Annotated in this window: 47 protein-coding genes and 3 pseudogenes (1 of these 50 running past the window's edge); 18 read left to right on the forward strand and 32 right to left on the reverse strand. The window is 58.2% G+C overall.

Going from position 1 to position 57,671, the window contains the following annotated elements; translation table 11 throughout:
- The first annotated feature begins 698 nt into the window (after window positions 1-698).
- The 6 genes and pseudogenes from D3D02_RS21150 to D3D02_RS08460 all read left to right on the forward strand — a co-directional run.
- Window positions 699-1,166, forward strand: a complete 468-nt coding sequence (locus D3D02_RS21150; protein ID WP_233560616.1) for a helix-turn-helix domain-containing protein — start codon at window positions 699-701, stop codon at window positions 1,164-1,166.
- Entirely contained in the window at window positions 1,163-1,828 is a 666-nt protein-coding gene (locus tag D3D02_RS21155) for an IS630 family transposase (RefSeq protein ID WP_233560617.1), read from the forward strand. The genes D3D02_RS21150 and D3D02_RS21155 overlap by 4 nt, the downstream gene beginning before the upstream one ends.
- A gap of 790 nt (window positions 1,829-2,618) precedes the next feature.
- On the forward strand, window positions 2,619-2,792 hold the full coding sequence (locus tag D3D02_RS20890; protein WP_199723043.1) for a hypothetical protein: 174 nt from the start codon (window positions 2,619-2,621) through the stop codon (window positions 2,790-2,792).
- Between the two features lie 71 nt (window positions 2,793-2,863).
- Window positions 2,864-3,847 (forward strand): DUF3592 domain-containing protein, encoded by a 984-nt coding sequence (locus D3D02_RS08450; protein ID WP_147435587.1) that lies wholly within the window; start codon window positions 2,864-2,866, stop codon window positions 3,845-3,847.
- 502 nt (window positions 3,848-4,349) lie between these two features.
- Window positions 4,350-4,808, forward strand: a complete 459-nt coding sequence (locus D3D02_RS08455) for a pyridoxamine 5'-phosphate oxidase family protein (RefSeq protein ID WP_121569553.1) — start codon at window positions 4,350-4,352, stop codon at window positions 4,806-4,808.
- Window positions 4,805-5,134: pseudogene (locus tag D3D02_RS08460) on the forward strand (hypothetical protein); the annotation flags it as partial. The gene D3D02_RS08455 and the pseudogene D3D02_RS08460, both read left to right, overlap by 4 nt.
- Before the next feature lie 106 nt (window positions 5,135-5,240).
- On the opposite strand, the gene D3D02_RS08465 reads toward D3D02_RS08460, so the two are convergent.
- From D3D02_RS08465 to D3D02_RS21555, 3 genes are all read right to left on the reverse strand, one after another.
- The gene (locus tag D3D02_RS08465; protein WP_121569779.1) at window positions 5,241-5,648 is read right to left on the reverse strand and encodes a hypothetical protein; all 408 of its coding nucleotides are present in this window, start codon (window positions 5,646-5,648) and stop codon (window positions 5,241-5,243) included.
- A gap of 116 nt (window positions 5,649-5,764) precedes the next feature.
- Entirely contained in the window at window positions 5,765-6,217 is a 453-nt protein-coding gene (locus tag D3D02_RS08470; RefSeq protein ID WP_233560618.1) for a metal-dependent hydrolase, read from the reverse strand.
- Window positions 6,218-6,480: 263 nt separating this feature from the next.
- Entirely contained in the window at window positions 6,481-6,699 is a 219-nt protein-coding gene (locus tag D3D02_RS21555) for a hypothetical protein (protein ID WP_121569554.1), read from the reverse strand.
- 667 nt (window positions 6,700-7,366) lie between these two features.
- Here D3D02_RS21555 and D3D02_RS08480 point away from each other — a divergent pair.
- Window positions 7,367-8,191 carry a hypothetical protein gene (locus D3D02_RS08480; protein WP_121569555.1) on the forward strand — a complete coding sequence of 275 codons (825 nt, stop codon included), beginning with the start codon at window positions 7,367-7,369 and terminating at the stop codon, window positions 8,189-8,191.
- Window positions 8,192-8,453: 262 nt separating this feature from the next.
- Here D3D02_RS08480 and D3D02_RS21630 read toward each other — a convergent pair.
- From D3D02_RS21630 to D3D02_RS08505, 5 genes and pseudogenes are all read right to left on the reverse strand, one after another.
- Window positions 8,454-9,148: pseudogene (locus D3D02_RS21630) on the reverse strand (hypothetical protein).
- Window positions 9,145-9,819, reverse strand: a complete 675-nt coding sequence (locus tag D3D02_RS08490; RefSeq protein WP_121569556.1) for a helix-turn-helix domain-containing protein — start codon at window positions 9,817-9,819, stop codon at window positions 9,145-9,147. Before D3D02_RS08490 ends, D3D02_RS21630 begins: the two are co-directional and overlap by 4 nt.
- A 194-nt stretch (window positions 9,820-10,013) precedes the next feature.
- Complete coding sequence (locus D3D02_RS08495) at window positions 10,014-11,354, reverse strand: DUF790 family protein (protein WP_121569557.1); 1,341 nt, start codon at window positions 11,352-11,354, stop codon at window positions 10,014-10,016.
- Window positions 11,341-12,753, reverse strand: coding sequence for a DEAD/DEAH box helicase (locus D3D02_RS08500; RefSeq protein ID WP_121569558.1), 1,413 nt, complete (start codon window positions 12,751-12,753; stop codon window positions 11,341-11,343). Before D3D02_RS08500 ends, D3D02_RS08495 begins: the two co-directional genes overlap by 14 nt.
- A 395-nt stretch (window positions 12,754-13,148) precedes the next feature.
- The gene (locus tag D3D02_RS08505; protein WP_121569559.1) at window positions 13,149-14,294 is read right to left on the reverse strand and encodes an ISH3 family transposase; all 1,146 of its coding nucleotides are present in this window, start codon (window positions 14,292-14,294) and stop codon (window positions 13,149-13,151) included.
- A gap of 479 nt (window positions 14,295-14,773) precedes the next feature.
- On the opposite strand from D3D02_RS08505, the gene D3D02_RS08510 reads away from it, so the two are divergent.
- A complete protein-coding gene (locus D3D02_RS08510) occupies window positions 14,774-16,786 on the forward strand; it encodes an SWIM zinc finger domain-containing protein (protein WP_121569560.1) in 2,013 nt (670 codons plus the stop codon).
- 1 nt (window position 16,787) lies between these two features.
- Here the strand turns inward: D3D02_RS08510 and D3D02_RS08515 are convergent, their stop codons facing one another.
- The 4 genes from D3D02_RS08515 to D3D02_RS08530 form a co-directional block, all read right to left on the reverse strand.
- A complete protein-coding gene (locus D3D02_RS08515; protein WP_121569561.1) occupies window positions 16,788-17,681 on the reverse strand; it encodes a hypothetical protein in 894 nt (297 codons plus the stop codon).
- Window positions 17,678-18,784 (reverse strand): tetratricopeptide repeat protein, encoded by a 1,107-nt coding sequence (locus D3D02_RS08520; protein WP_121569562.1) that lies wholly within the window; start codon window positions 18,782-18,784, stop codon window positions 17,678-17,680. The genes D3D02_RS08515 and D3D02_RS08520 overlap by 4 nt, the downstream gene beginning before the upstream one ends.
- Before the next feature lie 460 nt (window positions 18,785-19,244).
- Window positions 19,245-19,874 (reverse strand): CPBP family intramembrane glutamic endopeptidase, encoded by a 630-nt coding sequence (locus D3D02_RS08525; RefSeq protein ID WP_158599330.1) that lies wholly within the window; start codon window positions 19,872-19,874, stop codon window positions 19,245-19,247.
- Window positions 19,875-20,285: 411 nt separating this feature from the next.
- Entirely contained in the window at window positions 20,286-21,386 is a 1,101-nt protein-coding gene (locus D3D02_RS08530) for a peptidase (protein ID WP_233560620.1), read from the reverse strand.
- Between the two features lie 164 nt (window positions 21,387-21,550).
- Between D3D02_RS08530 and D3D02_RS08535 the strand changes: the two genes are divergently transcribed.
- On the forward strand, window positions 21,551-22,405 hold the full coding sequence (locus tag D3D02_RS08535) for a coenzyme F420-0:L-glutamate ligase (protein ID WP_199723044.1): 855 nt from the start codon (window positions 21,551-21,553) through the stop codon (window positions 22,403-22,405).
- A gap of 245 nt (window positions 22,406-22,650) precedes the next feature.
- The gene (locus D3D02_RS08540; RefSeq protein ID WP_121569781.1) at window positions 22,651-23,166 is read left to right on the forward strand and encodes a hypothetical protein; all 516 of its coding nucleotides are present in this window, start codon (window positions 22,651-22,653) and stop codon (window positions 23,164-23,166) included.
- A 1,093-nt stretch (window positions 23,167-24,259) separates the two neighbouring features.
- Here D3D02_RS08540 and D3D02_RS08545 read toward each other — a convergent pair.
- From D3D02_RS08545 to D3D02_RS08560, 4 genes and pseudogenes are all read right to left on the reverse strand, one after another.
- Window positions 24,260-24,745 carry a type IV pilin gene (locus D3D02_RS08545; protein ID WP_121569565.1) on the reverse strand — a complete coding sequence of 162 codons (486 nt, stop codon included), beginning with the start codon at window positions 24,743-24,745 and terminating at the stop codon, window positions 24,260-24,262.
- Window positions 24,746-25,600: 855 nt separating this feature from the next.
- Window positions 25,601-26,923, reverse strand: coding sequence for a methyl-accepting chemotaxis protein (locus tag D3D02_RS08550; RefSeq protein WP_121569566.1), 1,323 nt, complete (start codon window positions 26,921-26,923; stop codon window positions 25,601-25,603).
- Between the two features lie 126 nt (window positions 26,924-27,049).
- Entirely contained in the window at window positions 27,050-28,366 is a 1,317-nt protein-coding gene (locus D3D02_RS08555; RefSeq protein WP_158599331.1) for a PAS domain-containing sensor histidine kinase, read from the reverse strand.
- Between the two features lie 301 nt (window positions 28,367-28,667).
- Window positions 28,668-28,757, reverse strand: a pseudogene (locus D3D02_RS08560) (IS5/IS1182 family transposase); the annotation flags it as partial.
- Between the two features lie 3,271 nt (window positions 28,758-32,028).
- Between D3D02_RS08560 and D3D02_RS08565 the strand changes: the two are divergent.
- Window positions 32,029-33,160, forward strand: a protein-coding gene (locus tag D3D02_RS08565; protein ID WP_233560621.1) for an IS630 family transposase whose coding sequence is annotated in 2 segments (ribosomal slippage) — window positions 32,029-32,453 and window positions 32,452-33,160 — 1,134 coding nt in all. Because the reading frame shifts where the segments join, the coding sequence is not laid out codon by codon here.
- Window positions 33,161-34,610: 1,450 nt separating this feature from the next.
- Here D3D02_RS08565 and D3D02_RS08570 read toward each other — a convergent pair.
- A complete protein-coding gene (locus D3D02_RS08570) occupies window positions 34,611-35,120 on the reverse strand; it encodes a hypothetical protein (protein WP_147435588.1) in 510 nt (169 codons plus the stop codon).
- Window positions 35,121-36,031: 911 nt separating this feature from the next.
- Here D3D02_RS08570 and D3D02_RS08575 point away from each other — a divergent pair.
- Window positions 36,032-37,294 (forward strand): HEAT repeat domain-containing protein, encoded by a 1,263-nt coding sequence (locus D3D02_RS08575; RefSeq protein ID WP_121569569.1) that lies wholly within the window; start codon window positions 36,032-36,034, stop codon window positions 37,292-37,294.
- Between the two features lie 24 nt (window positions 37,295-37,318).
- Here the strand turns inward: D3D02_RS08575 and D3D02_RS20270 are convergent, their stop codons facing one another.
- Window positions 37,319-38,140 carry a hypothetical protein gene (locus tag D3D02_RS20270; RefSeq protein WP_147435589.1) on the reverse strand — a complete coding sequence of 274 codons (822 nt, stop codon included), beginning with the start codon at window positions 38,138-38,140 and terminating at the stop codon, window positions 37,319-37,321.
- Between the two features lie 647 nt (window positions 38,141-38,787).
- On the opposite strand from D3D02_RS20270, the gene D3D02_RS08585 reads away from it, so the two are divergent.
- Window positions 38,788-40,377, forward strand: a complete 1,590-nt coding sequence (locus D3D02_RS08585) for an APC family permease (protein ID WP_158599332.1) — start codon at window positions 38,788-38,790, stop codon at window positions 40,375-40,377.
- Window positions 40,378-40,530: 153 nt separating this feature from the next.
- Here D3D02_RS08585 and D3D02_RS08590 read toward each other — a convergent pair whose 3' ends face one another.
- The 7 genes from D3D02_RS08590 to D3D02_RS20615 form a co-directional block, all read right to left on the reverse strand.
- Window positions 40,531-41,280, reverse strand: coding sequence for a hypothetical protein (locus D3D02_RS08590; protein ID WP_121569572.1), 750 nt, complete (start codon window positions 41,278-41,280; stop codon window positions 40,531-40,533).
- A gap of 47 nt (window positions 41,281-41,327) precedes the next feature.
- Entirely contained in the window at window positions 41,328-42,347 is a 1,020-nt protein-coding gene (locus D3D02_RS08595) for a metallophosphoesterase (RefSeq protein WP_158599333.1), read from the reverse strand.
- A gap of 78 nt (window positions 42,348-42,425) precedes the next feature.
- The gene (locus tag D3D02_RS08600) at window positions 42,426-43,244 is read right to left on the reverse strand and encodes a mycofactocin-coupled SDR family oxidoreductase (protein WP_121569574.1); all 819 of its coding nucleotides are present in this window, start codon (window positions 43,242-43,244) and stop codon (window positions 42,426-42,428) included.
- A 22-nt stretch (window positions 43,245-43,266) separates the two neighbouring features.
- A complete protein-coding gene (locus D3D02_RS08605) occupies window positions 43,267-44,781 on the reverse strand; it encodes an aldehyde dehydrogenase (protein WP_121569575.1) in 1,515 nt (504 codons plus the stop codon).
- Between the two features lie 305 nt (window positions 44,782-45,086).
- The gene (locus tag D3D02_RS08610; protein WP_121569576.1) at window positions 45,087-45,881 is read right to left on the reverse strand and encodes an IclR family transcriptional regulator; all 795 of its coding nucleotides are present in this window, start codon (window positions 45,879-45,881) and stop codon (window positions 45,087-45,089) included.
- Between the two features lie 775 nt (window positions 45,882-46,656).
- Complete coding sequence (locus D3D02_RS08615; RefSeq protein ID WP_121569577.1) at window positions 46,657-47,040, reverse strand: hypothetical protein; 384 nt, start codon at window positions 47,038-47,040, stop codon at window positions 46,657-46,659.
- Window positions 47,030-47,182, reverse strand: a complete 153-nt coding sequence (locus D3D02_RS20615; protein ID WP_158599334.1) for a hypothetical protein — start codon at window positions 47,180-47,182, stop codon at window positions 47,030-47,032. Before D3D02_RS20615 ends, D3D02_RS08615 begins: the two co-directional genes overlap by 11 nt.
- Window positions 47,183-47,504: 322 nt before the next feature.
- Here D3D02_RS20615 and D3D02_RS08620 point away from each other — a divergent pair, with 322 nt between their 5' ends.
- Together D3D02_RS08620 and D3D02_RS08625 are read left to right on the forward strand one after the other, a co-directional pair.
- Window positions 47,505-47,783, forward strand: coding sequence for a HalOD1 output domain-containing protein (locus D3D02_RS08620; RefSeq protein WP_121569782.1), 279 nt, complete (start codon window positions 47,505-47,507; stop codon window positions 47,781-47,783).
- A 439-nt stretch (window positions 47,784-48,222) separates the two neighbouring features.
- Window positions 48,223-48,447: a hypothetical protein gene (locus tag D3D02_RS08625; RefSeq protein WP_121569578.1), complete on the forward strand. Its 225-nt coding sequence runs from the start codon at window positions 48,223-48,225 to the stop codon at window positions 48,445-48,447.
- A gap of 247 nt (window positions 48,448-48,694) precedes the next feature.
- On the opposite strand, the gene glmS is transcribed toward D3D02_RS08625, so the two are convergent.
- The 3 genes from glmS to D3D02_RS08640 form a co-directional block, all read right to left on the reverse strand.
- Window positions 48,695-50,554, reverse strand: a complete 1,860-nt coding sequence (gene glmS / locus D3D02_RS08630; protein WP_121569579.1) for a glutamine--fructose-6-phosphate transaminase (isomerizing) — start codon at window positions 50,552-50,554, stop codon at window positions 48,695-48,697.
- 258 nt (window positions 50,555-50,812) lie between these two features.
- Complete coding sequence (locus tag D3D02_RS08635; protein WP_147435590.1) at window positions 50,813-51,373, reverse strand: hypothetical protein; 561 nt, start codon at window positions 51,371-51,373, stop codon at window positions 50,813-50,815.
- A 744-nt stretch (window positions 51,374-52,117) separates the two neighbouring features.
- Complete coding sequence (locus D3D02_RS08640) at window positions 52,118-52,840, reverse strand: metal-dependent hydrolase (RefSeq protein ID WP_158599335.1); 723 nt, start codon at window positions 52,838-52,840, stop codon at window positions 52,118-52,120.
- A gap of 193 nt (window positions 52,841-53,033) precedes the next feature.
- Here D3D02_RS08640 and D3D02_RS08645 point away from each other — a divergent pair, with 193 nt between their 5' ends.
- Window positions 53,034-53,576, forward strand: coding sequence for a hypothetical protein (locus D3D02_RS08645; protein ID WP_121569582.1), 543 nt, complete (start codon window positions 53,034-53,036; stop codon window positions 53,574-53,576).
- Window positions 53,577-53,582: 6 nt separating this feature from the next.
- Window positions 53,583-53,864, forward strand: a complete 282-nt coding sequence (locus tag D3D02_RS08650; protein WP_121569583.1) for a helix-turn-helix transcriptional regulator — start codon at window positions 53,583-53,585, stop codon at window positions 53,862-53,864.
- A 119-nt stretch (window positions 53,865-53,983) separates the two neighbouring features.
- Here D3D02_RS08650 and D3D02_RS21495 read toward each other — a convergent pair whose 3' ends face one another.
- The 3 genes from D3D02_RS21495 to aglF all read right to left on the reverse strand — a co-directional run bounded on the left by D3D02_RS21495 (window position 53,984) and on the right by aglF (window position 55,255).
- Window positions 53,984-54,118, reverse strand: coding sequence for a hypothetical protein (locus tag D3D02_RS21495; RefSeq protein WP_255410154.1), 135 nt, complete (start codon window positions 54,116-54,118; stop codon window positions 53,984-53,986).
- Window positions 54,119-54,161: 43 nt separating this feature from the next.
- Window positions 54,162-54,455, reverse strand: a complete 294-nt coding sequence (locus D3D02_RS08655; RefSeq protein ID WP_158547651.1) for a HalOD1 output domain-containing protein — start codon at window positions 54,453-54,455, stop codon at window positions 54,162-54,164.
- A gap of 62 nt (window positions 54,456-54,517) precedes the next feature.
- The gene (gene aglF, locus D3D02_RS08660; RefSeq protein ID WP_121569584.1) at window positions 54,518-55,255 is read right to left on the reverse strand and encodes a UTP--glucose-1-phosphate uridylyltransferase AglF; all 738 of its coding nucleotides are present in this window, start codon (window positions 55,253-55,255) and stop codon (window positions 54,518-54,520) included.
- 227 nt (window positions 55,256-55,482) lie between these two features.
- Between aglF and D3D02_RS08665 the strand changes: the two genes are divergently transcribed.
- Window positions 55,483-56,760 carry a nucleotide sugar dehydrogenase gene (locus tag D3D02_RS08665; protein WP_121569585.1) on the forward strand — a complete coding sequence of 426 codons (1,278 nt, stop codon included), beginning with the start codon at window positions 55,483-55,485 and terminating at the stop codon, window positions 56,758-56,760.
- Between the two features lie 96 nt (window positions 56,761-56,856).
- Here D3D02_RS08665 and D3D02_RS08670 read toward each other — a convergent pair whose 3' ends face one another.
- A protein-coding gene (locus tag D3D02_RS08670) for a VCBS repeat-containing protein (protein WP_342764609.1) crosses the window boundary here: on the reverse strand, window positions 56,857-57,671 show its 3' portion. It continues 409 nt past the right edge of the window; 815 of the gene's 1,224 nt are visible here — the last part of the coding sequence; its start codon lies beyond the right edge, outside the window; it ends in the stop codon at window positions 56,857-56,859.

A 57,671-nucleotide genomic window follows, 5' to 3' on the forward strand; every position in this document is an offset into this window, starting at 1 on the left:
TGTTGTTTTCGTGGCGGTGTTGCTTACGGACATCGCTGGCGCGGGGAATGGCGTTGTCTTACTTGTACGGGGCCTCGTGACAGTAATCGGTCTCTGTGTCGTACTGTACGCAATTCTTTTTGCATAGGGGGTGTCATAGAATTCCTACATTTATCTGTTCGGCATCGCTCCCAGCACGGTCATCAGGAGCACCGGGAGCATAATCACCAGAAATCGCCACTGGTACTCGTCTGTCCACCATCGCACTCGTGATGAGCGGAGTCGCAAGGCGGCAGTCAAACTAAATACGAGACAGCCAACTGCGGAGATTGAGCGGCTTGTGAGTGCCATCCAGATCATAAAGGGTAGCATCCCGATAGCAACACACAGGTCTGCCCACTTCTCCCAGTCCATAGCCTTCTGTAACCGAGTCAGGAAAGTAATTGTTCCTGAACAGAGAAATCGAATATCTCTGAACAATTACTTAGAATAGGAGACTGATCTGTGATTCAGTAGCATAGGGCCACTACTCAGATCATCCCGTGGAGTATGTGTAAGGGCTGTTTGAGCCTTGAGGGACTTTTTGGTGATCCGATACTTATGCAAACACGATGACGCACCAGACTCTCTATCCCCTAGTGCCGCTTCAAGCTTGAACTGCTAGATTTATCTACTCAGAGCACCTCTAGGTAGCATTCAGACGTGTTCTGAAGTCCATTATGCCGCGAACTCAAAAGTACGTTGTCGATCTGTCTGCTGACGAACGCGCCGAACTCGAAGCGATGCTCTCCGCAGGAATGTACAAAACGCGTGTTCTCACGCGTGTACGCTGTCTCTTGCATGCGGATGACGGCTTGACCGACGAACAGGTCGGTCAAGCCGTCGGCTGTCATCCCGGAACGGTCGGTCGCATCCGCAAACGGTACGCTGAGGACGGCCTTGCGGCGATTAATCGCCGCGAGGCCGACCGCGTCTACGAGCGCAAACTCGACGGACGAGCTGAAGCCCACCTCATCGCATTAGCGTGCAGCGAACCGCCGGAAGGACATTCTCGCTGGTCGCTTCATCTCCTCGCCGACCAGCTCGTTGCTCTCAACGAGATCGACGTTGAGTCGATCTCTCACGAAACCGTGCGACAGGTGCTAAAAAAACACGGTTGCGCCCTCACCGATCAGAAGCGTGGGTGATCAAACCCGAACACAACGCCGCTTTCGTCCACCGAATGGAGGACGTTCTGGATCTCTACCACGAACCGTACGACCCAGCGCGTCCTGTCATCTGCTTCGACGAGAGCAACAAGGAGTTACACAAGCACGTCCGCGACCCGCTCCCGGCCCGCCCGGGAGCGGTCGCTCGGTACGATTACACGTACAAACGCAACGGAACGCGGAATCTCTTCATGATGAGCGAACCACTCACTGGGTGGCGACACGTCGAGGTAACGAAACGCCGTCGGAAACGTGAGTTCGTCCAGCAAATGCAGACGCTCGTCGATGAGCACTACCCGGATGCCGACTGCATCCGGGTGGTGCTCGATAATCTCAGCGCCCACAAAGCCTACGCATTCTACGAGTTTCTCCCACCAGAGGAAGCACATCGCCTCCTCAAAAAGTTGGAGTTCCACTTCACACCCAAGCACGGAAGTTGGCTCAACATAGCAGAAATAGAGTTCAGCGCACTTGCCACCGAGTGTCTTGATCGACGTATTCCTGACGCGGCGACCCTCCGTGCGGAGGTCGCCGCGTGGGAACGTACTCGCAACGAGGACGAATCGACCATCAACTGGCAGTTTACTACTGCCGACGCCAGAATCAAACTCCGTCAGCTATATCCAGCAAATCACGCTTGAAGCGGCACTAGTTATCGGCGTGCTTGATGTTGGAGTTGCCGGACTTCTGCTTGTGGTCGCTCCACTACTTGGAGTGATGATGGGTATAATTGGTCTCCTCGTCTTAGGAGTGTACCTCATTCAACAGTCTCCTTTCGATAAGACGAAGAACCTCAACAGTACTGTCCCCGTGCCTGATTCACTACCAGAGAAGTAAGATCGCTCCGTCGTTCTACTTTCCGCTTCACAGTCCAGAATCATCTTAGCGGTGATCTCCTACGTATTCGTTGAACAGATCAGTTCATCGAGGAGGTGAGCTGGTTCGTGCGATGGTTACAGCGGAGAGGATTTCGGAACCTATCCCAGTCCTTATGTTCACAAGAGATCAGCTGAAACAGCTGTAAGAACAAGTATAATGATAGATTACTTATTAATAACTGGCGGAACAAAAGAATACAAACAGACAGTAATGCTAACGAGGAGGAACGGGAACGCTAACGGGTCTTCGCGGATGATTAGACCGGTTGCGAGAACTGAGATTGCTACAGCAACAAGTGCCGATCGAATCGAACGGAGATGTGCGAGAAGTACGGTCTGTCCGTCTGTCACACGCCATTTTTGAACGATCATCTGGTTTCGGTGTTTTGGAATAGAGATCTTTAGGCGTGATGTGTGCTTCACCTGTAGTGAACGATTCCTGTGTGGGTGTAGGAAATCTTCTATGACACCCTGGACCTCACAACCTGCCTTGCGTTCCCTCAAGATCAGATATATAAAAGAATATGGTCGTGTACTCGATTGGGTCATTCATATGCCCTCCATCTTCGACAGTCCAGTCGTCCGCTATGGTCTCAGCCTCGTTAATGCCGCGATCATCGCCATTATCGCATTCGTCCTGCTCGAAGGTACGATCCGCTGGGTCGCACTCGGAATTGCTGCCCTGGAAATAGTTGTCACCCCGCAAATACTGAAACACGCAGAGTAACGCTCCTACGGGTCTCAAGCGTCGATTCGACAGATCAGAACACGTCCACAACGCTGTTGGTGTTCGGGCAGATGGAGTTCACCATACGAGGAACGCCGATCAGAATCACGAGAGGGACCGTTATTCTGATTGTCGCCTGCCTCGCGTTGATCTCGTACGGCGGGTACGACTACGTTCAGCAGTCCGAGGCGGTCGACGATGCCGTGAAAGTTGAGGCGACGGTCGAGGAGGCATCTGTCTCCCAATCGGAGAGCCGTGGTGGATCGAACTATTACGTTCAGGTCGAGTTCACCTATCAATTCCAGGGAACGGATTACACCGGCGATCAACTGTTCCCTGGCAGTATTAGCGAATCATACGACACGCGATCGGATGCCCGATCAGCGATTGAACCATACGAAGCAGGTGAGACAGTGACCGCATACGTCGATCCCGCGAACCCAAGTGATGGGTTCTTAGAGCGGCAGACGATAACGAGCCCATTCGAGTTCGTAGCCCTCGGTGGATTCGTGTTACTCGTCACAGCGCTCAACGCGGTCGGTGCAAGAAAACCAGGATCTGAGACCGAACTCCACGCCGAACAGGAATACGCCTCGACGCAGTATCAAACCCTATTCGGTGTTTCCCGAGACACCGTCCATAGCTTCAGTACACGGCTACTCAAGGTGACAATACTCATCCTACCAGCCTCGATGGTGGGTGTTGCGGTGCTTCTCTTGCTCTCGGGAGCCGGAAGCAGTGATCCAGTGCACCTGCAGGTCGAACTGTCGGATCCGATCGGCGTGCTGCTCGGGATTGCGTTGCTTGCGGCGGTCACATTGGTCGTGTCGGTACTGCTCTACAGTATCTGGTCGTTCACCGAATATCGGCGGCTCCGCGATCGGATCCCGGAACCACGACCCCCAAGCCCATTCGCACATCCAACGCGGCTCGTCACCATCCTCATCGGAAATCACGAACTCGATACCTACGGACAACGAGTCCAAAAGACTGGAGTCGCGGTCTTGGTCGGGGTCTTTTTCCTCGGTGTACTCGCCCAGATACTGGTGTTCTGAGCGGTACTCCCTACGATTCTCCGAGGATGACTTCAGGCGCGAAGATCGTGGTAGTAAGTAAACCAAATAACAGTTGACGAGAACTCACAGTAGAGGGATAACAGTCATAGAAAGACGGGCGGGTGGTGAATGAGGCGGGTGACGGGATACCTCAGGCACTCCGCACTAATCCAGAGGGGGTGAGAGTTGAAAACGAAGTGGACACCGGCAGTATCCATACGGATCTACCGGCCAGCGGGCGATAGGCTGCAAACGCTAGTATAATTCACTTGAGAGGATCCGTCGACCCCTATTAATCGACCTGGTTCCACGTATTTGGCAGTTGAATATCAGCCACGAGGACTCACACTTCCAGGCTTGAAGCTACACTGAGCGTGGATGCCTCTCTCGCGTGTGTAACTCATTATGCACCTATTTCTCGCCCACAGCACCCCGATGCCAGACCCGCAACCAGCCAGTCGGCGAGAAACCTTTAGGCTAGTGGAATGGGATCTCTGATATAGTGAGACGCCTCGACGACACGGAAATCGATGAAGTGCTCATTCGAAATGGCATCGGCGTGCTGGCACTGGTCGACGGCACACAACCGTATGCAATCCCGATTTCCTTCGGCTACGATGCAGAAGAGATGGTCTTTCCGATGCAGTGGGGTGGCGGCTACAGCAGCCGGAAGAGTGAAGCGATCGAATCCAACCCGAACGTCTGTCTCACAGTGTACGAGCAAGACGCAGACGACCCCGCGATCTGGCGGAGTGTCGTTGTGACGGGCGAGATCTACGAGATCGAGGACGCCGACACAGAGCAAGCAGACGCCAGCCTAGCCGCAAACGCAGAGTTCCCGCCTGATCTCGGTGTCTGGGGGATTCCCTTCGAGGACGTTGAGTTCCGCTTGTTTGGGTTGGCTACCGACAATTGCACCGGACGTGAATTTGCCACAGAATATGGCGGCTGGGACGGCTGAAAGATGACGACGAAGTACTGGAGACACTGACCGCGGCCGGGATCGACCGTGAGCGCGTGACCAGTGTGGACGCCAGCAAGGTCGATGACGCGCTCGAAGTGACGGAGCTCTCGGAGTCGGACGTCTACGAGATCGAGGAGAGTGCCTACGTGCGGAAAGCCGACGTCGACGAAGAGACGAAAGCGACCAGACTCCAGGGACTCAAAGATCAACTAGCCGCGACCGACGAGGATACGGCAGACCTACAGCAGGAGATCGAAGAGTTAGAGCAACGGATCGACGAGCTCACCAGTTTCGACTCCGCATCGTCGTTTCGGTCAAGCTAGCGCAAGACTTAGGCACTCGTACGGCGACTCGCCCGAAGAGAACGCTGGACAGGGGCTCAGAGTACTGCTGTGGGGGTTTTGTCGAAGTACGCGGGGGCGAAGTGGGTTAGGCGCCGGCGTCTGAGTACAGGAACAGCGCGCCTGCAGCAACGACAAGCTCAGCCACTTTGGCGGCGACAGCCATCGGATTGAGCTCACCCCGCATATAAAACGCCTCGACGCTGAAGCCTTGGAATCCGAACAGGGCGACGATTGTAACCAGGGCATAGCCCGCGGCGACCAGATAGAGTGGACGGTTCCAGTACTGGCTCAGGTAGAGTGCAACCCCACCGAGGAATCCGAGTCCGTTCAGTATAAACAGTATTCCCATCGTCTGACTGAACCCCATCACTTGGGGCCCTAACAGCAGGTGGACCACGCCGGTTACCAGTGCCGCGAGGATTGTCACATATCCCACCGGGTGGGATGGAAGACTGACGATCGAACTGCCACTTGTGGGTGATTCCGTTGCCATCATTCAGTATCGCATTCTGACAATGGTACAATGTAGCTACCGCTCCCGAGAGAAGAGAATCGTCGATAGATAAACATACTTCGATGAGTATCCTGTAAGTCTGGGCGGACTATCCGTTATTGAACCGTCAGACCAGCGGTGAACGCGATAGCAGCGAGGGCGGCACCAGCAACAAATACCGCATAGTTCGCAAGCGGGTTGGCCGTTTTGAGGAGATCAGCCGTGTACTTCTCGTCGCGAATGGGCGCAAACGGACGAACACCGGTCGGCGTAAGCGCATCAGCGAGGATGTGCGCCGCGATAGTGAGTGTGCCCACAACGAACCCGAAGCCTCCGGCCGCAAGCGCAGTGAGGACACCACCAGACCACGCCACTACCAGACTGGCAGTTCCCACGATCACACCGACAGCGAGGGCAAACCAGACCGTGTGCGTAGGGCCACAATGCTTCACGCCCGGGATCCGCTGATCTAGATCGGGAATCATTGCGCCCCCAACGACGACACCGCCACCGAGCAGCGCGGGCGTCGCGTAGCCGAGAGCTGTGAGCACGAAGGCGATCGGGGGCATACACAGCGAGTGCCGCGCCGTAGTGTCCTTTCTGATGCATCCTGGCGTTGCGTCAGTAATCTTCGAGCCACTTGGGCCCGCCCGCCGTAGGCATCGACGTAGCAGCGCCGATGGACGGGCCCCTCGCGCTTGTTCGGGACCGCCTTCTCAAGCGGGACTGAATTGCCGCAGAGATCACACTCGGCCGTATGCCCCGCCTGCCGAGCGTCGGGTGAGAGATCCTTCGTCTCGATGTAGAGTTCCTGGAGCGCCCGCGGCGTCAGTCATATGAATATCTCCTCGTGATCGTCCGGATCGGCTCGGTCCGGTCTGTAGGAGAGTACCCAATCTTGACCTTCCTCACTGTCACCTCCTGGACCGAGCGAGATCGTCTGGGCGAGTTCGTCTGGAACGTAGTGCCACGTGTTGTCTCGAAACCGTGGGTAGTGGCCGCTCGGTCGTGGGTTCTCCGGGTCGACGTCAGCGGAGTCGTCAGCGGGCATACTCTAGGTCCAGTCGCGCAGAGAGGTGATAGTAGTACGTCAAAACATCCCGGTGAGGGGGCACCGGAATGCCGATACTGAGAGGGATTTGGTAGCGGATGGGGGTTCACGTGCCTCTGGCCCCAGTTCGGCAAAATAATGACTCCTATTTGAAACTTATCTTTTCATCATATCCAGAGATCTGTGGCGGAAGCTAGCGTTTCGCGGCCGAAATCGGCTCCACCGTGTCCGCTGTTAGGATGGCTGTCGTAGCACCCCTCGTTCCGAGTGAATTCCAGCTGGCTACTGTGGTTCAGATCATAGCAGCCGGCCATCGACGTCAGCGACGGTTGGAGCGTCTCAACTGCTTACGTCGACGTCCTCGTCGGTGAGGTAGCGATGACCTCTTCGCGCTACTCGTGCACCTCTGCTTGGAGTTCCTCAATCCCTCTGTCGGTCATTGACCCCCACCAGGGTATCATAGAATACAGGATTTTAATAGGAGTTGCCACGGTGTTTATTTCACGGCTCGACAACTGAATTAGCCGTGAGGATTTGGTTGCACGTTGAGCTATGACTGTAACGCTGGCGGTGGCAAGGACGGGTGATGTGAACTGGCCGAACAGGCTCTCTCTGAGGGGGGTTCTTCTTCCAATATGTAAAGTATATCCAACCGGTGCAGACGAATATGGTCGAAGCGGTGAGTACTATTTTCGGAATAATTCTACTTGCTAGCTCTTTGTGGTTGGGCTACCGAGCCATCACCGCCGGGATACTCCACCAATCGATGTCGGCATCCGAAGACGAGAATCCATCGACACTCGTCGGTGGCGAGACCATCGCCATAGAGGGGACGGTAAACGTCAGGGACTCACCGCCACTAAACAACTCGTTCCCGATCGATGAGGCGAAGTCGATTGGTGCGTACGTGTGGCGGCTCAAGGAATCCGAGTCGTATAACTCCAATCTTGATGCTGAAGAGCCCGGAGCGGATATGAATATGATTACGTATGCATCTGGGATCGAGTCCGGGACGTTTTCCGTCGACGACGGTCGGCGTGAGATTCGTATCGACACAGACTGGTTGGCCGAGACCCACGACAGCGCCGATATCACAACAGTGTCTCCGGAGTGGACGGTATCGACCTTTCTGTCGAAGCGCACTTGGAGATCTCCGTACGTCCATCTGGAGGACCACTGGATCGTTACCTCGGTTGCCGATGTGGAGGGTATCTTCGGTGCAGATGCGGACGCCGAGAGCCGAGACGACGAGTATTTTGAGGCGAGAGCCATCCTCGACGGTGAGATGCTGGCCGTCTGCGGGGAAGTCACGGTTGACCGGGGCACCCCCGTGCTCCGGGGGAGCGACGAGACGCCGCTAGTACTTTCTGATCAAGGGTTTGATAAATTCAGTAGTAGTCTTCGCCGGCAGCTTCTAAAGTACGGACTGGCCTCAGGTGGATTTGCGGTTATCGCCAGCCTCACGCTGGCAAACGGACTGGGGATTGTATGAGATGCGCCGCTGTCGGTTGCTCAGCGAGAGCCCGGACAGAGGTGCCCCACACACGGACGATACACACGCGGCTGCTACTGGTGCTGATATCGTCTCTCACGATTTTTCCACCGTCACCGCGCTGGTTCTTAAGCCTCACGGACTCGTCACGTCAGTTGTAGTGTCAGTACTTCACAAAGCCGGTTAGTTGAGACGTCTGCTTGCTGACGGTGTGTCCAATACCCAGCAAGCAGACGGTGAAATCCACGAGATCCCGACCGCTTCAGCTCAGGTGGTCAATCTGCGAAGACAGATACTCTTGAAGAGCGGTGACCGTCTCTTCTGAGACAGCTGAAGCCCCGAAGTCACTCCGAAAGCCGTGTTTGAGTTCTTCGCTCTCCAAGATCTCCAGACCACGCTCAAGTTGCTCCCGTAGCGCATCGTCGTCCCCTCGCTGCAGGTGGGGCGTGACAGCGTCGAGATTGATCTCTTCTGCCACTGCCAGGACGTCTCGGAGGTCCGTTTCTCGGCCACTGTGGAGCTTTGCCGCGACGAGGACTGCCCCATCGATGACTCTAGCCGTCGTCGTCACTGTGCCCCCGCTCACCTCCTGTTGGTGGCTGTGTTCGTACAGGTAGTCGAACGACCACTGTGCCTCCGTCTGGCGACACCCGAGTCCGTTAACCAGGAGATCGAAGCCGATCGGCTGCTGCGGCGTGAGCCGCTTCTCGTACTCGATTACCTCTGTATCGTAGAACCACTCCTTGGCGTGGCTGTCCGTTTCCTCGAAGTCCCGACGTTCGAGGAATTCGACGAAGTCAGCTTTGGAGTCCGGCGCGACGACGATATCGAGGTCCGTGGAGAAGGAGCATTGAACGCTGAGACAGCGTAACCGCCGACGAGAACGTACTTGTGGCCCTCTCGGGTGAGTTCCTCGAGCAGTTCGATGAGCGCGTCACTTCGGTTGTTGAAGCTCATAGCTGTGCCCGTTCGGTCTCCCGGTACGTGACGCCGAGGTCGATGTCTTCGTACATTCGGCCGAGCATCGCGAGCGCCGACTGGAACTGGGCGTAGTTCTCACGCATATACTCGATCGTCTCGTCTCTCGGGATCACCGGGTACCCCTCGATGTGTTCAATGTCAAGTGAGGCGCGTGGATCGAGGACGATCTGCAGCGCCCCGTCCAGCTCGATTCGTGGCTGCCGCTCGAATGCGGTAGGGAGGCCGAACGACTCAAAAAACGCCTCCCAGGCGTCGACGTCTTGCTCACGAACAGCAAGGAACAGCGGATAGTCGTCGGGCTCGCGACCAACCTGGTAGCCTCCTTGGGTCCACACGTAGACGGCGTCGATTCGTGTGAATGCGAACGGCCAGTCACCGAACTGTGGAATGACGTAGGCTTCCTCGATGGATGGTGGACTGACGCCGGCGCTGGCAGCGACGAACTCTCGTGCTGCGTCTCTTACGCGCTCGTCGACGACTGAGAGGCCGTCCTCATAGGTGACGTAGCCTGCGTCTTCCAGCCGATTGACGGCCTGTCGTACCGTCTCGTACGGCGTGTGGAGGTGCTGGGCGACACGACGGATGGAGTCACCACTTTCGATGGCGAGGATGAGCTGCGCCGCCGTGTCGTCGAGAACCTCGTACATCTGGTAGTTACCAATAATCCGGTAACAGTTAAAAGCCTTACTGGATCCACTATCTTTCAACTCGCCCTGAAGTCAGGAATCGTGACGCCGAACCGGGGATTCGTCCCGGCCGACTAACCACGGCCGGTAGAGGCCGAGTTCACTGACAAGCCTCGCGCCACCGTGCACGGGGCAGTTGACGCCTGCTCTTGACTCTATGGCATCCCCGTCGCGTATTGTTCAGCTAAATCGACTACGTCGTAGACGTGCATCCCAGTTTTGAACCACAGCACTCGATCGGCGGCGCTCCCGAACTCCTCGCTCGCACAATCCAGCCGCTCCGAGACAGCCAGCACGAAATTGTCGGCCTCAACCTTTCGAATCTTCTCCAACTTTGTGTCCAGATATTCGGGCGTCCAGAAGCCGACGATTTCGAGAATTGCCCGTCGACCATCAGGATGCTCGATCGCGAAGTCGGGAATCATCACCTCTGCACCAAGGTCGAAGACATCGTCTTCTCGCACCAGCTCCCAGTCCGTATTCGCTCGCTCCCATTTATTGGCGAGCGTCCGCTCCACGTCACTATCGAACCGTTTGCCGGCACTGTAGTGCGAATCGAGATCCTCCGTGTGGTCGAGCGCGAACTGTCGGGTACCGCCGGTCGTCTCGTCGACGAGGATCTCGGCAGTCATCTCCCACCGGTCACAGAGCGGTAACGCCGGCAGGAAGTTCGCCATCCGGATTCCATACTTCTGCGACTTCGAGAATAGCGATGCCGGGCCGTCCAGTACGGCCTCGTAGCCGGCGGCTTGGTTCGTGCTCGCGACGCGCTCACCGTCGGCGTCGATCGGATAAATTCGGTGCATCAACCCGAACAGCTTCATGTAGCTGAACACCGTCCCGAAGTGGTCCCACACCCGAATCCGCATTTCTGTGGCGTCGTAGAGCACCGCTTGGGCAAGCGCGAGGTTGTAACGCGTCATCAGCCAGTCCACGGTGAGATCCGTGTGTTCGTACTCCGCGTCGCTGCTGCCGGTCAGGTTGGTCGTCGAGGTTGATCTATCGCCATCACTAGCGTACTGGTCGGCCGTGCGCGTGCCGATTCGGATGAGTCGCTTGTTGTCTTCGAGATCGGCGTACATCCCGCGATAGCACTCTTCCAATGACACCCCGAGGTCGTCGGCGACCGCACTATACACCTCCAGTTTCTGTGTGTCCTCGCCGAGCGTGGGCTGGCGGACGATCGGATAGCGCTTGTTGGCTTTCTCGAACAACCGTCGGCGGATCTCACGCGGTTCAACGGAGGCTACGACCTCGAACTCACACTCGTCTTTGAGGAGCTTCGCGAGGCCCTGGACGATCTTGTAGTCGGTATCTGCGACGGTCAGCTCGTCAATCGCGTCCTCGAGGTCCCCTTTCGGCTCGCCAAGGTGGTTCTCAAACAGCTGGATGAGTTCTCGCGCGGTCTGTCGGTAGCGCTCCTCGTCGGGATCGATGAACAGCGGCGTGATCGTCTCGTCGGTCCTTCGCGAGCGTGCGAGGTCAGCCGTCAGCACTGGCACTCACCCCCTCCCGGCGGCGCTGGGAGACGTAGGTCTCCATCGTATCCTCGGTGATGATTTCGTAGAGCCGCGCGGGCTGACGGTCGTCCGTGGGGCGCAGGATGCGGCCGAGCCGCTGGGCGTACTGGCGTTTCGAGGCACTCCCCGAGAGGATGATCCCGACGTTTGCCGCCGGAACATCGATCCCCTCGTCGAGAACCTGCGAGGTCACGAGCATCGAGTATTCGCCGGTCCGGAACCGTTTCAGGATCTCGGTGCGTTCGTTGGTCTTGGTCTGGTGGGTGATGCAGGGGACGATGAACTCCCGAGAAATGTCGTAAGCAAAGTCGTTGTTGGCGGTGAAGATGATCGCGCGGTCGTCGTGATGGCGCTTGATGAGATTGTCGAGTGTGTCGAGCTTCTTCTCCGCTGTTCGGGCGATCCGCTCGGCGCGTTGCTTGGCGATGAGCGCCCGCCGGCCCTGTGGATCGTAGGAGGTGCGCTTGAGGAACTCTTGGTAGCCCTCTTCTTTCCAGAGATCGAACTCGTGGCTGTCGACGTAGTCCCGATAGATCTGATATTCTTCGTCGTACTGCTCGCGCTCATCGGCCGTGAGCTCGACCGACATGTGGATCGTTTCGTACTCACTGAGGTATTCACCGGCGAGTTCGTCGACGTCCTCCCGATAGACGACCGAGCCGAGGAGGTCCTTGAGGAGTTCGTGCTTGCCGTCGGGCCGCTCGTAGGTGGCGGTCAGCCCGAGGCGATACGGGGCGATCATCATCTCGGGGATCTGCCGGTAGGTCGGAGCTGGCAGGTGGTGTTCCTCGTCGACGACGAGCAGGCCGAACCGATCGCCGTACTCGTTGACGTAGCGGTAGGCGCTGTCGTAGGTGGTGACGGTAATCGCGGTGACGTCGTGGCTGCCACCGCCGAGGACGCCGATCGGCTCCGAGAGTTGGTCGCCGAAGGCGTTGGTGAGGGCGGCGTGCCACTGGTTCATCAGGTCGATCGTCGGCGTCACGACGAGTGTGCTGACGCCGGCGTCGGCGATCGCCTGCAGGCCGAGAAACGTCTTCCCGCTGCCCGTGGGGAGCACGACACTCCCTCGCCGATCGTGATCGATCCAGGCGTCGAGGGCGGCCTGCTGGTAGTCACGCGGTTCGATGTGGAGCGCCGTCGTGAGCTTCAGGTCGGGGTAGGCCCGAGCAGAATCCTCGCAGGACCGACCGAATCCATCGCGGAGCGTGGCCTGGTCGTCGCTGCCTGTCCATGTACCGGCCCATTCGAGGAGAGCACGATACCGATAGGCCTGCGCTCGGTACTCGTCGACACGGTCGTCCCACTCCGCATGAGGAACGTCATCCGGGGCGTTACGGAGTAGGAGTGTTCCATCGTCGAACTTGATCCGCATTTATGATGATTCACGCACGCACCCGGGATAAACGACACTGATGGATTGAGATCTATGGCGCTCACTCTTCGCGTGGCTCGTTCCGAGCAGTTACACGACTGGCTATGGAACTACGAACTATGGAGCATACACCCGAAGCATTCGCCGATGCTCTGTCATCGGGCGAGTCTGACCAGGTGAATCGTGCAGTCGATGCGGTGAAGAATCAGTCGATCACATCGACAGCCGCGCAATCTCGTCTGATGGCGGTGAATCAGATCGAACTGGTTGTGGAGCGTCTTCGAAGCGCTGGTGAGTGTAATTTTCGGGATGGAACGTCGCTGTCGGCGGCGGACTGCCGCCGACGCGACAGCGTCGCCACTCACGACTGCTGTCCGGACCGGTGGACAGCTACCCTACCGGAAGAACCGGTCGTCGAGTGGCTGGTTCGCTGGAACAGCCCTGCGCACACCAAGCGCTGTCCAAGCGGCCCGCAGCACCATCTCACAGAACTCCGTGAACGACCATTGCCAGAGGCGGCGCCCCCCGCGGCAGGGCGCCGCCACGTACCGCCAGTGAAGATACCGCCAGCTGTTCTGCAGCAGCAGGCTCACGACAAACATCACCAGCCGCAGCCCAGCGTCCTGAGAACTGGTGAACGCGAGGCTCTGCTTGGCTAAGCGGTAGCTTGACTCGATGCCGAAGCGCTTGCTGTAGTGTTCTCGTGCATCCCGCGGCGTGTCGATAAACGGCGCGTCAGCGGCGTAGCCGTGACGCGCCACCCCGTGTTCGTCGTATCGTCCTTGCTGGTAGACGCAATCGATGAACACAGGAAACGTCACCTCGCCGGCGAGATCCTGTTCGATCTCGCGGCTCCAGCCTGTGCTGAGTTCGTTTTGAATCGTCTCGCCCCACTTGACGATCGGCATCACGTAGGCGTAGTTGTGCGCGCACAGTAGGTTGAGACAGGTGCTGTTGTAGAATCCGCGATCGAGGTAGACGGCCTTGACGCCGAGGTCAAGGCCGTCGAGGAGTTCAAGAAACTCAGCGAGGACATCGCTGGTGGTGTCGCCAGCGACAAGCTGGCGCACCGCCAGCGTGTACCGCTTGTTGCGTACCCGCGCGTAGAGCGTCGCATACGCGTGAAAAGCGGTTGTTCCCCGTTTCGCCTCCGAGAAATACAGCGCTTCTGTCTCGTCTTCGTCGCCGTAGTAGGGATCGAGGTGGAGGTCGGCGACGACCTCCACTGGTCGATCCGGCAGTGTCTCAACCGCATCTCGTTGGAGGAGCGTGTCTCCAACCGCCTCAACAGTGTCAAGGTCGAACTGGTCGGTGAGATGTCCCCGAACGGTGTTGGCGTGCGGTGAGTCGTCTGCCGTTTCGCAGACGTGGTTGATTGAGGTCCCGCCGGCGCTGGCGCCGGCGAGGACCTCATACAGTTTCTCTGTGGTGACTTCGACGTTCTCGCCGAGATCTATCGCAAGTTCCTCGTCAACGCTGTTGACGACAAAATTAAGCAGGTGCTCTTCCTCTATCTCGCTGTCTGCTTCGGGTTGTTGCACATCTTCCCAAAGCAGACACTTCCTCTAACCCGATGTGATCGACTGAGAGCAGATTGACAACGATCTTGATGCCCTTGAGGAGCTTAAACAGGATTTGGACCGACATCTGAATTTGCTTCATCGGAACGTACACCACAACGATGCCGAAGCGGCATTCTATACTGGGGAGGAATTGAAGAATGAGCGTGACGTGTTCAGGCGTGCGTATGACCTACTGTACTGTGGCGACTGTGGATCGTGGGTGAAGAATCAGGATTACGTCTACTGTGACTGCACGATTCGGGTGGAGCCCTAGTAGGAGTTGACGAATTGCCAATCCGAACAACCGAGACGTGTGAGTGCGATCGATTTTATCGAGATCCGTATAGGAAACAACAATATAACCGATAACAGGCCTCAACAAAGAGGGCGAGCTCAAGAAGCAACATCAGACCAGTAGCTCTTCAATAGTGCATTTCATAGCAAAAGATAGCCCAGGAATGGAGTATCCGGCTAGATCGGAGATTCGTTCGCTCTGTACGGAACAGTCCTTCGAACGGGGGGTCAAGTACTACGAGCAGGATCGGATTCAGAAACTGGAGGTCGAGGGTGGAGACATTACTGCAATCGTTCGTGGATCCCGCGATTACGACATCTCAATCGATATCGACGACGACACGATTCGGACCGTCTGTAGTTGCCCCCACGACTATGCTGGAGATTGCAAGCACATCGTCGCTGTACTCTTGGCCGTCGAAGATCGCTCATCCGAGTCAACTGCTGAGACAGCCGATTCATCAGATAGCTCCGAGACGGTCGATGTTGAAGCCCTGATCGATCGGACGCCTGACGACGAGCTTCGAACGTTTCTCCTCGACATCATCGCGGACAACCGTGATATCCGTGAGCGCTTCGTCGCATTTGCTGGCGAAGAGCCAGGTAAGACCGTCTACGATTACAAACAAGAAATCGACCGTCTGTTCGAGGATGCAGCCGGTCGTGGTGGCATGATCGAATACGATACTCGTATCGGCTTCTCCCAGTATCACGACCTGGCGGAAATGCACCGAGGCCGTGGAAACATTGGCACAGCGACCGATATCTACCGTGCGCTGGCGGAGGCAATCCGCGAAAACATGAATCGAATCGACGACAGTAGCGGGCACTACGGTCGCGAATTGAGCCGTGCTATTGAGGAGTACGCTGAGACGATCACCGAACAAGGGTATGGACACCCAGAAAAGCGACCGCACATCGAATATCTCTTCGGGGAATTCATCGATGCGGATTACGGGTTTGCCAGCGAGGACTACGCCGAAGCATTACGGACGATCTGCACAACGAGGGCGGACCTCGAATACTGGCTCGAGCTGTTGGATGCACACGTTTCGGGTGTCGATCTCGAGCCAGAGGCCCTCAAAGCATCGGTCGGCTCTTCGACGGAGACGACTCAGGACGACGTTCAAGAAGACATCTCATCAAGCGAACCGACAGACGGTTCGAACGCGCAGTCGGAAGACGAGACAGACACAACTGGCGAAAACGGGCGGACCGACAATGTCCTCTATACTTCGGATTTCGCAACCGGACCGCTCTCTACGGACGACTTTACTGGCGGAACGCTTGATGTCGAGCATTTAGCAGTCGGACCACTAGAGATCGGGTACTTCGTCGGCGATGCGTTTGACGAGCTTCGAGTGGACGCTCCAACAACCGTCGAACGGCACACTGCTGGAATCGAATCGCCCGAATCCAGTGCTTCCAAGTCAGATCTTGCTTCGAAGTTCCAGAAACGACGTGTTCTCTCGACTTACGTGTACGTGCTGGAGGAACTTGGCGAGGAAGATGTTCTGGATACGCTGTACGAAGAGATCTACCTTGAAGACAAGCGGTTCTGTAAGGCGTACGCCGAGCGGCTGATCGAACAAGACGACGAAGAGCGTGCACTTGAGGTCGTCGAACACGGAATTGACACATTCCGTTCGACGACTGACCTGCGCTGGCTCGCCGTCGATCTTTACCGAAATCGGGAGCCGGACAAATACAAGGCGCTGTTGAAGCAACTGTTCCTCGATCACTCCGAGTGGGACGCCTACGACGAGCTAAAGGAGGCCTGTACCGGTCGCGAATGGGCGTCGATATACGGAGAGTTCGAGCGTAAACTCGACCAGCGTGACCGACAACGGCTGATCTCTATGTACGTCCACGAGATGGATCTCGAGAAGGCATTCTTCGAACTGAAGGAAGCCGAGAATCTATCGTGGATTCGTCGCTATCAGGATCCGGTCGCAACGGTCGATCCGACCGAGTATTTCGAGATGTACCGCGAACAGCTGATTCCGTTTGCAGCCGGTGATACTGGGCGTCGTCATTACCGGGAAATTGCAGATCACTTGGAGTCGATGCAGGAGTTGGTTTCTGACGCCCAGTTCGAAGAGTTCGTCGAGTTCCTGAAGGAGGAACATTCGAATCGGCCAGCATTCCTCGACGAACTCGAGAAGGCAGGGTTTTGACTCACTCGATAACCTCCTTGAACTCCCCATCACGACCTGCAAACACTCGAACGTCTGGTCCGTCTGATATCGTGGTCAACTGATCTACAGTCGCTGGAACAGCGTCGATATCCAGTTCCCAAGGAACCGTATTGAATACGATTGCGAGAGTCGTGTCTGTATTCGTGCCTGTATCGAGACGATGGAGTCGATCGCGAACGAGGACTTGGCCGAGAGCGGTGTCGAACGCCGATGCCTCGAACGTTTTCGCCGTTTGAACGATCCAGTCACTCTCGTCCGTCTCGATGATGGCATCGACCGTCCGAGTAATTATCTCGCCGACTGAACTGTCCACTCTATGCGCGGGCGAGTCGGGGAGTTGTGATGTCCCGACAACAACATCTCGATGAACAGTGCCGTCAACGACATCTGCTGTGAGGAACTGCTCGATGACGGTTCGCTCGCGTTCGTCTTCATCCATGTACTTCTCCTCGATCGCTTCCAGCCCATGATTGGCGGCTTGATCGAGAAATCCGAGTGTGGTATCCGTAGGGTCGACGTCCGGCCCATAGCCGATTGGATCACCACGGTGGGTTGTCGCCCAGACGAGTCCGTCGTCGATGATGCCAACGTACCCATCGATGTCGACGTGTCGGCCACTGGCTTTGAATGCCTGTGACGGCGATTCGTCGATATTCGAGCCGAGCGTCCGGTTGTAGTGGAAATCCCGGTCGTAGACGTCTTCCGGCGGGTTTTCACGTATATCCCCCGGAAAGACCTGGATCGATCCATACCGATTGTTCACCCGCTCGATTTCGACTGTGATGCCGTACTTGTCGGAGATCGTGTACAAGAGATCGATGATCTGCTCGTGATCGTCGTAGTTTGGTGCGTCAGCATAGTAGCGAAGCTTCATGGCTTTTCACCTCCCCGTTCGTCGGACGCCCTCGCGTCAGTCAGTCGGTTTTCGACGTCCTCGAGACAGTCGGCTACCATCGACGCTCCTTTGAGAGGACCCTCGACCTCCAGCGCCGCTCGGTACAGTTCCGCAGTACGCTCCAACTCTTCCATCGATAGCTCGTCGGGATCATCGAGCCAGTAACTATCCGCGAGTTTCTTGTACGCCCAGGGATCCTCGGGATACTCCTCGATGAGCGCCTCGAACTCGGCCCTGCTGTCAGCGATTCTGTCTAGCTCCGCGAGCGAATCGGCGACGAAGTGGCGAAAGTCGAGAAGAAACTCGTCGTCTGCATCCGGGAACTGCTCGCAGACCTCTCGACAGAACTCGAGTCGGTGCTTATGATACGCCGGATCGTCCTCAGCGACGGTGGCAAGATCGTTGTCGAGCGTTCGAATGTACGCCTCGAGCGAGAGAAACGTCGGTAATGTTCGGTCTGCTTCTTCGATGGTCGTACTGTCGTCGGGTATGACGGCGAGGATGTACTCCCAGGCAGTTAGCCACTGCTCGCAGGCCTCAGCGCGGTTTCCTTTCTCCCGGAGGTCGCGACCCTCCTGTACGAAGTCGTATATCCGTTCTTTATTCGGAACCTCGGGTATCCAGCGCTCCCAGAGTTCCTGTGCTGCCATCCAGATAAAGTCCTGATCGTAGCCCGTGGCATCGACCTCGTATTCGGCTTCCCACTGCTCAGAGAGTGTCGTCGCCGAATCGAGGTCTTCTGCCCGGTTCCGAAACGCCGTCTCGTTTGTTTCGATGCCGTGGTCCGCGAGTTTCTCAACGATTTCGTCCGTCGAGAGTGCTTCGACATCACTGAGTTCCCACGCATCAGCAGGATAGGTGCCGTCTGATGTATTGACTGTTCGTTGTTCACGCTGGATGGATTGGTTGCCGTCCGTGTCTGCGTCGTTACTGTTCTCATCTACGCCGTGTTCGTCGACGTATTGCTCGACACGCTTTCGGTCGATTCGGCTCAGTTCGTCACGTTCGTGGGACTCGTAGAGATGCTCTCGGAGCGCAGTCTCCTCCTCGAAAGTTTGCTCGCAGTAGCGACAGTCGCTCATTAGCTGGGGCTACGCATGCGGGTAGAAAAAGCAACAGGTGTCAACAGGAAATCGGTGACGAAGCGACCGCGGAATCTGCGATCTCGGCCTCCAAAGCGCCTACCTTACCAAGTAATTCGAAGAAGCATGCCAACCGCTTGGTAAGGTGGGATCGCTAATCCGGATCAGTAAAGCAGCACTCATCACGTATCTCGAAGCGTCAGCATAGCGTGTCAGTCCTAAATAAGGCACCACTCAGAAGCCCAGGCTGACCGCCCATAGTCGTTACTTCCCGAACGAGCCGAGGGAGTGCTGCCTGAACACCACGAAACAGTCACTTTCTGTATGATTGAGCACCTGAGACACTCTGTTAGCTCACAATTTCAGCAATCGGATGCTACCGATCTCGATGGCATTTCTCGAGGTGTCTCTGTAATCAGATAACCTGTTACATCTTGAATTCCGGGAGCGCTGCCGTATACTACACCGGAAGGACGTGAAGTACGATTTCGTGGAGTGCAATGGTCCAAACCATCGCGTGTGTGACTGCGGGTACCAAGAGATTCTCTGTGCGTTCGTATGCGTATCCCCAAGCCAACCCAGGTATCACCGTATCAATTCCCCAGTAGAGGCTGCCACCGAAGCTTACACCCTGAGTCATCAGTCCGACGAGGAAATGCATCACACCGAACAACAGCCCACCGAGGATCACAACACCGAACGTATCGAAGGCAGCGCGAAGCCGACCTTGAACGATTCCGCGATAGACGAGTTCCTCAGCCGGTGCAGCAAACAGATACATCCCGATGAATGCGACCGGCCAGAGCAAGGGCCGTGTTTCTAACGCGAGTTGCTCCATTCCAGTCCCTGGTTGTGGATGTGGGAGTCCGACCGCAGCCAATACCGGAGGGAGAACGACTCCCTGGGCCGCGAAGAGGAGGGGTAACCCAACGATCCAGCCGACATCTTCGAGCGTCGGCCATCGGATCTTGACGTACCGGTCCCAATCGCCCTGCCAGAACAGGTACGCAACGGCGAAGCCAGCAAATCCGACCTGGATATAGTTCCCCTGGAGAACGCGAACGACGGGTGACTCACCGAGGTCAAACACCGATACGAGACCTCCCATCGAAATGACGCCGATTAATCCGGCGAGTAACGCACCGACGGTGATCCCGAGCCCAGCGAAAGCTGCACGAACTCGTCGTCCGCGTCTCGGTTCCAACGCAGCTGAAATCTCGGACGGAAGGTTCACGATGAACCACACGCCGGCGCGGCGTCCGACCGGGTCCGAGGACTAGTTCTTCGAGTTGGAGGCAGTGAATCTCGCTGATCAGTCCCTGACAGCGGTGGGTGAGGGGCCGGCATAGCTGCTCCGTAGTGGTCAGGAACGAGGGCTACATAGGTGTGCTCTCTCGTATAATCGACCGCGAGACGGGTGTTCGATGGATTCTTGATGGGAGGGCATATCCAGTACTCAATCGTCCACATCAAAAGTGTATCTCAGGCTAAAAATCTGGTTTTAGGATCGAAGCCGATCGATTCGATCTCCGAGCGCGACCCTGATCGAGAGGGGGTTCGGAATCCGTCGTCGTGTCGGTTCTAGCGCGTGTACCTCAGCGTATTCGGTGAGCGCATCGGCAACGGTCGCCCGCCCGACCTGTTCGGCAGCGTACTCGTCAGCCGCGCGAATCCGCCGTTGCGAGAGGGCAAAACCCACGAGAACCGATGTCAGTGCGACCCCGAGTAACGGCCACTGTGGACCGTTCCCGATGACGGATGCGATGAGTGTGATACCACCCACGAGCACCGACACGACCCTGACCTCGAAGACGTGGATCCGGAGCTTTCCGGCCTCGACCGCCAGCAACGCGGTGGCGGTCTCGTCGTCGAAGGCGTCGAGAAACGTGCTCGTAACGAAGAGACGCCGGTAGTTCGGCGGACCGCGGACGAGCGAATCCGCGGTTTCCCCGTTCTCGGTATCGAGGATCCGCACGTCTCGAACGCTGAGACCTGCGCGATCACAAAGTCTCTCCACTCGATCAGCAGTGTCTCCAGTCGGCCTCGATGTCGAACGAAGGATTGAGATGAGCCAGGGTGCCGCGTACAGCATCCCGACCACGAGTGCTGCGAGTCCGGCAGCGAGGGCGAGCGGTGACGACTCGATCGAGACCACCTGCAGTGGTACCAACACCACGGTGAGAAGAGCACTTACCCCGATGACATACCGTGTCATCTTGCGGATCGACGTACTGGTGGCGAGATCGACGTCACGCACGTCGCGGATTCCCCGTACCGTCGGAAGATACGAGATAATCCAGACACAGCCGGCTGCGAGGAATGTGACGAAATCAGCGAGAACCCGAGTCACAAGCTCCGGAACGGCGGGCAGGGTTGTGAGGAGGGCCGTACCGAATCCGGTCAGGGCGAACACAGCATAAGCGAGCAGTGTGTACGGGAAGAGAACACCTGCATACAGCAACCGATACTTTCCAACAGGGTTTCTGAGCCGACGAACGACAACGCTACCGGTAGCGCCAAGGAGACTTCCGATGAGCGCGAGTCCCACGAGTGCAACACTAGCAGCACTAAGGGAGATCGGCGTAGTTTGGAGGGCAAGCATATCTGCGTCTTCCCGCAACACGCACTAAAATCATAGCGTAGTAGGACGAAACCCCACTTGACGAGGAACGAGTCGGTCGTTTAGATGCAGTAAAAGACCTCATCTATTCCCCTCGATCTGCAATAGTCCCGGCGTTGAAGTGTGATAGCTCTAATATTCAACTGATGCCAGAATTAACATTCCACGGACTCAACATCGGGCGAGTTGAGCCGAACGACGACCTCGTCGATCGAATCGTCGAAACGACAGCTGAAGAGTATCCCCTGTCAGACGGCGACGTCGTCGTCGTCACCGCGAAGGTCGTATCGTTCGCCGAGAACCGACTTGTCGAGGCCGACGAGGTCGAAGTTACTGACCGCGATCGGCGAGTGGCCGATATCACCGGCATCGATCCGCGGGAAGTCTCCGTGATCTACGATGAAAGCGAGGTTATCGGTGCGATCCCGATCGCAGAGATCGGCGAAGACCTGCTGTTGGAACACGCTGTCGACCCCGAGGCAGCGCAGGAAGCACTTGAGGAGGTCCCAGCGATGCTCGTGACCGAGCGCAACGGACGGCTCTGTACAAACGCGGGTGTCGATTGGTCGAACAGTCCAGGCGGGATGATGACGTTGCTGCCTGAAGATCCCGACGAGAGTGCCCGTTGTCTCCGCGAGGGGATCGAAGAACGGACAGATACAGATGTGGCCGTCGTTTTGGCTGACTCGGAAATCGCTGGCCCAGGTTCGATGGACCTGGCGATCGGGTGTTCGGGAATCGAAGCGATCGATAGCAATTTCGGACAAACAGACCTGTATGATCAGCCGAAGGTTGGGGGCGTTGACCTCGTCGCAGACGAGCTCACAGCCGGGTCAGCATTACTGTTCGGACAGGCGGACGAACAGATCCCCGTTACGGTCGTCCGAGGGCTGGAGTACGAAGATGGAGAGGGTGTGCCGAATTCGGGCGGTGTCGTCCGCCGCGGACTTCGCAAGAGTGTACAACTGACGGCCCGCCTGAAGGCCCGTGAATGGTTCTGACACAACTTTAGGAGGCAGATCCAAGCCTATCGGAACAATCCCGACAGAAAGCTCCCAACGAGACCGATATTAAGCTCCCACCAAACACTGGTATTGCGTGTCGGATGTTTTGGGCTAGGCGAGGGTATCAATGCTCGGCAGAGGAGGGCGTCCAAGTGATTTCTCGACGCTCGATACAGGACGTTCGAGGTTAGTGATCGGATGGACGGGGGGAGTAATGGGTGTGCGGCCCCTCGTATGATGGAGTGGCTGACCTGATTACCGAATACGCCGAGTACGACGAGTTCGCCCGTGAGTACCATTCAGGGACTCTCGCCGACTACGATGTCTCGCTCGACGAAGCCAGAAGACGGGGACTTCTCGACGAGCAGCGGACCCAGAAATTGTGGCAGTTGTTAGGGCTTCTCGACTCCGAGGAACTGCTTATTCAACTGCCGGAATGGCTGGCCGAGAAGAAGGTCGAATCCACGAACAGAACTCCGCCCACGATGTTCGTTGGATACATCTCTAATCAGACTGAAGAGGCGGTTCTGTTCGAGTCGTCGGCAGCGGCTCGGCCCCTGATGGAACGCGCACATAGAATACACTCGCTCGAAAGAGGGATCAGACACACAGAAGACGGTACCGACCGTCACGAGCGGCTGGTGGAGCGGCTTCGAGAGTACGAGCGGAAGTTTGACGACCGTGATGAGTTACTCAGCCTCTCCGACGAGTGGCTTCCGAAAAGTCAACTCGGTACAGTTGTCCGGCGGCGTTCGTGACTCGGATCCTGGCTGCCACTTCGGGACCACTGTGCGAGGAACGCACACGTGTTCTGACGGGTGATTCGCTTGTGCAAAGAACACTCGTGAGCATATCTGTGCCTCCCTCGTTCTGGGCGTTCTCCGGAGCGTGGAACGATGCCGAGGGCTAACGGTCACTTTCAGTACAGCCTCGCGACAACCCTGGGCCATCCCACAGATATCTTCCGAGGGACCGTTCCTATTTTCGGCAGTAAACAGCAGTCTCTCTGACGAAGCAAGACGTGCTGTGTGTCGCTGGGCTTGACACGGAGTTTGATTTACTTTTATAGGCTGAAGAGGCGCAATACCACGGCGTTCACGCCGTGGATACGCGCCGTCACTTGGGAGAGTATCAACGTTCGACAGCACTCTGAGTTTCAGAATACTGGCGTTTAAGTGACAGGAAACCGTACTAACAGGTAGAAATCGGTCAGAACGGAGCGGATTCCGAACTGTCCTATGGAGGCGGCCTGTCCGCCCGCGTAACGAGGCAGTATCCGAAAGAGCAGACGGTGAACGTCACATCCTCGAAGGGTGTGCCTATGTGCCGACTGCCCAAAGCGAGTCAGACGATACCCCCGAGTCTGCTGACGCCTGCTGGCGTCCCCGTGGCCAAAACAACACCGGGACGCCGAACACGGTCGAGGATAGGGGTACCGGCGGCTTGGCACCGCCAGCAGTCTACCAGTCCGATACTGTGGGACTACCCGCGCCCGAAAGGGCTGGTAGTCCGGTGATTGGGCTGCGAACCTGGAACTCCCACCGCTCGGGATTCCTCCGCGTGAACGCGAGGAGGATGTCAATACTCCACCATCGTGTTTGTCCCCAGCCGATTCGTCCGGCTCTAGTATTCTGGGGGTCATAGAAGCGTTCGCACACCTACACAGAGATCTCTCAATACAGTTTAACGCTGTATCACAGCGGGTCGGCATCTACTTAGGATCTATCAGGAACGAACTGCTCAATATAGAGGATGTACGCAGCACCAGCCCACCATTCGGATCAGCCAATTAGTGTCGAAACAGCCGTTGAGTAGGCCTGCTAATCTATTACGACGGGAAGGCCACCCGTCTCAAGCATTCGGACCAGTCCACTTGGCGAGAACAGCCGAGTTGTCGCCAGACTCCCCAGACCAAACGACGCGGATAGTTGCGGGAGCCAAGTTCGTCACAGATGGATTAGAGGCAAAGTGGCCAGATGCACCAACACTACCGGTCGTCCCGGAGCTGACATCGCCACTAGATCCGAACAGGTCCCCGACATAGACGAGACGATCCCCGCTGCCGTCTACAGCACCACTTACTGAAGCATTCAACTGCCTTGCCGGGATGGTATCCCCATCCGTGTGGGTTACCACTACTCCATCGTTGGCACCGGTATAATTGGCGTATTCGAAGTCGAAGGCCGCTCTTGGCGTGGTACTATCCACCTTATCCCCGAGACCAAGAACGAACGTTCCGATCACCGCCGCAAGGATGACTGTGATCGCCACCATGAGAATGACCCCGATGACCGGCGAGACGGCACGATCTTCCGTGATAAGGTCTTTCAGCCTCATAGAAGCTCACGATCTATCTAAAACACATTTGTTGATCGATAGACTGGTGTACGCACGGGACGGCGTTGGTGGCCAAGGCTTCTTTCGGTCCCTCCCACTCATAGCGAGTTGCGTTGGCTATTCCCACTACAGAGTATAATAAATAATGGTTGACTGACGGGCTGCCCTCAAACACGGGCAAGACCGACGAGTCTATCGAAAAGAAGAGAATCGGACCAGACTTCAGAAAGGTGGAACTGGGCGACGTCGTGGTACGTTTGATCGGCCCGCAAGCGCACAGACGACCATAGAAATAATCGTGTATCTACCGTCGGAGCTGACTGGATCTCTTGGGCGATTCTCGCGCTGTATCTTACACGACGATCAGGAGGTCTCTCTGAATTGGTAGAAACCTCAACTATCAATCCGCAACCGAATTCCCACGGCCAATTCAGTTGTCGAGCCGTGAAATAAACACCGTGGCAACACCTATGAATCCTGCATTCTATGACACTCCGTCTCTGAACGAATATAATCGGTCAAAAGTCTCTGTGAATACTGTGAGGATGACTGAGGAGTCATTCAAGCAGAGTGACTGATTTCCAAGGGGAATGGAGGGGGACTGGAGCGTGTGACACGCAGAACTATCAACTGCCCCCCTCACTTCGGTTCTTATTGGTTCGTCTTAATTTTATATCCGATTGGAGCCAATTGAGAGACAGTCGGCTGTACTGGCCACGACTCAGTCAGGAGAATACCGTTCAAAGTCTTTCAACAGAGCCACTACCGCCGCTAATATTGCCAACAACTAATCCGCAGAGATAACTCCAGTTGCTTGCCCTCACTCCAGAGTGCATCGCACAGGAGAGGAAATCGTCACATCTGGCTCTGGACGTCCAGAGCGTTTAGCTCGTCTACTTCACGACTCACCTCTTGAATTCGCGATGTCAGTTCTTCGTTCGCTGCGGCGATCGATTCGGCCTCGTCGGTTACCCGCTCGAAGTCTTCGGCAGTCTCATCTACCAGACTGGCAATCTGCTCGGTGCTGATCGCTTGATCATCCGTGGCGTCCGCTACTTCAGCGATCCCGTCTGAGGCTTCCTCGACGACGTTGGCAATGTCTTTGAACGTTTCACTGGAGCGTTGCACCTTTGCAGCGCCGTCCTGTACGACGTCGTTCGTCGCTTCGAGGTTGTCAACAGCCTCGGATGTCTGTGCTCGCACATCAGCAACAATCGCTTCGATTTCGGCCGCGCGCTCCTGTGACTCGTTCGCGAGACTTTTGACCTCATCGGCAACGACAGCAAAGCCATCGCCAGCTTCGCCAGCGCGGGCTGCTTCGATCGAGGCATTCAGCGCGAGCAGGTTCGTCTGATCAGCGATATCGTTGATGACGTCGACGAGCTCGTCGATTTCTTGGATACTCTCGTTGAGCGCCTGAATGTCGCTCGTCACGTCATCAGCGGCGGCTTCGATGTCATCCATCATCTCGATCGTTTCTTCGGCCTTTTCCTCACCCGCTTCGGCCTTGCTGCGAGCCTCTTCGCTGATCGATTCTACTTCGTCGGCTGTCGCCGCGATCTCCTCGACAGTGGCGCTCAGTGAGGAAACCTCCTGAGAGACGTTCGTGATCGACTCCAGTTGTTGGATCGCCTGATCGCTGATGTCCTGAGAGTTCTCAGCGATCTCTTCTGAGGAGACTTTGACCTCGTCGACAGCTGATTTGATGCTTTGGGTTGCCGCCTTCCGGTCGGAGATGTCACGGAACGTCTCGCTGATTGCGACGACGTCGCCCGCCGCATCGCGAATCGGGCGCACGACGAGTTCGGTCGGGATGACTCGACCATCGTAGCTTTCCTTTTCAACCTCGACGCGAATCTCATCTTGTCCTTCGTCGACGACCTGTTTCAGCGTACAGTTGCCTGTTCCACAGACCTCTGGATTGCAGAACTGATCGAAGCAGCTGAGCGTCTCACTTGATTCTGCGTCGACTCCGCCCAGCTCTTTCATCTGCTGGTTTTCGACGACGACGTTGAAATCGAGGTCCACAATCCGCATTGCAGCACCCGTTGATTCCATCACCTGACGCAAATTGCTGGTGAGGACGTCCCACAGTTCGTCTTCGGGGAGTTCCTTTCCGTTGATGATTTGCTGTGAGAAATCTTCGTCTGCGGTTGAGCCGGATTCCGAAGTGGCCATGGTATTCTGACTAGATGTCACCACTAATATATAATCCGTGGTACTGATCTCGCTGGAAAGCTGACTGCCGTTCGACTACCATACCTTGTGTAGCAGCCGGGTAGTGACAGGACGTTCGGGTGCTCGTCAATGCTCGCAGGTGTCGTGAGGGGTTGCCGCTGATTGTTGCGGGAGACGAAGGATTACGCGTGTCCCACGCGGATCGCGCTCCTCGATCGAAATGTCCCCACCGCCACGAGTGACGATCCAGTAAACCATCCAGAGGCCGAGCCCGCTTCCGTGCAAGAGCGGCGTTTCCTCCCCTTCTCGAAGAACTCGCCGTTCGTTCCGCGGGATCCCCGGGCCGTTGTCTTCGATGGTGATCCGGACAGTCGGTGCCGTTGAGTCGGCCCGCTGATTCGAAACCCGAATCGTCACCTTGGGTCTGGCCTGATCGTTGTGCTCAAGTGCGTTTTCGACGAGTTCTTCCAGAACCGTTTCGATGTCGACGACGACGGCGAGCTGCGATGGTGGCACGTCTGTTCTGATTGTCGCCTCGGGGAATCGGCGCCGTTGCGCCGCAGCGACCGACTCAATGGTTTCAGAGACACTCACCGCGTCTTCTTGGACCGTATCCGCGACTTTCTTAACCGTCTGGTTCGCTTTGTTTCCCAATTCGACCATCCGGCGTGCTTGTGTACGAATGTCTTGGGCGTAGTCGATACACGTTGACGGGTCGTCTGCAGCGAGTATCTCGCTGGCGTACCCATCGATGAGGTTAAGACGAGTACGGAGATTGTGTCGAAGCACTCGACTTAGCGCCTGGGTCTGTTGTTGATGGATCTGCTGTTCGGTTCGATCGATCATCGTCGCGACAAATCCGACCAACTCGTCGTTGCGATCAGTAATCGGGGCGATCGTCTCATCAGCGTAGAACAGTTCGCCGTTTTTCCGTCGGTTGATGATCTCTTTGTCTTCCCACACGTCGCCATCGAGGATGGTGCCCCACAGTTCGTCGTAGTACGATTCAGATTGCTGCCCCGATTTCAGGATGCTGGGCGTCTGTCCGATAGCCTCCGCAGCACTGTACTTCGTAATATCCTCGAACGAAGGGTTCACATATTCAATGACACCGTCGGCGTCGGTGATGTATATCGCGTGTCCAGCGTAGTTGATTCCCTGCTCGAATCGTTCTGCCTCGTGAATCCTGGCGACGAGTTGGCTCTTCATCTCACGGGCCGACCGGGAAAGCGCCCCGACCTCGTCGGCAGATTCATACACGGTGATCGACGTGTCGAAGTCGCCACGCGCGACCTGTTGGATGTCCTGAATCAACTGGACGAGCGGCTGGATAATGTGTTTGTCGATCAATACATAGAGCAGTGCCAGTCCAAAGATACCCGCGACGGCACTGCCAATCGAGAACAGTCGCAGCGTGTCGTTCCCGTACGTAGGCTGTCTCATAAGCCATAACGAACCACCAAGATAGCCCACGAAAATCAACACCACGACGAGGAGGTGGAGCCCCGCCTTCAACCGCAGACTTGCATTCGGTATCGTTCTCATATACGTGTGGGAGTTCTGAAGTTGAGCGCGGTTCGTCTAAACCACGAGCGGAACCGGAGCGGCCGCGAGGAAGGTAGTGTGTCCCATCATAGCAACCTGCGCCATTGATATTAGTAAACTGATTTTATGAAGAACATATATAATTTTGTTATTAGGTGGTATTTGAGGGCTGTGTTGAATCGCTATACAGCGGTGGGATTCACTGTTTCACAGCCCGCTTGATGTTATAGACGACCCACATCGGAGCGATTTCTCGGAACTCACGGAACCACGAACGCACTCGCACGGCGAGAGTGATCAGCGGAACTGTTGAACCCGCTGATGGACGCTGCCCACGACACAGAGAAACCGGGCAACCCCGTTGAGATCGTCGTGGCTCTCGTCGTCTCTCCCGACTAGTTCAGAACGTACGCAGACCACTCCTCTGCGTGCTCTTCGAGGAACTCGGAGGGAAACAGTGTAGTGAGCCGACGCATAACCCGAGACGAGGAGCCGTCGTCGTGCACAGACCCGGCTTCCTCATTCCTTCCGCAAACAATCCTCGATAAGCCGTTGCTGTCACGCGGTTCCTCAACTAACTAAAGACGGATGTCTCCCTTCTCTGTTTGCCGGCTCCGGCTACTTTCCCGCCGCCGCACCCATCTCCTGGCTCCGTCCTGTACGTCCGCTTGGCTCCGCCCTGAAAGACCCGCCCACGGCAACGCGGGGAGACGTTTTCTCTCGTCCCTATTCCACTCCACCCACCACCCACTACGAGTCCCCCACTCATCTCACCGCGCCCTCGAGATGGGAGCACACGCTGTCGGTCGGAGATTGCTGTCGGTCGTCGAGAGCTGTTTGTCGGTGCTGTCGTCGTCGCGATCGCCACTCGTCTCTCGCTACTCGTTGCCCGCCCCTCCACGTCGCCGTTGCGATAGCCGACCCCTCCCGCTCCAGTTCGATGTTGCCCCGCCCTCGCTACTCGCTCAGACCGACCCCCCGTTCTGCCGCGACCCAGGTTGGACGTCCACCGTGCTTCGCGCACGCCTGTCCCCAGTCTCGACCAGGCCCAGCCGAATCCTCCTCTCGCCGCCACCGCGCGCACGCACCAGCCCCCCGACCTCGCCACGCTCGTCGAATCCCCGCCCTCGCCACTTACCCAGTCAGTCGTCTCCGCTACTCGCCCCGTCGTTCATCTGTCCTCGCCACTCGCCCAGTCGTCCATCTGCTTCGACTCCCGGCCAGTCTCTCCACCGTCTCGCTCAGGTAGCCGCCTGCCTCTGCGACTCGCCCGGCCAGCCATCTGCCCTCGCTACTCGTCCAGTCGTTCATCTGCCATCGCTACTCGCCCAGCCAGTCGTCCTCGAGCCTCGTCTAATCGTCGACGCTCTCCGCCCGGCCCCCTCGTCTGTCTCCCTCTTCTCGCGTAGCCAAGTCATCCATCGTCGCCAACGACCCTCGACCTTCTCGCCGATCGCCGCCGTCTCTCTCCACCACTCACCCCGCGCCGGCCAGGGTTCCATCTCTTATCAAGAATCTGGTAGTCCTCTCCTCTCTTCGCTCCCTGTCCCCCCCCTCCTTTGCTGTCCGCTCCTCGGCTCCGCCCGAATCATCCGCCACGCGACTACCAACTGGAACTTCATCTCCCCTGAACCCTATTTGTGTGAATTCGGCTGGTTATATTAGACAGAACGAGGCACTTTGATAGGCTCTCTAAAGCTCTCTCGTTGGATAGCTGAACGTGTGAGCCCGGTTTTACGGGTGAAGAATTAAACACAACCCCCCGCAAATCGCGCCGCCGTCTGGTAATTACACGAATCGACAGCTAGAATTCATAAATAAACATAGAGGGCCGCGATTCGGACGCCGTCTGGTAATTACGCGAAAATTGAGGGCAATTCTGGTGCTAAATACGAATAGGCTCAATCCCGAAGCTGTCTGGTAATTACAGTAGTAAACACAGGATGACTGAATTCGACTGCCGTCTGGTAATTAGGGTGGTGAGGTTATCGCGATGAGTCGTTGTGAGTGGCTAAATATAGATTCCCCGAAATCATACTGCCGTCTGGTAATTACGAATCTAAACACAGAGCGTCGATATTACGACGCCGTCTGGTAATTACTCGAACTGGCCGTCTGTGACGGACGGGTGGTCTCGCAGTAAACACGTGGCCTCGAAATCCGACCGCTGTCTAGTAATTACAAATCTAAACATAAGAGGCCGGATTCGCTACGACGTCTTGTAATTAGGACTGGAAAATACTGTCCCAAGCATACGGAATCTGGTATGAGTGGTGAGCGTGGTGCCAAGTAGAGGGCCATTCCCATCCCAAAGTGGTGGTCGATGCTGGGGGTGAAACGAGCAGCCTGCAGTGGCCCTGAGACTGACTGCCCATCGCTGGGCGCTGGGGTGGTGCTTTTCTGCTGTAGGTGTCGTCGGTGGTGAATCGGGGGGCCGATGAGGTTTCTCACGTCCGTCGTCGTTGGAGAGTCGCTACTTCGGTCGGCATTCATTCGGCTGCGATTGATGAGGGGATGATATATCACTGGCCATAACCCTACGCGCCAGTTCACCGCTGGGAGTTCGCATAGCCACGTTTGTGACCCACGAGTGCCCGGCTCGGAGCGACGAGCGGTGGGTGCTGACTTCTGGCCCACGCTCTCGACGGTCTTGGGTCCAGAGTGGGACTGTCCTAGCCCCTGCAGTCGAGGTGGAGATGAATAACCGTCCGACCGTCGTGGGTCCGGCGGCACGCTGGGGTGGCTGTGTCGTCCGTCCGGGCTTCGGGTGAGATTGGAGCCGGACTCGTGTGGGGAGTCTACAGGGTGTGAGTCAGGAGTCAGCAGAAAAGCGTGGGGCGTCGGCTGTCGCGCTTGTGGTGGGCGCTGCTACTGCCGGGCTGTGTGGGGAGCGTGTCAGTCGTGGCTGTCGGCACTCGTATCGTCGGTGTTGTCGTCGCTTTGCTCTCCCCACAATCTCGTCGCCGCACCCTCCATCGTCGCACTCGCATATCGAATCCCCCCATCTCGTCGCTGCCCACCCACCCCCAGTCTGCTGTCGCCGCCGCGCGCCGCCGGTTGCCTTCCGTCTCTCCCGCGCTCAGTTTGGTCTCCCACGTCGCTACGTGCCGGGGTGTCTTTTTTCGTCGCCGGTCGTTTGCTGGTTAATCAGTGTTGCCGGTTGCTCGCTGGCCTGTCGCCGTCGCCGAGTGCTGGGTCGTCCGGTCGTCAGCACTGTCGCTCATCGGTCTTGGTGGTCAGTCGGTCGCTGGTCGGTCGCCAGCTGTCGGTGTCGATCGTCGGTCAGTGTGCATCGCCGCTTCTCTGCCAGCCTTCTCGTCGTTCGTTCATCGGTCCTGCCAGTCTCGTCGGTGTTGGTTAACCGCCAGTGTCGATTGGTTGTCTGCTGCCCGTCGGTTCGTTCGTCCGCCGAGGCGCTGTTGGGCGCTGTTCCCCCACCCTCGTGTCGACACTGTTCGTTCTTCGGTCGGTGCGCTTCTACTTCCGCCGTCTCGAGTCACTCAGTGTAGCTTCAGACGTAGACTGGCTAGTTTAAGCTCTCTGAGCGCGTATCTATAGGAATGAGCAGGAAACAGCACGTTGTCGAACTCTCTGCAGAAGACCGGAACACACTCGATTGGTTCGTCTCAACCGGGACACGCAAAGCAGAAGACATCACGCGGGCCCGAATTCTTCTGAAGGCCGACGAGGGGCTCACAGATGCGCAGATCTGTGAGCACCTCGGCTGCTCAATCGGGACACCGTATCGAACGCGAAAAGCCTTCACAGAGCGAGGGCTGGCGGCGATTCATCGCCGCAAGCCCGACCGTGAGTACGACCGCAAGCTCGACGGCGACGCCGAAGCCCGTCTCATCAAACTCGCCTGTAGCGATCCACCGGAAGGACACGCCCGCTGGACACTCCATCTCCTTGCAGACGAACTCGTTACCCTCGACGAGATCGACTTCGAGTCGGTCTCTCACGAAACCGTCCGACAGCGTCTAAAAAAACACCCTGAAACCGCATCTCTACGACTACTGGGCGATTCCAGCTGAAGACGAAGGCCAGTTCGCCTACCACATAGAAGACGTGCTTGACCTCTATCACGAACCATACGATCAGAACCGTCCAGTCATCTGTTTCGACGAGACCAGCAAGGCACTCCGCGGCCACAAACGCGACCCGCTCCCGGCCCGACCGGGAGCGGTCGCTCGTATCGATACCCACTACGAGCGCAACGGCAAGCAGAATCTCCATCTCGCCACTGAACCGTTGACTGGGTGGGTCACCGTCGCAATCACAGAGAAGCGAAAAACGGCTGACTGGATCGATCGCATGGTCGAACTCGCCGATGAGCACTACCCGGATGCCAACTGCATCCGGGTTGTGCTCGACAACCTCAACACGCACAATCCGGCAGCCTTCTACCGATACTTCCCGCCAGATATCGCACACGCGTATCTTGAGCGATTCGAGTTTCACTACACGCCCAAGCACGGCAGTTGGCTGAACATGGCCGAAATCGAGATCGGTGTCCTCAAACGCCAGTGTCTCAACCGTCGAATCTACCACGCAGCGACCCTTCGGTCGGAGGTCGCTGCGTGGCAAAAACAGCGAAACGCTGCTGACGGACTCATCGACTGGCAGTTTACTACCGACGATGCACGAACCAAGCTACGCCGGCTCTATCCTGTTCCGCTTACGGAGAACTAACCAGAGCAAGGTTGAAGCTACACTCAGCTTCCACCACTCATCCCGCGCCAGCCAGGGTTCCCTCCACTATCACGAATCTGATAGTCTTCTCTTTCGTTGCCCCCCTGCGCCCCCTTTCCTCCGCGTCCGTCACTCGGCTCCGCCCCGATTCATCCGCCACGCGACTATCTACTGAACTTCATCTGCCCTGAACCCTATTTGTGTGAATTCGGCTGGTCGTACACGACATTAGGAGATTGCTCGATAGGCTCTCTAAAGCTCTCTGAGTCCGTGGCTGAACGTACACGCTGGATTTTGGGGTTGGCGAATTAAACAGTCACCCCGTCAATCGGGCCGCTGTCTGGTAATTACACAGAATGACAGTTAGAACTCATAAATAAACATAGAAGCGTGTGATTCGGACGCCGTCTGGTAATTACGCGAAAATCGGACCGCGTTCAAGAGCTAAACACGGATAGGCCGGACTCCAACGCTGTCTGGTGATTACGGTACTAAACACGCACCCCTGGAGTCCGACCGCTGTCTTGTAATTAGAGTGGTGGGGCGTTTCTGTGAGGTCGCTGCGAGTAGCTAAATGCCACTCCCCGTAATTCTGGTGCCGTCCGGTAATTACGGTACTAAACACGCACCCCCGGAATCCGACTGCCGTCTTGTAATTAGAGTGGTGGGGCGTTTCTGTGAGGTCGCTGCGAGTAGCTAAATGCTACTCCCCGTAATTCTGGTGCCGTCCGGTAATTACGGTACTAAACACGAACCCCAAGATTCCCCACGCTGTCTTGTAATTAGTCTCGAAAAACATCGCCCAAACCATATAGAATGTGATAGGTGGGGCGATAGTGGTGGGAACATAGCGCCGATGGTCACGGGCGAGACAGGCAGGAGAGTGATGATCGAGCTCTGGAGACGGACTGGCGAGAACTCGCGTTCGATGCCGGGGGAGTTCGTGGACGATTGTCGCTAGTTGTGTTCTGGTTGTGGTATCGGGGGGTCGTTGAGGTTTCTCGCGTCCGTCCTCGTTGAGGGCTGGGTACTGTGTTCGGTAGTCGTTCGTACGGGAGCGTTGTGGAAGCAGTATACAGCCGACACTGGCGGTTCTAACGGGAGCTCTGACCCGGCGGTGTCGACCCCACCGAATGCGGTCAGCACACGCCAATCGTTTGGCTCCGAGCATTGGGTGGTGGTCGCTGGAGCACGTGTTCGCCATTCTCGTGTGAGGACTGCGCCGCGTATCACCCTCTCAGCCGTGTGGAGGGCTACTGGCTGTGCTGGTGGCGTTCGTTCGGAGTGGCTGTGGCGTCGGTGTCTTGTGCGTCGAGGCGTCGTGGATGCTCGCTGTGGCGCTCGTGAGGTGGTGGTGTCGAGAACCGAACGTGCGTTTCGAGGATAGAGTGGGGAGTTGGGTGGTGCGCTAGCGAGAGGTGGTGCCGACTCGGGAGTGCTCTGCGGGAGGCTACCGGTCGGGTGTGGCGGTGTCGTTGTCGGTGTCGTCGTCGGGTTCTTCGTTGGATGAGTCGATGGTTACGACTTCGCCGTCCTGGTCGAGGTCGAGTCGGAACCCGCCGTCGACGTGGTCGCCGCCGATGTTGTCGTCCCACTCTTGCGTGTATCGGATGGTTTTGTCGGGTATGATGTCGTTGTTTTTGAGGAAGCCTCGCGCGGAGATTGTCTGGGTGTTGCCGGCGCGGTAGGCGTAGACATCGCCCCGGTCGTAGTTTTGCTCAAGGGGGATGATCGCGATCTCGTTGGCACTGTCGTTGTACGCGAGGGTGACTGCTTCGGTGCCCTCGAGGTACTGCTCGACCACGGTGGAGTTTGGCGCGAGCTTGCCGTCCTCACGGATCGTGATAGAGATACGAGCGCACACCCCCGTCTTCCCGTGAGTGACGAGTGTTCCGACGTGCTGTCGGAACCGAGGAGCGAACAGGCGGGGGTCAAGCAGACACTCTGTGGGAAAAACCACCGGACTGTGGTCGGACTGGGTGACCGACCGAAAGTTTTTGCCGTGGCCCAACCTACCAGAAACTGCTACGGAATCGGTGAGATGCTGGCCCCCAACAGACAAGGGGCGGTGACGAACGCGGTCTGTTCGTCACACGGCAATGACATCGATTCCGATGGGGCCTGCGTGACCGGGCCACAGCCCTATAACGAGGGCGAAAACGAGAGTTCCGCCGGTATGCTGCCGGTTCCCTCTGAGTGCGGGTTGGAACCAGAACGGTCTGTTTCGGCAGGCCGGTCATCCGGTGGCCGGATGCCACGGCCTTCAGGCCGTGGAGGAGGTCACTCGGAGATTTTGTCGACGAGTGCGCTACTATTGTCGTTGTTATGATATGGAATCAAGCCAGAAAGGTGTCGTGATGGGTAGAGCTATGCTCGCTCCGTGTCCCAACGCTGCCCAAGTTTGCTTCTAGCTTGGTTTTGGACTAAGACTCAGGCCGACATATTTGGGATATCATACGGGACTGAGTTCTCTGCGAGACTCAGCTTTGCACGTTAGCGTCAGGGAAGTCCGTGATCAGCATCATCTGTCTTTGTTACCGCCTACGTCATACTCCTACTTCAACGTGCAAAGCTGAGGTAATTAGATTGTGAAAGTTCGTGAATGCTCATACGAAGTCTGATAATAGTGCCCAAGCAGGTGTGAATTCGTGGAGGGCTGGCTGTGCTAGGGGGTGCGTTACTCGTTGATTATGGAGGCGACCTTCCGGGTGCTGAGCAAGCACGGGTACAAGGACCTTCGAGTCCCCACGTGGCCGCTTGACGATGTGTGATCGGCTGTGCACGCAACTGCAAACGCTGTTCTAGGTGCGATATACCTCTCTTGGGTAACGAATATTACACCCCGCCGTATTGGTTTTCATAAGACAGTTTATGGCCAATGAGCCGGAAGACGATGTTCTAAGTCTCTACGAACTCGTCCGCGACGGAAAGACGAAAACCCTCATCAGGTACCTGAAGCGATCCAACAGCCCACAAACCAGAGAGACAGCGGCGGAGCGACTCGGCGACTTCGCGGACATCGCTCGGAGCGGTGATGAGACGCTGATCATTCGGGCGCTCATCACCGCTGTCCTCGAGGACGAATCGTCGGACGTCCGCGCCCGCGCGGTCGACTCCCTGGATCGGCACGGTCGGGAGGCGATCGACCAGTTGATCACCGAGATCGCCGACTTCGACGCGGGACAGGCGCCGGACTGGCTGACGAGCAAAAAGCTCGTCGAGTGGCTCGACTCGGAGCAAGTGGAGTTCCAGTTGGTCGCCGCGTCGGCACTGGGGCGCATCGGTGACGAGCACGTGGTCCCGTACCTGGTCGAGGCATTCGACGATCTAGATCCCCGTGTCCGGGAACGGGCGGTCAGTGCCTGCGGACTCATCGGCGATCCACGGGCGATTGACGCGCTCGCGAACCGACTCGACGACAGCGAGCGGATCGTGCAACAGGCGGCGGCCGAGGCGCTCACGATGATCGGCACTCAAGCGGCGCTCGAGCGACTGATTCCGGCCGCCCAGTCGAACAACAAACGCGTCCGCTACATCGCCGTCTCCGAATTGAGCCAACTCCGGAACGCCAAGCCGCTGACCGTCCTCGTCGAACGGCTCACGGACGAGTCCTCGGATGTCCGGCAAGCGGCGACGTTGTCGCTGATCGAACTCATCGCTGCCGACACCGACGCCGACGACGAGATCCGCCAGGCCGTGACAGATCAAATGCGCACGATCGACGACGCGGAACTGATCCCACGGTTGCTCGATATCCTCTCCGACACTTCGCGGACGTCGATCAAACGAACTGTCGTCTGGCTACTCGGACGCGTCGTCGATCCCACGGCGGCGGACATCGATGCGGTCCACGAGGCCCTCTTGGGCCTGCTTGATGCGGAAGCGTTCGCCGATGAGGCTGCAGACAGCCTCGCAGAACTCGAGAGTAAACCCCTCGAGAACCGCCTGCTGGCGTTCATTCGGCAACAAGACGGATCGACGGAGGCAAAAGAACGCGCCCAAGAACTCCTTGAACGGATCGATGTCGACAGAGTAGACGACTCTGTCCGCGACTCCGTCGAGTACACCTACGTTCGGGACCCCGCAGACTACACCCGACAGAAAGAAAAAGAAAAGAAAAACGAAGGGAACTGAGACGGCCCGTCCCGCACGCACAGTTCAGCCTTCTGACTCGAACACCAGGCCTTTCGCTTCGACTTGCAGATCGAATAGCTGTTCGAAGACGTTCATCACCGACTCCGACTGTGCCTTCGGGTTGACGTAATAGTGTGATAGTGCATCTGATCGATCACATCGAGCGGTGAACCCACGGAGGAACTGGAGCACGTCCTGAACCTCGAACTTCTTGATGATCTCCGAGAGGATGTCGAACTCGAGTGAGATCTTACCCGTCGATTCGTGTTCGCTGAGGACGCGTGAGACGGTTTCGCCCAGGCTGGAGAGGCCGAGACCTTTGTTCAAGTGAACGATCTCGAGGGGAATCGTTTCGAGGTCGATGCCGTCGACTTCCGAGAACGGTTGTGATTTGGTCGTGATGACGATCGTCGACGCCGGCCACTCCGAAAACTGGTCCCGTATGAGTTCGATCCGCTGCTTCGGATCCCGCGTGACGAATATGTAGATGTTCGCCGGCGTGAGCAAGTGGATCCGAGCGCCGTTCGCTCCGGTGCTTTCCAGTGGTGCCTTGACCAAGATGCTCCCAGTTCTGTCGATCCCGTCCGCGAGGTGGACGTCGGGCTTGAGGTGTGGTTCGACGTGGTCGAAGAGGTGGTCTTTGAATTCGGTTACTGCCTCATCGCGTTCGTGATGGTGATTTTCCCCCTCACAGTACGGACACGACCATCTGTAACTGAAATCTTCCTGCCCGATGTTCCCGTGGTGGTGGCTGAGGAGATGTGATTTGACTGACTCGGCCGCTTGCTCCCGACTCGCTGCCCACGACGAGAAGTCGCAGTGTGGACACCGCCAGCGATGTACCATACAGTATCATTCATCTAAGCTGATATAAGCGGTGGGAATCGCCTGTCGCCGTTCAACGCCTGCGTCCGACGAGGCGAAAGAGCTCTTGCGTATCAGATATTACTCAGAACAGCTATGAATACCTAGACTTGATTTCTAAAATGTGAGTTCTACTATTAGATACGTAAAGTTTGGTAAAATTGGAGTCCCACAACTAGCCTTTAGCGTAGATAGTACGGTGATAGCGCTGACTGTACATTAACTGCGACCTGAAAACTCAAGTTCGAACGGGAAATAATATCATAATATTAAGTAATATTGAGGACCGATAAGTTGGCGTACTGCAGCCCCTGACTCCGCTCAGATGCCACACCATCGGTGTTCGGTTAAGCCCGAGCTGACAGTTCTGGAGGGTTTGAGTATCGCTCGATTCTGCCGTCGACGCCCGGCCCAAGCAGTCTCGAACCCCGTAGAATATTACTGGGAGTGTTAACCGAACACGGATGGATGCCACACCACTGCCGCGTTCGACCACTTCGCTTCGGCTTGGGCGTGTTATTGCAAGGTGTGCGGTTCCGCTCGAGCGCCCGCAAGCAGCTACAATTATATAAATACCACCCTTAATGTTAAGTATTGCCGTGAGTAGTTGTAGCACGGAGGTACGAGAGATGTCAGGTGACGATACCTTATTCGTCCGAGAAGCGACAGGATTGGTCAGAGACTGGTCATCGTACGACGCAGGAATCTACGCGTTCCTGTCGGTGAACATCGTCACGTTGGGCTTCTACATCTGGACGTTCAACGCGTTCATTCCCCAGGGAAGCCCGATACTGGCGACGCTCATCGCCGTCGTCGCGCTCACGCTTCAGAACCTCGTGTACGCGACGCTCGTCGCGTCGATGCCCCGTGTCGGTGGCGACTACGTCTGGCAGAGTCGCCTGTTGAGCGGCTTTTGGGGGTTCTTCCTCTCGTGGCCCGGCTGGGTATTCATTCTGTGGCTGTGGGTCCCGATCTACGGATCGATCCTCTCGTGGCTCGTGTTGGGTCCGGTTTCGGCGCTGTTCGGATTCGTCGAACTGGCGAACTTCTGGAACTCCAGTCTCGGTCTGTTCGTCTCCTCGATGATCGTCGTCGCGTTCGTGTTCGTCTACGTCAGCCTCGGAATGAAGTGGTACGCGCGCATCCAACAGGCGCTGTTCTACGTCGGCGTCCTCGGGTTGCTCATCTTCATCGGCGGGTTACTCACCACGTCGCCCTCGCAGTTCCAGACTGCATTCAACACCCAGATGGACGCGTGGGGAATGGCAGGCACCAGTTACAACGGCATCATCCAGGGAACCTCTGTGAGCTTTGCCCCGCTGTGGAATCTCAACTGGGGGGCATCGTACAAGCTCTTCCCGATGTTGCTGTTCTGGATTATGTGGACGGTATGGGGCTCCACGCTGTTCGGTGAGGTGCGCGAAGCCGGTGAGGTCAAGAAGATGTTCGGCGTTTTCGAGGGCGCGCTCCTCGCCGCCGCTGGCCTCGCGATCGTCCTCTGGCCGCTGTTCGACGCGGCCGTCGGCTACACGTTCTATCAGGCGCTGAATTACAACTACTTCGTCGGCGCCGGCGCACAGCAGTGGCTGTCCGCCCCGACGACGATCGCGGCGATCGCGATGGGCAACGGCGTCCTCGCGAAACTGATGGCGATTCTGATGGGCGGCTGGTTCTTCGCGTGGTCCGGAACAGTCTTCCTCTCGTCGACGCGGGTCATCTTCGCGACGGCGTTCGACCGGACGATCCCCGAGGTGTTCTCCGAAGTCCGAGGGCGCTACAACACGCCGCTCAACGCCATCCTGCTGATGGCGATCCCCGCCGCGATCCTCACGGTGATTTACTTCTTCGCGCCCGGCTTCCAGACGCTGACACTCGCGGCCACCTTCGCGATCGCCGTCACCTTCTTTGGGACGACGATCGCGTGTATGCTGTTCCCGTGGCGTCGACCCGAACTGTTCTCGAAAAACCCCGTCTCGAAGTACGAGGTCGCCGGCGTTCCAGTCATCTCGATCGTCGCCGGCGTGTATGCGGCCATCCTGTTGTCGGTGTTCTATCTCTGGGCGACCGAGAGCGTCTACGGCCTCAACAATCTACGATCGATGGGCTTCCTCGGCGTGCTTTATCTGCTCTCTGCGATCCTCTACGTCGGGATGAAGTACTACCGCGCACAGGAGGGCGTCGACCTCGACACCCTCCACGCGGAGATCCCCAAAGACTGATAGGGAGTATCGTCACTGTTCGGAGATCCTCGCCGTACCGTCCGGCGAGGCATCTAGCAGGGCTTACGATAATCCCTATGACGCCACTGAAAACTCGTGTCTTCTTTTTTTGACGACGCCTCACGGTGACCGGAGTTTCTCGAATCGTGCCGGTCACCCGAGCTCTGGGCGCTTGTACCACTGCTTGTGTTCGCCGACGACCGAACGGAGCTTCCATCGAAGCGTCTTCGGCCGGTCGTCGATTGCGTCTCGCAGTGCTTCGACCCGCGAGAGCACTTCGCGTTCGTCGATCGGCAGGTCGTTTGTCTCGACGTATTCGCTGACCCGATCGAGGCTCAGCGTCACCGTACGCCACAGTCCCCAGTCGCTGCTGCAGAGTTCAGCGACGTAGGTCGGGTCGATAGCTTCGGTATCCCCGGTCGAATCGACCGGGTGATCTGTGAGCATCGCGAGGATGTCACGGACGTCGCGGTCGCTCACTTCGACGATCTGGAGCTTCGAAAGCAGGAGGTCTTCGATCGGAACCGTCGGGTAGTCCTGATCGATCCGGTCGCGGAGGCTCCAGGCGTGACAGAAGTCGAATCTGTCGATGATGTAATCCGCCTTGCGCTCGTTGACAGGATCAAAGAACTCGAGCCGGAACCGCCGCATCGTGTTGAAGCGCTCGTTCGCCTCGTAGCCGAGATCGAGCATCATCTCGACGATCTCCGGTTCCTCCTCGCGCGTTCCGACGAAGTCGACGTCCCTGTATCCCCGCTTGAACGGCTCCTCACGTGCGGCTTCGGCGTGGCGATTGATCGCCGTTCCGCCGATCAACCTGACCGTCAGATCCCGCTCGTCGGCCGTTTCGACGACGCGCTTTCCCTCCTCGATCGGATCGGGCCGCGGTTCGGGCTCGTTCACGGGGCTTTCACCTCTCGGTGTGACAACACTCATCAAGCAACGTAAACTTATCCCCGAACGAGCCCGACGACGTCGACGTCCGAACCCAAATCGACGACGGCCCCCTGGAGCGAGCCTTCGGAGTAGACGCTCCCCGGGTTGATCGCCGTCGTCTCGCCGATTTCGGTCTGTCCGCGTGACTCGTGGATGTGCCCGTGTAGCGACAGCGGCGGCTGGTACTCCTCGATGACTTCGCGGACGGCTTCGCTCCCGACCGGCTCGGTCGACTGTGCACCGAACTTCGGCCGGAGGTCCTCGTCTAACTCTGGTGCCTCGTCTAACTGTGAATCGTACGGGGGCTCGTGGAAGTTGAAAATCGCGTGCTCGTAGTCGTCGACCTGCCCCACGACGGCCTCTAAGCGCTCGCGGAGTTCGTCTTCGGACTCCTCTCGGTCGGTGTCCCAGGGCGTCGGATGGGTCCACCCGGAACTGGCCATCTCGTATCGGTCCCCGATCTCGACGACGTCGCCCTCGACGAGTTCGATACAGCTCGCGGATTCCCACACCTGATCGATCTCGATGGGGTCGTCGTTGCCCGGACAGGCGTACACAGGTGTGTCGTCCAATCGTGCCTCCGCGAAGTCGATCCACTCTTCGATTCGCGCTTTCATCTCCGAGAGGAAGATCTCGTTTTGTCGCTCGTCATCGTCGGCGCTCTGGAGCTGTTCATACTCCGCTTGATCCATCACGTACGGATAATAGCCCGTGTTCTCAAGCGACTCCAATAGATCTTCGAGTTCGCTCTCCTCGGTGATCGTGTGCTCGTCACCCTGTCGCGTGTAGGTGTAGCGGTCGCCCTCGTCGACGATCGGGAAAATCGCCTTCCCGGTCGTGTCGCCACCGAGGACCAGCACGTCCGCGTCGTAAAAATCCGCGCTGTTGATGAATTTCTTCCAGCACGCGGTCGACCCGTGGACGTCTGTCGCGAAGAACAGCCTGGTCACACCCTGCGGCTTTTCCATTCCAGCGTCCTCGTCCGTGGATGTCTCTTGATTGAGCTTCTCTTTGAGCGTGTTAATGACACTCATTGTCGATCCCATCGAACTATCTCGCTTCTCACGGAAAAAATTGCTGGGGATGAGACCGCTTCGTTGCGAGAGGCCTCGTTACTTTGCCATCAGACCAGCGTCGACCGCCAGCGCCGTCCCCGTGACGTAGCGTGCGGCGTCGCTAGAGAGCCACAGATAGGCTTCGGTCACGTCTTGGGGCGTGACCGGCCCGTCGTCCATCACGTTCCAACTGCCGGTGTACTCGTTCAACTCTCCGATCGCCTCCTCGCCGTACTTCTCGATCAGGCCGTTCGTCATCGGGGAGTCGATCCCGGTCGGTGAGACGCAGTTGACGTTGATGCCGTACTCGCCGAGTTCGATAGCGAACGACCGCGTCAGACCGACCACACCGTGTTTCGCGGCCGTGTAGTGACCGCCGCGATAGCTCGCGCCGTGTCCAGCCGTCGAGGCGGTGCTTACGATCTTCCCGCCCTCGCCACGCTCGATCATATGCTGGGCGACGTGCTTCGAGCAGAGCCAGACGCCTTTCAGATCCGTATCGATCATCTCGTCCCACGTCTGTTCGCTCATCTCGTGGAGATATTCGAGATTCCAGATCCCCGCGTTGTTCGCGAGGATGTCGATCCGGCCGAACTCCTCGAGCGTCTGTTCGACGGCGGCCTGTACCTGCGCCTCGTCGCGGACGTCCATCTCGATTCTGAGCGCGTCCTGTCCGGTCTCTTCGACCAGTTCGGCCGTCTTGTCGAGATCGCCTCTTGACGCGAGTTCGTAGTCTGATGTTTCGAGGGTCTCACAGATGTCCGTGACGACGACGTCTGCGCCGTGTTCTGCGTACGCGACTGCGTGTGAGCGTCCCTGTCCACGGGCCGCACCCGTGACGAACGCGACCTGTCCGCTGAAATCGTAGTCTAGCATTGTTGGTATCTTGTTTCGGCGGTCACCGCGACGGATCGTCGAGATTGACGTACACCGTCTTGGTCTGCCGGTAGTGTTCGATCGCCTCTTCTCCCAGGTCTCTGCCGATTCCGGACCGCTTGAACCCGCCGTAGGGTCCCTCGGGTCGGATCGGACCGTAGCCGTTGACGTAGACGACGCCCGCATCGACGTCTGCGGCCGCCGCGTGGACGCGGTCGGTCGACTCCGTTGCGATTCCGGCGGCGAGTCCATACTCGGTGTCGTTGGCGAGGTCGATGGCCTCCTCGTAGGTCTCGAACGACTGGACAGTCTGTACGGGGCCGAAAATCTCCTCGCGTGCGATTTGCATCCCGTTGTCGACGTCCGTGAACGCCGTCGGTTCGACGTAGTGTCCGTCCCCAAGCGCCGGGTCGTCGGGCTGTCCGCCACCGACCGCGAGGGATGCGCCTTCGGTTTTTCCCGTCTCGATGTACTCCACGACCGTCTCGAACTGCTCGGCGGTCGTCAGCGGCCCCATCGTCGTGGACTCCTCTAAGGGATCGCCCAGAACGTACTCCCGTGAGCGCTCGACGAACCGGCCGACGAACTCGTCGTGGATCTCCTCGTGGACGAGCACCCGCGAAAGCGCGTCACAGATCTCGCCGCTACTGTAGTAGACGCCGTCGGCGGCGGCGTCGACGGCCGTTTCGAGGTCGGCGTCGGGGAAGACGACGAGCGGCGACTTCCCGCCGAGTTCGAGAGTCACCGGTGCGATCCGTCCGGCGGCAGCACGCATCACCTCGGCTCCGATCCCTTCGCTCCCCGTGAAAGAGACCTTTCGAACGTCGCCGTGCTCGACGAGGTGAGAACCGGTCGTCGACCCCCGCCCGGTGACGACGTTCACGACCCCGTCGGGGAGAATTCCCTTCGAGAGTTGCACCATTCGAAGGGTGCTCAGCGGGGCGTGCACCGATGGTTTGAGAACGGCACAGTTGCCCGCAGCGAGGGCCGGAGCGAGTTTCCAGGCCGCGGCCCACGCCGGGAAGTTCCACGGCGTCACCTGCCCGACGACCCCGTACGGTTCGCTGCGAGTGTACAGGTGTAACTGTCGATCGACGGGGATCTGCTCGCCGGTCTGAGCCCTGACGACGGAGGCGTAGTATCGTATCGTGGCTATGGCGCCCTCGACTTCGCTCCTCGCGTCGGCCAGCGGTTTTCCCGTATCGAGCGATTCGAGCCGCGTCAGTTCGTCGAGTCGGTCGTCCAGCACGTCGGCCCACTCGGAGAGTCGCCGAGAGCGCTCCGAAGGTGTGCTCTCACTCCACTCGCGTTCGTAGGCCTGCCACGCCGCGTCGACCGCGTGGTCGACGGTCTCCGCATCACAGGCCGGCACGTCGACGATCGCCTCGTCGATCACCGGATCGCGCGTCGCCACGCGCTCGTCGCGTTCTCTCGTCTCCCCGTCGATCCACGGCCCGATTTCGACCGTGAGGAGCGCTTCGGTGTGCGCCTCCCGGTGTCGCTGTCGGATGGCGCGCTGTTCTTCACTTTCAGACATACTCACGAGAGCGCACGGGGGAGAGATACTCGGCGTCGGAGCGCGGGCCGCTGACAGTCCGCCCGCAACATAGGTACCCTCGATCCTTGCGGGGTCTCCGTCGATTTCGGTCCCTCCCGCCGACACCTGACAGTGTGAGTCAAATCGGCTTTCGGCCGCTCGATGCTCTCGACGCTGCATCGATTTCCGGATTGTGCACGTACAGCTACATACATACGATCGAAACGTGTGTGATCACATACCAAAAGCTTTCGGCCGAGCCGTTCCGGTCCGACTCTTCCCGATGAGTTTCCGTGCGCGGTATGTTAGGGGACCGTTTCCGCCAGTTCCGATTCGAGGGAGTCCACGACGGTCGCAAGTGCGCGGGGAATCTCCGTATCGAGTACCGAGCCGTCGATCCGATACGTCGGGCCCGACACGCTGAGTGCGCCCAAAACGGTGCCGTCTGCACCGGTGACTGCCTTCCCGACGCTTCTGAGCCCCTCGGCGTAGTACCGGTCCCCGATCGAGTAGCCGCGCTCTTGGATTCGGTCGAGTTCGGCGAATAGTTCGCGTCGGGAGGTGATCGTGTGCTCTGTGGGTGCCGACAAACCCCACTCGTCGATGATCGTCTCAACTCGCTCCCGCGGGTAGGAGGCGAGGATCGCGAGCCCTGATCCGGTCGCGTGCATCGGATAGTACGTGCCGATGTTCGCCCGGTAGCGTTTCGATCCGTCCCCGGCCCCGTATTTCGCCCACTTGTGGTAGGACTCCGAGATCGTTATGACGCGCCCGTGATCGTCGACGACGAAGTCACACTCCTCTTCGGTCCGATCTGCCAACTCCTCGACGGCTGCTTTGACCGGCGCGAACCACGACCACCGCTCGCGGGCGTACTCGCCGAGGTTCAGGAACTTGAATCCGATGTGATAGATCTCGCCGTCCTTGCGGAGATAGCCGGCGCGCTCTAATGTGGTCAGGTGTTTGTGTGCCGTACTCTTGGCAACGTCGTGTTCAGCGACGATGTCGGTCGTTCGCGCCCCGTCCAACTCCTGGATCGTCGAGAGGATATCTAACGACGTCTGCGTCGTCTGCACTGTTGGGTGGTCGCGCTGTGACATTGGTTACATTTCTCACGACGACCTCTTAATAGTTTGGCACAATCGAACGTTCTGTGTTCGCCAGTCGCGTTCCAGATCCGATCGAAATCGCCGTCTGTCGCGCTATCCGCCGCCATTGGCCTATAATGGAATATTATATGAGCATCTGTGCTAATATCGTCAATTTTTGAAAATATCTTGTATTTTTGTTCACTCTTCTTCTCCGAGGTGACGGCGTGCAAACCGCAGTCCTACGGCAACTTCGCGACCGGAGTTCGCTTATTCGATTCTTTTTTAATGAATATGCGGTCTGTATAACAGTCGTACGGTCGTTATTCTGCTTTGGCCAGACCGCTCGGGCGGTTTTCCCCATCTCGCAAAATGTATCAAATAAATATACTTATTGGCGTCAAATACAAAAACACAACAATTATAAAATCAATAAAATCACTGTCACTACCGGTATAATATCTCTGTATATACTGCAAAAATCTTGTGAGAGAAGTCGATTGTGACCTCAAAGTGCGCAAAACATTATTTGATCTAGCTATTTATAATATCTTTCCTCAAGATTTTTTATTACAAAATAAGTTTATTATTATATTAAATATATATTTTTATAGTAATTTCTTTTCTCACATAAGGCGTATCGAATAACTCGTACAGATAGTTGCCACTCGCCGAGTGTGAGACGACTATCGTAGCGTTTGCAACTGATCGCGCACCGATCGCACGCCGTCGTTCGATTGAGTGCGTGAAGACCTGCAACCGCTACAATAGTTTGATCGGTTCGAGATCACCAGTCGTCGGGGAGCTCGTCGCTGTATTCGTCGAGTCGCTCGATGAACGGTCTGACTCTCTCGAAGTTAGATCCCCGTGTGATCGACCCGGACGTCTCGTCCCACTCGATGATGTTTTGATCCGCTAATCGAGGAAGGTGATTGTGTCGTAACTCGACTTCCAGTCGCTCGATATCGACGTTGGCGTTCGCGCCGGTGTCTGCCGTCTCTCTCCTCGTCTGCTCGGCGATCTCACGAAGCGTCTCCGCTTCCAGGAGGTCCACTCTCTCGCCGGGACCACGTTCTAGGAGTTCCTTGAGGATGTGGCGCCGTTCGTCGCCCGCCAGCAGTCTGAGGGCTTCGGCGGTCGCGAACCCGCCCTCGTCGTCGTCAGGGTTCATCCTTGGTCCCACCGTGGACGGGTCCGAAGTTGTCTTCGGGCACCGTGCCTTTCGGTTCGAGTCGTCGGATGCCGTCGATTCGCTCCGAGAAACACGTTGTCGGGTACATATCCTCGCTACGTTCTTTTCGATTGAACGTCATTAGTAGGCGCAATCTACGCGCAACAAACTCTCTCCAAGCCGACTCATATGGTTGATTAACACCGCGTAGGTACCATTTACGACCGGATCGTTTGTTTTCACAGAGTTGCCGCAGTTGACGGAGACGGCTACTGTGGCTTTCCGATACGACACCGCGGATGTCACGCTGCGGCTTTCTCATATTTTGGTTTTGTGACTATCTCTTCGGCTCAAAACCGCAACTGCAAACAACGAGAACGACGAACTGCCGTGATGATGATCTACCTCGCCAACTCTTCCGGCCACTGCACGACTCACTACCGCCCCTCAGAGAGGTGGTCCCGATGACCGACGATCAGGAGCGGGCCGTCTACCAGCACGAGTGGAGCCACGTCTCGCCGTCTATCGCTGTCGTGGAATCTCTCAGTGATGCGATCCGCTGCGAACCGACAGATCTCCCCGCACTAGGGGACGCGGTCGACGCCGACGCCCTCGACCGACTCTTTTCGGGACCGGGAGCTGATCAGCCGGTCCGCATCTCGTTCACCTACGCCGGACATCCAGTGACTGTCAGCAGCGACGGCACCGTAACCGTCGATCGACTGACCGGCGACTCGGTGTAACCGGCTAATTGATAGAGATTATCGTACGTCCTCATATAGTAGCGTTTGCAACTGATTACACAGCCAATCGCACGACTGCGTGCGATTAGATGCGTGAAGACTTGCAAACGCTACTATAGATGTCTCGCCGGACAGTACGGCGAGAATCTCCGAACAGTTGCGATAATCCCTATGAGTGTACTGTCCGCTAGAGCGTGTAAAAATCGCCCGAGACCCGACGTCTGTGTGGGGGCCAGTGAAGGGGGGTGGGGGCAACCGTCGGGTGTCCGGGCACTTGGAGGAGGACCCGCCAACCCCTTCGTTATGATCCTGTTAGCACGGGTTTGTCGCTTACTACACCCCACGACGACATCGACGTGCATATTGGCCTGATATACTGTCCGGTCCCGAGTGATTATCTCCCATATAACCAAGATGATGTTAGGCAATCCCAGCCTGTATGTCAGAACGGACCACCTCGACGAACTCGAATCGGCGCTGTGAACGCTGCGGTGCGGCTGTCAGCAAACAGTTCGTACGCGTGTTCGGTTTCGATAACACCGTTCACGGGTGTCTGAACTGCCTCACGCGGACGCAGTTGGCCGTCGGCGAGGCGGCGCTGCGCGAGGAGAGCGACGAGACCGGCGCCACTCGGGTCAAGTGGCCTGCCCGCGGGTCGCCCTAACTTCCCGCTGCACACACGTCCGCTATTCGGCCCTCCAGCGCGACACGCCCGCAGGCCCTGACTCTGATCCTCTTACTTTCCAATTCCTGATCGACGTCGAGCGACAGCAACTGCATAGCGCTTGCGAGTCTTTACTCACCCGAACGCACGAAGCCGTGCGATCGGCTCTGTATTCTGTGCGCACGCTACTCTCGTATAGAAACAGCACGCGTTGGATGGATCCCACCCGACCGACAGATTCGGTCTGTTACTCTACGGTGACGCTCTTGGCCAGATTCCGTGGTTTGTCGATCGCCCGATCACGGATCTCGGCGGCGTGATAGGCGAGCAACTGGAGGTGCACGTTCGCCAGGACGCCGGCGAGGTTCGGATTCACGTCGGGGAACTCGAGGTAGTCGTCGACGGTCTGTCGCACCTCGGTCGCCGACGCGGGGCCGACTCCGATCACCGGCGCGCCACGGCTCTGGGCCTCCCGGATGTTGTGTAGCGTTCGCTCGTCGTTCCGGCCGGTGAACACGGCCACGACGACGGTAGCCGGCGTCACGAGCGCGAGCGGGCCGTGTTTCAGCTCGCCCGCCGCGAACCCCTCGGCGTGCTCGTAGGTGATCTCTTTGAACTTGAGTGCGCCTTCGAGCGCGACGGGGTAGCCGACACCGCGACCGATGAAGAAGTACGACTCCGCCTCCGCGTACTGGGTAGCCAACCGCGCTGCACTTCCGTCGCTGACGACGGCCTCGACTGCGTCCGGGAGCGTCCCGAGTTCGTCGAGTTGAGCTCCGTCAACACCGCCGTCAGCCGTCGCGTCGGCGGTATCCGGCCACACCTCGCGGCCCTCAGACTGGGCCGTCCGCCCGGTTTCGAGGTGGTCAGCGAGGAGTGCGAGTGCAGCGACCTGCGAGGAGAACGTCTTCGTCGCGGCGACGCCGATCTCCGGACCGGCCCGGATGAACAACGCGTCGTCGGCCTCGCGTGCAGCACTCGATCCGACGACGTTCGTGACTGCCAGCGTCCGCGCCGGCGACTCCTTCGCCGCACGCAACGACGCCAGCGTGTCCGCCGTTTCACCGCTCTGGGTCACGGCGACCACGAGGGTCCGATCTGTCACCGGCATCGGATCGTGGGCGAACTCGTTGGCGCGCAGCGCGGTCGCCTGGATCCCGCGCCGGCGAAGCAGCGTGCTCCCGTACATCGCAGCGTGATATGAGGTCCCGCAGGCAACGAAGACGACGTCGGATACGTCGTCGAGGTACTCCGGCGGGAACTCTTCGAGTACGCTCCGGCCGTCTTCGATCCGCCCGTCGACTGTCTGTCGGAGCGAGACCGGCTGCTCGTCGATCTCTTTTCGCATAAAGTGATTGTACACGCCCTTGCGAGCGTCGCCGGCACTCCACTCGACAGTCTCGACCGTTCGATCGACGGGCGTTCCGTCTTGGTCGGTGATCTGATAACCGTCGGCATCGAGCGCGACCACGTCGTCGTCTTCGAGGTAGATCACGCGGTCTGTGAATTCGAGGAACGCGGGAACGTCGCTGGCGAGGTAGTTCGCGTTCTCGCCGATGCCGAGAACGAGCGGGGACCCGTTGCGGGTCGCATAGATAGTGTTCTCGCCGTCTACGATCATCGCGATCGCGTAGCTTCCCGCCAGCCGCCCCGTCGCCTCGTGGAACGCCGCTTCCGGGTCAGCGCCGTCTTCGAGCGCCGCCGCGACGAGGTGGGGAATGACCTCCGTGTCGGTCTCGCTCGTGAACTCGTGTCCGGCATCGCGGAGTTCGCTTCGGAGGGCGTCGTGGTTTCGAATGATACCGTTGTGGACGACTGCGACGCGGTTCGTGTCGTCGGTGTGCGGGTGCGCGTTGGCATCGGACGGCGCACCGTGGGTACTCCAGCGCGTGTGACCGATGCCGACAGCGCCGCCGAGTCGACGATCCTCGAGGGCGGCTTCCAGGGCGTCAGTCTCGCCTTCGCGTTTGCACACGGAGATCCCGCCGCTCTCGTCTCGGACGGCGACACCTGCGGAGTCGTACCCCCGGTATTCCAGGTTCTGGAGGCCAGAAACGAGCTCGTCGATGGCGTCACCGAAGCCGGCGCGGGCGATGATCCCACACATCGCTACCGCCTCGCTCGATCGGGTATATCGACGCGGTACGATCGCGGCTCCTCGGATCTATTTCGTCGGGTCATAAGTGATCAGAGCCGTCCCGAGCGGGGCCGGAACGACCTGCCCTATCTCACACTCTTATGTGCTTTGTTATGATGACACAACCGTTGCAGAAACTGACTAACGGCTGGCAGTGCAGGGTTCGAGATACCCCCGTACGTCCCGTCTTCTGGCGTCAGAAGGCGCCTAACGTACTGCGACAGAGTGTCACTCGGACGAACTGGACCAGTGGTACGCTGCGAGTGCACCGATGAGCACCAGCGCCCCCATCGCGACGATCGGTTGCGGGCCGGCAAGGATGACCACAGTGGCGTAGGAAACGGCTGCCACTGCGGAGACGCCACCGTAGTAAATCGGCCAGCCGGACTTGGCGTCGACGTCTCGTTGCAGGTACTCGTGATATCTGTCCCCCATCTCGCCACGTTCAACCGTTCCGCGGTTCTTGTCGAACTCGATCGCGTCGGCGTCGTCCATCTTGGGGAGGTGGCACTGATACAGGCCGACGTAGACGCGTTTTCGTTCCTGGGCGTTGAGTGCCTGCGGCGGCTTGTCGTTCTCGATGCCCCCGATGTGTTCGGCGAGATCGCTGAGAGTCGTCGAGCCGTCGCGTTCCTCGAGTGCTTTCATCACGAGCCGTCGGCGACGATTTCGGAGGACGTCGAAGACGACGTCCAGCGATGGCTCGGGCGGCTGGGACTCCTCCGCGTCGGTGGTCTGCGACGATTCTGTGTCGGAACTCGATTGCTCTTTGTGGTCTTGTTTGGACACGCTCATGGTTTGTTCGGTAGTGGCGACGGATGCCCAGAGAGCGCATCGCACTCTGTGGCGCTGTCAGATCTGGTATCTTCGGATGTTGTCTCGTTCAAGCTCGGCGTAACTGCCTCGCTGCGATACGGGCTGTCTCTATTCGGGCCAGCGTCCCTCGGCGGGCCACCCCAGATTCGGGAACTGCACTGCGTCACGACTGGCGTTCCTCGCGCTAGTAGCTCATCACCGCACGAGCGCGCCCCGTCTCCCCTGGTAAATCCTTGCATAGCCTCGGTATGTCTTATTTGTGACCGGATGCCGTGGGCGGTAGGCCCCGGCTCATTCGGCCACAATCAGTTGCTGTTTGTCGTATGACAGGCTCATAATTTAGAAGGAGGATATTAAAACCATACGACGCTTTTGGCGAATAATCCTGTATTATGACGTTCCTAAGACTGCTATATGGTTTTATAAACTGTCCTCAGTGCGGCAATTAGGGCATTCTGCGGAACTGATCGGTATGACCCGCGTTGTTCGAGTCGGCGAACGATCCCGTCGATCGCGCACGTCCGATGATACGTACTTGCCTACCGGCCACGCGGCCCCACCGTAGCCGTGACCCTGGATCGGTGCTGCGTTACCTCTCTCATATCGAGATACGTCCGGACAAAAACTCTCTGCGCTGTCGAAACCGGCCGTTAGTCAGGCGCGGTTGCGGACGCCACCGGTTTCAACGCAGCCCCGAGCGGATCGACGGCGTCCAAATCAGTGTGACGTCAGTGCACCGAACACTTCGCGGACGCCAGGTGCCCCGTCGAGGAGCCAGACGACGAAACACCCTGTGAGGGTGGTGAATCCGATGAGCGTCGCCGTTTCGGGGGTTCCGGCGAGAATCTCGCCGACGTAGCCGCTGAGATACTCCTGGAACGTCGTGATGAATCCGCCTTCCGGGGTCTCCCCCACCGGGTCAGCGATGCGAACCGGCCAGAGGACGTTCTCGATGGGAATTCGTCCCTGGTTCAGGTACCCGAGGAGGAGATCTCCCGGTAGGTGACACAGATAGCCGATCGCGAACGCCGCCCCGAGATGGCCGCGGTCGTAGACGTGGGCCACGTAGACGGCGCCAATCGACAACGGAACCGCGAAGAGAACCGAGTGGGCAGCGCCGTAGCCGGTGCTCACGATGCCGAGCTCCCAACTGAGCGGCTTGTCGACGACGTCGGGAAACTGCGACGCGAGCGCGACGACGATCGCTTCGCGTCCCGTCGGTGAACGGCCGCGGAGGACGTGAACCACGATCGAGTAGACGAGATAGCCGACGGCGGCGTGTTCCCACGGCCACATCGTTACGTCTGCTCCCGTCGGTCCCTGACCTTCCAGTTCCGGTTCCGCTGCCCGCTGCTCTGGTCGTTCTTCGCACAGTGCCGAGAGTCCTCCTCCGAACAGGATTCGACTCGTCGTCGATGTGTCGGTTCGACTCGTCGCCACGGATTCGGCCGCCAGCGCGGACGACCGACCAGTTGGTGGCACCCCTGTTGCATTCGGTGAAGGTGGCCCACACACGAGCAAAGTAATGTCCAGACTACGAGGGGTAGGATCATCCAACCGTCGCATAACATACACCTAACAAAGCAGATACCTCTGGAAAGAAATACCACCTCCCCGTCGTCGCGAGATTCTGATGTCACCCAACGAACCCCATACGCTGTCGCAGGACACCGCGTTCGACCTGCTGAGCAACGCCCGCCGGCGGTTCGTGCTTCGCCGGCTCCAGAGCGATCGCGAGGGAATCGAGCTGAGCGACCTCGCCGAGGAACTCGCCGCCGAGGAGAACGAGATCCGACCCGACGAGTTGTCCGCACAGCAGCGAAAGCGAACCTACGTTTCATTGTACCAGACACATATCCCGAAACTCTCGGAGGCCGGTGTCGTAGAGTACGACTCGGAAACGGGCATCGTCTCGCCCACACGGCACGTCGACGAACTTGCACAGTACTTCGAGGAAGAAAGCGAACCATTCCCGTGGCAACTCGTGTACGCGGGCGTCGCTTTGGTTGGACTTCTCGTATACGTTTTCTCGATTGCCGTCGACATACCCTTCCTGTCGCCACAGTACGTCGGCATTGCTATCTTGATCGGTCTCGTGGTCGTCAGCGGAGTCCACTACGTGTACAACGAGCGAGCGATGACCAACGGCGCGCGCATCCCGGTCGAATATGAATGAGCAACGATGACAGACACGTGGGACCACATCGGATTCGTGATCAGTTCACAGTACCGCGTCGCGGTGCTGTCCCGGCTCGCCGAGGGGCCAGCGACGCCTTCACAGATCGCCGACGACGAGGACATCGGTATCGCTTCGGTCTCCCATGCGCTGACGAGTCTCCGTGAGCGCGGTTTCGTCGATCTGTTAGTCTCCGAAGAGCGCCGCAAAGGGCGCGTGTACGGTATTACCGACGACGGCCAGGCACTCTGGGACGAGATCGAAGAGCAAGGGCTGCTCGACGAGTAGCCAACGCGTGCGGACCGAGGGCTTCGACGCGCGTGGTGAGAAATATTCTCAGTCGAGCCGAGGAATGCCCTCGTTACTCGCTTGTCGCGTTCGTGTCGTGACCGTGACCCGATGGCTCACTACTCTTGTTGTTCGCCGTCTTCGTCCGATTCAGCCTCTTCCGGGAGCAGCATCGTCGGATCACGAGCGTAGCCCGACGACTGTGCGAATCGAGCCATTCGGTCCATCTCCTCTTCAGTAAACCAGTCTGACATTCGTAACTACGTTGCAAGAAGATGGTAATAAATATACCGCTGGTTACAGGTCTGCGACTTCGATCTCCCCGCGCCCTCGGACAGTAACCTGATACTCACCTAACTCGAACGACACGCTAACCCCGTCGCCGCCTGATTGGATTAATCGTGTAAGAGCGTCGGGGTCGATTGCCTCGTACAATCGCGGTTCGAACTGTTGTGCCTCTACACCTGCGATCGCCGAAACCGCCTCGACGACGTCGACGACGATGGTTTCCCGTCCTGGATCGAAATCGAACGTCGTACCGCTACTCGCCGTCGCAGAGTCAGAAATACCGTCTGGTTGTGCTCGTTTCATCCAATCGTCATCGATGCTTGCGTGACCTAGTTTATATATTTCCCGTTATTCCGCGATTCGTGTCACACGTGTGACGCAGCTTCCTCCTCCGCGTTTCGTAGCCGCCGTTCGGCTTCAGCCCGATCTTCGGGGTAGCCCACGTCGATCCGCCATCCTTCGAGTTCGACCGCGTCGATCGTCCGTCCGGACTGTATGAGCAAGTCGATCGCGTCCGAGAGTTCGTACTCGCCGCGATCGGAGGGCTGGACGAGTCGCGTCGCGTGGAAGATCGCCGGCGAGAAGGTATAGAACCCTGTCATTACCAGGTTCGTCGGCGGATCGTCCGGTTTCTCGACGACCTCGACGATCTTTCCGTAGTCGTTCGTGTTGCAGACGCCGTAGCGGGATGCCTCCTCTTGGGGCACTTCTTCGACGAGGAAGGCGGCGTCGACGCGGCTCTCGCGCTGCCGGCGGACCACGTCTTCGAGGTTGGCTCGAAAGACGTTGTCACCGAGCATCAGCATAAAGTCGTCCGTGATCTGGTCTTCGACCGTATTGAGCGCGTGTGCGAGTCCGAGTTGTTGTTCTTGGTGTGCGTACTGGATCGGCACGTCGGCGAACTCCTCGCCGTAGTACTCGACGATGTCCTCGGCGCGATAGCCGACCACGACGAGCAGTTCCTTTGCGCCCAGGTCGGTCAGCTGTTCGAAACAGTGGGTCAGAATCGGTTTCCCGTCGACTTCGACGAGTCCTTTCGGTTTGTTCTCCGTCAGTGGACGGAGGCGGGTCCCCCTTCCGGCAGCGAGCACGACTGCTTGCATACCTGATTCGGGGCTCTGACGTCCTTTTGTTATGCTCCGGTTTCGGTTCGGGTGGCCCCGGCAACGCTCTGGACGTCGCGTGCGGCACGTCCCACGGCCGCCGTGTGGGGAGCGCGCACCCGCCTGAGCGGGAGCAGTGACTGCCTTCCACGTTCTGCGGGCGCTCTGTCCTGTGTTCGACCTGCAAGTTCTGCATAACAAAGCCCGTATCCGCACAGGTGGGGAGTATGAATCTCTGTGTACACGGTCTCGGCTACGTCGGTTTGGCGACGGCTTCTCTCTTTGCGAACAACGGACACGACGTGACTGGCTACGACGTCGACGACGGCGTCATCGAGGCGATTCGAACCGGCGAGCCGTCGATATCGGACCCCGAGTTCGAGACGTACGTGCTGGACGCCCTCTCGTCCGGCCTGACGGCCAGCGACCGGCCGGTCTCTGCGGACGTTCACTTCATTTGTGTGCCGACCCCCTACGACTACGAGGCGGGCCGGGCGAATCTGACGTACGTCGAGCAGGCCAGCGCAGCGATCGCGGACGTGCTCGAACCCGACGACGTCGTCGTACTCGAATCGACCGTCCCGCCGGGGACGACCCAGAAGACGCTGGCCCCGATCCTCTCTGACTCGGATCTCTCTCCCGGGGTCGACTTCGAACTCGGGTACACGCCGGAGACTGTGATGCCGGGGAACACGGTGACGGAGATTCGGACGAACGACCGTATCGTCGGCGGCGTCGGCGACGACTCGACCGCCACCATCGCTGCACTGTACGAGGACGTCATCGACGGTGCGGTCCACACCGCACCGGACGCCACGACCGCGGAGTTCGTCAAACTCGTGCAGAACGCCCACCGGGACGTGAACATCGCCTACGCCAATATGCTCGCGCTCGTCGCCGCGGACTACGGCGTCGACGTGCGGACCGCGATCGACCTCTCGAACAACCACCCCCGCGTCGACATCCTCGACCCCGGCCCCGGCGTCGGCGGGCACTGTCTCCCGGTCGATCCGCTCTTCCTCGGGCAGGACTCCGAGGAGACGACGCTCATCGACTGCGCCCGACGCGTCAACGACCGGATGCCCGACTACGTCATCACTCGTCTGGAAGACGCACTCGGCACCGTACGGGGAGCGACGATCGCCGTCCTGGGCGTGACGTACAAGGGGAACGTCAGTGACACGCGAAACAGCCCGGGGCTGGCCATCGCTCGCCGACTCGCCGGCCACACGCGCTCGGAACGGCCTCTCCCGGACGGCGGCGACAACCTCGACGTACGCCTCCACGACCCGGTCGCGACGGACCCGACGCTCGCGCTGCAGTCACAGGCGGAGGCACTCGACGGCGCTGACGCCGCGGTGATCGCAGCATCACACGACCAGTTCACCGATCTAGATCCCGAACGAGTCGGGGAGCTCCTCGAAAAACGGCTCGTCGTCGACCCGCTCGCTCTGCTGGACGCCGATCGGTGGGTCGACGCCGGGTTCGAGGTCGTCGGGCTCTAGCGCGCGGATTCGATCTCGTATTGTCGGACAAACGATGTGCAACGCATCGGCACCCCGTGGATGCCAACATCATTCACGAACTGTCGCCCGACAGTATCAGTCCGTCGCCGACTGCCGAGACGTCGAATCTGCTCGCTCTGTCTCCTCGACGTCCGCTTCGACCGGATTCAGCCACGCGTCGACCCGAGCGTTCGGTTCGTAGGACTTCCCGACGACGTCCACCCGTCCGTCTCCGTCGAGGTCGACGGCCTTCGCCTCGTGGGTCGGAATCCCCTGGGAAACAGTCTGGCTCTCGAACTTCCCGTCGCCGACGTGGCTGAACACGTAATGCGTCGGCAAGTCGTTCTCGCCGAGGCCCATCTCGCCGACGAAAATATCCTGGGTGCCGTCGCCGGTAAAGTCCGCGAGCTGAAGACTGTGCGGGCAGTAGAGCCCCTCGGCGACGACGTGCTCCTCCCAGGTGTGTGGGTCGAACCACCCCACACGCCCGGGGTGCGTCCCGTACTTCGGCGAGTCGCCCTCGCTGAGGACGACCTCCGGACGCCCGTCGCCGTCGACGTCGCCGACGGCGACGCGCACGTCGTCCCAGCCGGCGGCGAACTGTTCGCGCGTCCAGCGTCCGTCTTCTAGCCGATAGAGCGAGGTTCCAGCGAGGAGTTCGTTCGCGCCGTCACCGTCGACGTCGCCGATGTAGATCCCTTCGACCGCGTTGTCGTCGTCGACGACCGTACAGTGGTCGTCCGGCCACGGCTCGACCGTCGGATCGTCCGGGATGTCGTAGTAGAACACCGACGCGGATCTCTGTGAGAGCCCGACGAGTTCGGGCGCTCCGTCGTTGTCCACGTCGCCGACGGCGAGATCGTGGTACTTCTGGAAGCGGTCCGTGACGAGGCGTTTCGTCCACTCGTCTC

It is taken from the genome of Halobellus sp. Atlit-38R (assembly GCF_003665925.1).
GTDB classification, from domain to species: Archaea; Halobacteriota; Halobacteria; order Halobacteriales; family Haloferacaceae; genus Haloquadratum; species Haloquadratum inordinatus.

Bases quoted from the DNA above. Each gene is read 5' to 3' on its own strand.
- D3D02_RS08480 (WP_121569555.1), top strand. From the start codon at position 7,367: ATGGTCGAAGCGGTGAGTACTATTTTCGGAATAATTCTACTTGCTAGC.
- D3D02_RS08620 (WP_121569782.1), top strand. From the start codon at position 47,505: ATGACCGACGATCAGGAGCGGGCCGTCTACCAGCACGAGTGGAGCCAC.
- D3D02_RS08655 (WP_158547651.1), bottom strand. From the start codon at position 54,455: ATGAAACGAGCACAACCAGACGGTATTTCTGACTCTGCGACGGCGAGT.
- D3D02_RS21495 (WP_255410154.1), bottom strand. From the start codon at position 54,118: ATGTCAGACTGGTTTACTGAAGAGGAGATGGACCGAATGGCTCGATTC.
- D3D02_RS08615 (WP_121569577.1), bottom strand. From the start codon at position 47,040: ATGAACCCTGACGACGACGAGGGCGGGTTCGCGACCGCCGAAGCCCTC.
- D3D02_RS08465 (WP_121569779.1), bottom strand. From the start codon at position 5,648: ATGGCAACGGAATCACCCACAAGTGGCAGTTCGATCGTCAGTCTTCCA.
- D3D02_RS08510 (WP_121569560.1), top strand. From the start codon at position 14,774: ATGGAGTATCCGGCTAGATCGGAGATTCGTTCGCTCTGTACGGAACAG.
- D3D02_RS20890 (WP_199723043.1), top strand. From the start codon at position 2,619: ATGCCCTCCATCTTCGACAGTCCAGTCGTCCGCTATGGTCTCAGCCTC.
- D3D02_RS08665 (WP_121569585.1), top strand. From the start codon at position 55,483: ATGAATCTCTGTGTACACGGTCTCGGCTACGTCGGTTTGGCGACGGCT.
- D3D02_RS08610 (WP_121569576.1), bottom strand. From the start codon at position 45,881: ATGTCACAGCGCGACCACCCAACAGTGCAGACGACGCAGACGTCGTTA.
- D3D02_RS08600 (WP_121569574.1), bottom strand. From the start codon at position 43,244: ATGCTAGACTACGATTTCAGCGGACAGGTCGCGTTCGTCACGGGTGCG.
- D3D02_RS08470 (WP_233560618.1), bottom strand. From the start codon at position 6,217: ATGCCCCCGATCGCCTTCGTGCTCACAGCTCTCGGCTACGCGACGCCC.
- D3D02_RS08530 (WP_233560620.1), bottom strand. From the start codon at position 21,386: ATGCTTGCCCTCCAAACTACGCCGATCTCCCTTAGTGCTGCTAGTGTT.
- D3D02_RS08585 (WP_158599332.1), top strand. From the start codon at position 38,788: ATGTCAGGTGACGATACCTTATTCGTCCGAGAAGCGACAGGATTGGTC.
- D3D02_RS08450 (WP_147435587.1), top strand. From the start codon at position 2,864: ATGGAGTTCACCATACGAGGAACGCCGATCAGAATCACGAGAGGGACC.
- D3D02_RS20615 (WP_158599334.1), bottom strand. From the start codon at position 47,182: ATGACGTTCAATCGAAAAGAACGTAGCGAGGATATGTACCCGACAACG.
- D3D02_RS08645 (WP_121569582.1), top strand. From the start codon at position 53,034: ATGTCACCCAACGAACCCCATACGCTGTCGCAGGACACCGCGTTCGAC.
- D3D02_RS08595 (WP_158599333.1), bottom strand. From the start codon at position 42,347: ATGAGTGTCATTAACACGCTCAAAGAGAAGCTCAATCAAGAGACATCC.
- D3D02_RS08605 (WP_121569575.1), bottom strand. From the start codon at position 44,781: ATGTCTGAAAGTGAAGAACAGCGCGCCATCCGACAGCGACACCGGGAG.
- D3D02_RS08500 (WP_121569558.1), bottom strand. From the start codon at position 12,753: ATGCGGATCAAGTTCGACGATGGAACACTCCTACTCCGTAACGCCCCG.
- D3D02_RS20270 (WP_147435589.1), bottom strand. From the start codon at position 38,140: ATGGTACATCGCTGGCGGTGTCCACACTGCGACTTCTCGTCGTGGGCA.
- D3D02_RS08550 (WP_121569566.1), bottom strand. From the start codon at position 26,923: ATGGCCACTTCGGAATCCGGCTCAACCGCAGACGAAGATTTCTCACAG.
- D3D02_RS08650 (WP_121569583.1), top strand. From the start codon at position 53,583: ATGACAGACACGTGGGACCACATCGGATTCGTGATCAGTTCACAGTAC.
- D3D02_RS08545 (WP_121569565.1), bottom strand. From the start codon at position 24,745: ATGAGGCTGAAAGACCTTATCACGGAAGATCGTGCCGTCTCGCCGGTC.
- D3D02_RS08520 (WP_121569562.1), bottom strand. From the start codon at position 18,784: ATGAGCGACTGTCGCTACTGCGAGCAAACTTTCGAGGAGGAGACTGCG.
- glmS (WP_121569579.1), bottom strand. From the start codon at position 50,554: ATGTGTGGGATCATCGCCCGCGCCGGCTTCGGTGACGCCATCGACGAG.
- D3D02_RS21150 (WP_233560616.1), top strand. From the start codon at position 699: ATGCCGCGAACTCAAAAGTACGTTGTCGATCTGTCTGCTGACGAACGC.
- aglF (WP_121569584.1), bottom strand. From the start codon at position 55,255: ATGCAAGCAGTCGTGCTCGCTGCCGGAAGGGGGACCCGCCTCCGTCCA.
- D3D02_RS08515 (WP_121569561.1), bottom strand. From the start codon at position 17,681: ATGAAGCTTCGCTACTATGCTGACGCACCAAACTACGACGATCACGAG.
- D3D02_RS21555 (WP_121569554.1), bottom strand. From the start codon at position 6,699: ATGCCCGCTGACGACTCCGCTGACGTCGACCCGGAGAACCCACGACCG.
- D3D02_RS08490 (WP_121569556.1), bottom strand. From the start codon at position 9,819: ATGTACGAGGTTCTCGACGACACGGCGGCGCAGCTCATCCTCGCCATC.
- D3D02_RS08575 (WP_121569569.1), top strand. From the start codon at position 36,032: ATGGCCAATGAGCCGGAAGACGATGTTCTAAGTCTCTACGAACTCGTC.
- D3D02_RS08625 (WP_121569578.1), top strand. From the start codon at position 48,223: ATGTCAGAACGGACCACCTCGACGAACTCGAATCGGCGCTGTGAACGC.
- D3D02_RS08535 (WP_199723044.1), top strand. From the start codon at position 21,551: ATGCCAGAATTAACATTCCACGGACTCAACATCGGGCGAGTTGAGCCG.
- D3D02_RS08555 (WP_158599331.1), bottom strand. From the start codon at position 28,366: ATGAGACAGCCTACGTACGGGAACGACACGCTGCGACTGTTCTCGATT.